Source organism: Janthinobacterium leeuwenhoeki (genome assembly GCF_051380795.1).
GTDB lineage: Bacteria > Pseudomonadota > Gammaproteobacteria > Burkholderiales > Burkholderiaceae_D > Janthinobacterium.
In genome coordinates this window covers 150,775-208,445 of the sequence record NZ_JBNYXT010000005.1, presented here as the reverse complement: position 1 = coordinate 208,445, position 57,671 = coordinate 150,775, and the positions used below count along the sequence as shown (strand labels likewise).

Here is a 57,671-nt window from a genome sequence, read left to right as displayed (position 1 = left end):
CGCTGCAGAACACGCAGCGGCAAGCAGCAAGCAGTAACAATGCCCACGTGGCGGAATTGGTAGACGCGCATGGTTCAGGTCCATGTGCCTTCGGGTGTAGGGGTTCGAGTCCCTTCGTGGGCACCACCAGCAACAAGTTGTCGATTGTTGTGATCCGCAGTACAGTACTAAGATAGTAGTAACAAGCAGCACAATGCCCACGTGGCGGAATTGGTAGACGCGCATGGTTCAGGTCCATGTGCCTTCGGGTGTAGGGGTTCGAGTCCCTTCGTGGGCACCACCAGCGACGAGTTGTTTTCGTTGTAGTCCGCAGTATAGTAGTGAGATACAAGTAGTAGCAGCATCAGTGCCCACGTGGCGGAATTGGTAGACGCGCATGGTTCAGGTCCATGTGCCTTCGGGTGTAGGGGTTCGAGTCCCTTCGTGGGCACCATTACCTAATTCGCAAAAAAGCCGCAAACTTTCATGAGTTTGCGGCTTTTTTCATTTCAGAACGCCATGCGACTTCCCTCGCCTATGGCGCCCTCCCTCCCCTTATGTGGCCAGCGCCACCTTGACGGCATCAGCCAGGCTCGTCGTCGGACGGCCAATCAGCGCGCTCAATTGCTTGCCATTGTCTTCCAGGCCACCCTTGGCCACGCCCGCATCGGAATCGGCCAGCAGGCCGGCAAAGCCTTCCGGCACGCCCACGTTCACCAGCGCCGCCTGGAAATCCGCCTGCGGCAAATCTTTGTAGACGATTGCCTTGCCCGACTGGCGCGCCACTTCGGCCGCGTACTCGGCCAGGGTAAAGCCGTGATCGCCAGCGAGTTCATAAATGGCTTGCGGCTGGGCCGCCGTCAGCACGGCGGCGGCAGCGGCCGCGTAATCCAGACGCGCGGCGGACGAGAAGCGCCCGTTTTGCGCCGCGCCCAGCACGACGCCATGCTCGAGCACGGGCGCCAGGTGCTCCGTATGGTTTTCCAGGTACCAGCCGTTGCGCAGGAAAGTGTAGGGCAGATTGGCTGCGCGAATGGCCGCTTCCGTGATGACGTGCTCGGCGGCCAGGCCCAGCGGCGACGTGTCGGCGCGCAAGACGCTGGTATAGGCCAGCAGAGACACGCCGGCCCGCTTGGCCGCATCGATGACGTTCTGGTGCTGCTGCGCGCGCTGACCCACCTCGCTCGACGAAATCAGCAGGATTTTCCTTGCGCCCTTGAACGCCGCATCGAGGCTGGCGCCATCGTTGTAATCGGCCTGGCGCACTTGTACGCCCAGCGCAACCAGGTTGGCGGCCTTGGCCGGGTTGCGCACGGCGGCGATGATGTTGGCTGCGGGGACGGATGTGAGCAGGCTGGCGATGACGTGCTGGCCCAGATTGCCTGTGGCGCCGGTGATGACGATCATGATTTTTCCTTGGAGGGTGGGTGGCAAAAACCTATAATAGGACTATTACTTACTTATTGTAAGTACATACCTTTTGGTAAGTATGAATTTCCCCTAGAACTTGAAGGCCAACTATCATGTCCACAGACACTCCCGGCGCCAACTTGCGCGCCGCCCTCGCCCGGCAAAACCAGGGCGCGCACCTGCTGGCGGCGGCCTGCCCGTCGCGTGTCGTGCTCAGCCACCTGACCAGCCGCTGGGCCGTGCTGGTGCTGGTACTGCTGCTGAGCGGCACGCGGCGCTTCAGCGCATTGCGCCGTGAAGTGGGCGGCGTCAGCGAAAAAATGCTGGCGCAAACCCTGGAAGCGCTGGCAGGCGACGGTTTCGTGCTGCGCCAGGCGTATCTGGTGATACCGCCCAAGGTGGAGTACAGCCTCACGCCGCTGGGACGCGAGGCGGCCGAACGCCTGGCCGTGCTGGTCGACTGGATAGAGGATAATTACCCGCGCATCGAACAGGCGCGCGCGGCCCTGGAAGCGGCACCGGCAGCGCAAAAAGCGGCTTGAACAGATTGCTTTTGGCCATCAAGAATTATCGTTTACTCCTACTTGCCTTGATGTAATACTAGGCCCATGAAACGCGTAAGGGCGCGACACCATGAACCAGTTGATTTCTTCCATCACCGACCGGGCCAATGTGCTACTGGTCAGCAATTCGCCGAATGATGTGCGCGAACTGCTGTATGTGCTGGACCGGCATAACCTGGGCACGGGACTGGCAGGCGATATCGACGAAGGCGTGGAACTGGCGGCCGGCGGCACCGACCTGATCCTGCTCGACGCTGCCCTGGCGGGCACGAATATCGGCGCCACCTGCATGCGCCTGCGCAATGCGGGCGGACGCCACGGCGTGCCCCTGCTGCTGATGTCGGCCACCCCCAGCGCCGAGGAGCAAGGCCGCAGCGTGGGCGCCGGCGCCAGCGACTACATCAAGATGCCCTTCAATGCGCGCGACGTGGCGGAAAAAATCCTCATGGAACTGGCGCTGCACAAGGCCGAGGCGCCCGCGCCGCGTGCCGTTACGCGGCCCGTGCATCCGCAAACGCTGGAAGTCAATTACCACTCCATCCTGGCCGGCTCGCCCGACGCCGTGCTGCTGTTCGATATCGACAACCGCCTGCTGATCGACGCCAACCACCTGGCCGAAGAGTTGTTCGGCATGCCACTGGCCGAACTGCTGCAAGGCGGAATGGAGCCGCTGTTTCCCCAACATCAGGGCGATGGCCGCGCCTCGCCGCAACTGCTGGAAGAAAAGATCCGCGATACCTTGCAAGGCAAGATCGTCGTCTTCCGCGCCAGCTGCTGCCACCGCGACAGCCACCCGATCGCCTGCGAAATCCGGCTGATGCGCCTGTCCGTGCCGGGCCGCCAGCTGGTGCATGCGCGCATCATCGACTTGACCGAACGCAACCTCGCCGAAACGATGCGCGCGGGCCAGAGCACCCTGCTGGAAATGGTCGCCAAGGGCGCCCCCCTGGTCCCCACCCTGGACCACTTACTGTTATTGATCGAAGGCCAGTCGCGCGGCGTGCTCTGCTCCATCATGCTGCTCGACGATGACGGCATCCACATGCACAGCGCGGCCGGCCCCAGCCTGCCGCCAGACTACATGGCGCTGCTCGAAGGCGTGGCCATCGGCCCCGGCGTGGGGTCTTGCGGCACAGCCATGTTCCTGCGCGAACCGGTGGTGGTCAGCGACATCATGCGCGATCCGCTGTGGGCGCCCTACCGCGAGCTGGCGGCGCCGTTCGGCTTGCGCGCCTGCTGGTCGCGCCCCATCTTCGGCCAGGATGGCGCAGTGCTCGGCTCGTTTGCCATGTACTACCGCGAAGTGCGCCAGCCCGACGCGCGCGACCTGGAACTGATCGACACGGCCACCGACCTGGCCGGCATCGCCATTGGCCGCATGCGCCACGAACGCGAGCTGCAGCGCCACCGCGCTCACCTGGAAGAGCTGGTGGCCGAACGCACGGCCGCCCTGACGCAGGCCAAGGAACACTCGGAGCAAACCAACCTCGAACTGGCCGCCGCGCTGGAAAACCTATCCATCACGCAGGAAGAACTGGTACGCCGCGACAAGCTGGCCGCGCTCGGCGCGCTGGTGGCCGGCATCGCGCACGAACTCAATACGCCGATCGGCAACGGCCTGGTGGTGGCCACCACCATGGCCGAGCGCACGCGCGAAATCCAGGCCAGCTTCCAGGGTGGCTTGCGGCGCTCCGAACTGGGCGCCTACCTGACCCAGGCCAGCGAGGCGGACGCCATCATGCTGCGCAACCTGCAGCGCGCCGCCGACCTGGTCTCGAGCTTCAAGCAGATCGCCGTCGACCGCGCCAGCTCGCAACGGCGCCACTTCCTGCTGCGCCAGTTCGTGGCCGAACTGATGCTGCCCCTGTCCACGCAGCTCAAGGCCGCCGGCCTGAGCCTGACGCAGGACGTGCCGGACGGCCTGGCCATGGACAGCTATCCGGGTCCGCTGGGCCAGGTACTGAGCAATCTGCTGGAAAACTGCCTGCGCCATGCCTTCGAGGGCCGCAGCGGCGGCAGCATCGCCATCACGGCGCGCAGCAGCGACGACGGGCAGACGATCACCCTGTCCATCGCCGACACGGGCGTGGGCATCGCCGCCGACGACCTGGCGCACGTCTACGACCCCTTCTTCACGACCAAGCTCGGTTCCGGCGGCTCTGGTCTGGGCCTGCATGTGGCGCACAACATCGTTACGGGCGTGCTGGGCGGCCATATCGACGCCACCAGCAGCACCGGCGCCGGCAGCGGCACCACCTTCACCCTGCAGCTACCCGCTGCGGCGCCGCAAGCGCCCGCCCCCTGAATGGCAGGCGCGCTACAATGCCGGCAAGCATTTCTTTCGGAGCACTCATGAAATACCTGACCGCTGCAACCCTGCTGGCAGCGTGCGCCTGCGCGATGGCTGGACCTGCCCCCTGGTACAAATGGCGCAGCAAGATCGACGGCACCCTGGCGTGCGCCCAGTCGACCCTGGGATTTGGCTGGGAACTGGCCTCGGGGCCGTACAAAGATAGCCGTTGCGAAAAACCGGCGCTTGTTAAATAATGGGGCCATGACCACACGGGGCACCGGCTTGAGATCAAGCGATGGCATTGCGGCGTCGAAAGAGTATGGAACGATAAGAACGTATCTATTCAAACCGAGGAGACCACATGTTTACGAATCCCGAACAATTCGCATCGGCCACCAAGGCCCTGTTTGAATTCCAGCTGATGACCTTCAACACCCTCACCTCCAAGGCAGTACAAGGCGTGGAACAGGTATTGGCGCTGAACATGGCCACCGCCAAGTCCGGCATCGAGGATGGCCTTGCCGCCGGCAAGGAAATCAGCCAGGCCAAGGATCCGAAGGCCGCCATGGCCGCCGCCGCCGCCCAGCTGCAACCGGGCGTGGCCGGCGCGAAAGCGTACAAACAGCAACTCGACGACATCATCAAGGAAATTCACACGGAATTCACCACGGCCGCCGAAGCCCACGTGGCCGAAGCGAAAAGCAATTTGAGCGCCCTGATCTACGACGTCACGAAAAACGTGCCGCCAGGCTCGGAAAACGCTGTTGCCATCGTCAAGGCCGCCATCGATAACGCCTTCCTCGGTTACGAGCAAGTCACCAAGGCCACGAAACAGGCCGTCAAGACGGTGGAAGAGCAGATCGCCAAGGCCAGCGCGCAAGTGGCGCAGGCAACGGAACAAGCCACCGCCGGCGCACAAGCTGCGGCTGACAAGGCGGCGCCTGCGGCCAAGCCGAAGGCTGCTAAAAAGTAAGCGATGTAGGTCGGATTAGCGCGGCAACGCCGGGCGTAATCCGACGCATTGTTGGCGCCAATGGTGATGTCGGGTTACGCGCGCAGCGCTAACCCGACCTACAACCCGGCCGACGACACATCCACCGGCATGATCCGGTACACGCAGCGCCTCCCCCCCTCCAGCAAATACTCGCTGCGCTCCACCTTGCAATCGTCCCCCAATACGCGCTGAAAGATGGCCAGCTCCGAGCGGCAGAAATTCTGGCACGCCGTGGCGGCTGCGCAGATCGGGCAATGGTTTTCCACCAGCAAGACACTGCCATCGTCCTGTGGTTCCGCATGGGCCATGTAACCCTCGCCATCGCGCGCCCGCGCCAGGCTGTCCACTCTTTGCGCCAGATCAAGCCGAGGATCGACCAGCTGGCCGTAAGCGGCTTGGCTGCTGCGTTCGCGCGCGCCGATCAGTTTATCCAGGCCTACCTCGCCGAACAGGGTTTTGACTTGCGCTATCAATTCCAGGGTCAGGTCGGCATGGCGGTCGGGAAAGCGCGCGTGACCCTGCTGCGTCAGTGCCCAGCGCCGCGACGGACGTCCCACCTTGTCGGCCACGTCCTCGAAAGCCACCAGGCCACGTTCCAGCGCCGCTTCGAGCTGGCGCCGCGCGCCCATGGAGGTGATATCGAGCAAGGCCGCCAGTTGCTGCGCCGTCTGCGGCCCGCGCATCTTCAGCAGGAACAGCGTCTGCTCCGACGTGTTCATGCTCGCGCTCATGCCACGGCCTTGGCGTCAACGGCGCCGTCCAGCTGGCGGCGCCAGGCTGCCATGCGCCACGCGGCCCAGGCGGCGGACAAGGCGCCCGCGACGAGGATCAGCCGCGTGTCGATCAGGGTCAGCACCGAGCCGCTCAGGGCCACGACGATGTTGGCGATGCAAAAGGTGGTGGCCAGCAAGCCCATCACGGCGCCCTGCCCGTGCGCGCTGAAGCGTTCGGCGCACCAGCCCTGGATCACCGTGTTGTACAGCGCATTCGGAATGCCGAATAGCACGATGGCGGCGATGCCCACCCAGATATTGCCCATCGCCAAGATTCCTACGGCCAGCGCCACGCCGCAGGCATACCAGCTGGCGCGCAGCAAGGGCGCATGGCGGCTGGGACCGCCCGCCAGCAGCGAGGTGATGGTCATCGTACCGCACAGGCCCACATTCACCCAGGCAATCTCCTGCGCATGGTAATTGGCCGTCTCGACCAGCCACAGCGGATAGAACTCGTAAAAGCTGGCCACGCCGCAGGTCAGCGCCAGTTGCACGATGAACAGGGTGCGCAGCTCCTCATGGCGCAGCAGGTTCAGCGCATGGCGGTCGCGCGCCACTTGCCACCACGACGTCGTCAATAGCGAAGGCGTTTCGCGCGGCAAGCCGGCAGCCACCAGCACGGCGACGAGCATCAGGGCGGCGGCGGCGATCCAGAACGGCACCGTCACGCCCCAATGCAAGGTTGCGCCCGCCAGGATCGGGCCCACCAGCCAGCCCAGGTAAAACGCGCCGTTCAGCCACGACATGGCGCGCAGGCGCAGCGGTCCCGTCAATTGGTCGGCCAGCATGGCGCGCGCCACGGCGCCGTTCCCCTCCAGCAAACCCGTGATGAAACGGGCGACGATGAACAGCGGATAGGACTGGATCACCAGCGCCCAGGCCGTGATGGCGTGGCCAATGGCGGCGCCCACGGCCGTGCGCATCAGCAAGGGACGGCGGCCATAGCGGTCCGACAAGGGGCCCAGCAGAGCAGAGCCGATCAGCAAGCCCAGCGGATTGATGGTCAGCGCCAGGCCGAACAGCAATTTCGACGGCAAGCCGAGGAAATTGTTAAAGGCATTCGGCGCCTCGGCGGCGAACAGGGGCGGCAGGATAGGATACGGCAGCGAGGCACCGATGGTCGACAGCAGTGCCAGCAAACAGGCGGCGGAAATCAGGATGATGTTTTTCATGCGGGCTCGATGTATATGGTCTGGCAAGACTACGTGAGCACGCCACATAAGTAAACTAAAATGTTTATTAATTATGCCAGGCATTGCCGCCATGACGCGTACCGTGCGCGCCACCGCCTCGGCTATCATGCCCCCATGAATCACGTTTAACAGGGCAAACATGACACTGTCAGAAATTGAACAGCAACACGGCTTCACCTATCCTCCACTGTATCTTCAACTGGAGCGCGACGGCATGCTGGCCGTGGGTGAATATGGCCCCGACTGGTACAAGCTGGTGTATCCCACCTTGACAGACCGGCCCACCCTGCTGCTGCACGCGGACGATTTCGAGTTGCTGAGCATCAAGGCCGTAGCGGCAGCCATGGAAGAACTGGCCGATCCCGACGACTACCGGCAGATCGATCCTGCCCTGCGCTTCATCCCGTTCGCGCAAACGGGCGCCGGCGACCACTACTGCTTTTTCGTATCCGGCCAGCAGGACGGCGAGATGCCCATCGTGCTGCTGTGGCACGACCAGAATGAAGCCCAGTATCTGGCGAAAAACCTGCAGGACTTCCTGTTTCACATGTTGTTGAGCAGCATGGCCGACCAGGATACTTACAACGAGGTCAGCGACGAGGAGTTCAGGGATCAACTGGCAAAAACCCTGGGCACGCATGCGCGCTACCTCTCGTCGGAACAGGCGCAGATCCTGCAAACGCTGCTGGCCAGGGACATTATCGATTACGACGTGCTGCTGCCGAAGGGCAGAAAGGAAGCGCACCGGGGCTTGCTGACCGATCTCGAGCTGGCCAGCCTGCGCAAAGAACTGATTGCCTACGAAAAGTTTGACAGCTGTTTTGCCTACAGCACGGCTGGCTGAACATAATTCGCTGGGCAAGCGGCGGCTGAAGGTTTAAACTGTATATAAACACAGTAAAATTAATCCCTTTGCCCTATTGCCCCCATGTTGAGAGTCCTGGAAAATCCCTTGTACTATCTGGATAATTTCCAGGATGTGCTGAACTGGATAGCCGCGCGTTACGCCGATCTGCTGAGTGCCGAAGAAACGCGGTTCATCGCAGCATTCGGCGCACTGCCGCAGCCATCGCGCGCCCTGTTCGTGCGTCTCGTCATGCGCAAGGGTTGTCTGTTTCGCGCCAGCAAACTCAATTACCCGGAAATCGGCGACACGCGCGCGGCCGCCCTGCCTTTGCTGGCCACGGGCTGGGTGGTCGCCGATCCCGTCATTGCGCTCGATGAACTGTTCGAACAACTGCTGAAAGGGGAAATCGCCCAGGCCTTCGACCTTGCCGCGCCCTTGAAAGCGGCGCGCAAGGCGGAACAACTGGACGCCTTGCGCGAGCAGCATGCGGAAGATCGAGCGTTTTCCGCATGGTATCCGGCGTCCAGCGACGTGCTGTACCGCATCGGCCAGCAAGCGCTGTGCGACCGCCTGCGCCTGATTTACTTTGGCAATTATCACCAGGACTGGTCGGAATTCGTGCTGTCCGACCTCGGCGTGTATCAATACGAAAAAGTGGAATTTTCGCCGCAATCGCGCGGTTTTCGCACGCGCCAGGATATCGAGCACTATGAAGTGCTGCACCAGTGCCGCGAACGCTACAACGACAGCGCCCCGGCCAACGAGGTGCTGCAGGAACTGGCTACGCTGCCCTTGTCCGAGGACAATACCTGGCTGTCCAGCCGGCGCGAAAAACTGCGCTTCCAGATCGCCCAGCACCTGGAGAAATGCCAGGACTGGCCAGCCGCCTACCGCGCCTACGCCGATTGCCGCTATCCCGGTGCGCGGGGCCGCGCCATCCGCGTGCTGGAAAAAGATGAACAGCCGCAAGCTGCCTACGAGCGCCTGCTGATCGCCCTGGCCGCGCCGGAAAGCGAAGCGGAACAGCAATTGCTGCTGCGCATGGCGCCCCGTTTGCGGCGCAAGCTGGGCCACGCAAAACAGGTGGCCAACGGGGCGGCCGCCGTGGAGCGCATCGACCTGCGGCTACCGTATCCGGCGCAAGCGTGCTACGTGGAAGGCGTGGTGCAGCAACATCTGATGCAGGATGACGCGCCCGTGTATTACGTGGAAAACACCCTGATCAACTCGCTGTTCGGCCTGCTGTGCTGGCCCGCCATCTTCAAGGCCATGCCGGGCGCCTTCTTCCACCCGTTTCACAGGGGGCCGGCCGACTTGCACAGCGCCGATTTTTACCAGCGCCGCAGCCTGGACTTTGCCGCCTGCCTGGCGCAACTGGACGACGGCAGCTACCACACCGCCATCCGCGCCACGCTGACCGCCAAGCACGGCATCGTCTCGCCGTTTGTCAGCTGGGACGTGCTGGACGATGGCTTGCTGGACCTGGCGCTGACCTGCATCCCGGCCTTTCATTTGAAGAAGGCGTTCGAGCGCATCTTGCTCGATATCAAAAGCAACCGCAGCGGCTTTCCCGACCTGATCCAGTTCTGGCCGACCGAACAGCGCTACCGCATGATCGAAGTCAAGGGGCCCGGCGATCGCCTGCAAGACAACCAGCTGCGCTGGATCGCGTATTGCGCCGAACACGCCATGCCCGTCAGCGTGTGCTACCTGCAATGGGAGGCTAGCGCGTGAAGTACACGATCGCCGTGCGCGCCCTGTGCGAATTCACGGCCAAGGTAGGCGACCTGGACTTGCGTTTTACGCCCTCACCCACGGCGCAGGAAGGCATGGCCGGTCACGCTACCGTGACGGGCCGGCGCGATGACGATTACCAGCGCGAAATCAGCCTGTGTGGCGACTTCGGCCCCTTGCACGTGCGGGGCCGCGCCGATGGCTACGACCCGGCGCGGCGCCAGCTGGAAGAAATCAAGACTTACAGGGGCGAGCTCGACGCCATGCCCGCCAACCATCGCCAGCTGCACTGGGCGCAGGCGCGCATCTACGGCCATTTGCTGTGCCAGCAACTGAACTTGCCCATGCTGCGCGTGGCGCTCGTGTATTTCGATATCGTGAGCCAGAAGGAAACCCTCATGCATGAGGAATGCACGGCCGAAGCGCTGCGTCTGTTCTTCGAGCAGCATTGCGCCCTGTTCCTCGACTGGGCCGAGCAGGAAATGGCGCACCGGGCCAGCCGCGATGCGCAGCTCAGCAGCATGGCCTTTCCCCATGCGGATTTTCGCCCGGGACAGCGCCAGCTGGCCGTAGCCATGTACAAGGCCAGCAGCCGTGGCTGCGGCTTGCTGGCGCAGGCGCCCACGGGCATCGGCAAGACGGTGGGCAGCCTGTTTCCCATGTTGAAAGCCACGGCCGCGCATGGCCTGGATAAACTGTTTTTCCTCGCCGCCAAGGTACCGGGCCGGCAAATGGCGCTCGACGCCTGCGCCATCCTGAAGGACAGTGCACCGCTGCTGCCCCTGCGCGTGCTGGAACTGAGCGCCAAGAGCAGCGCCTGCGAACATCCTGACAAGGCCTGCCACGGCGCATCATGCCCGCTGGCCAAGGGTTTTTACGACCGCTTGCCGCTGGCGCGCGAGGTGGCGCTGGCCAGCGGTTTGATCCTGAACAAGGAAGCCGTGCGCGCCATCGCCTTGCAGCAGGGTATCTGCCCCTACTACCTGAGCATGGAATTGGCGCGCTGGAGCGATGTCGTCATCGGCGACTACAATTATTACTTTGACCTCAGCGCCATGCTGTACGGCATGACCCTGGCCCACGACTGGAAAGTCAATGTGCTGGTCGACGAGGCGCACAATATGGTGTCGCGCGCGCGCAGCATGTATTCGGCCGAACTGGCGCAGATCGACCTGAAAATGCTGCGCAAGTTCGCGCCCGAAGCCTTGAAAAAGCCGCTGGATCGCCTCGCGCGCCAGTGGACGGCCCTGTTGAAGGAGCAGGATGGCGATTACCACGTGCATGCCGCCTTGCCGGACAAATTCTTTGGCGCCCTGCAAGGCGTGGCCACGGCCATCGGCGACTACCTGGCCGAGCATGCGGCCGCGCTGGACGAAGACTTGCAGCGCTTTTACTTTGACGTGCTGCTGATCAACCGCCTGGCAGAGAGTTTCGGCACGCATTCGCTGTTCGACGTCAGCAAAACGGACACCGGCTCCACCGTCTGCATCCGCAACATCGTCCCTGCCCCATTTCTGAAAGAACGTTTCGCGGCCAGCCACAGCACGGCCCTGTTTTCCGCCACCCTGAGTCCATGGAATTACTACAGCGACACCCTGGGCATGCCGGCAGACACGGCCTGGGTCGACGTGGAGTCCCCGTTCCAGGCGGAACAATTGTCCGTGCGCGTGGCCGATACCATTTCCACGCGCTACCAGCACCGCGCCGCGTCCTTGCTGCCCATCGCCCAGCTGATGGCGCGCCAGTATGCGGAGACGCCAGGCAACTACCTGGCCTTCTTCAGCAGCTTCGACTACATGGAAAAGACGGCCCACTTATTCGCCCAGCATTCCCCGGACGTGCCCCTCTGGCAGCAGCCGCGCCGCATGGACGATACTGCCCGCGCGCAATTTTTGGGCCGTTTCGGCCTGGACACGCGCGGCATCGGCTTTGCCGTGCTGGGCGGTGCATTTGGCGAAGGCATCGACTTGCCCGGCGCGCGCCTGATCGGCGCCTTCATCGCCACCCTCGGTTTGCCGCAGATCAATCCCGTCAACGAGCAGATCCGCCAGCGCATGGGCGACATCTTCGGCGCCGGCTACGACTACACATATCTGTATCCGGGCATGCAAAAGGTGGTGCAGGCGGCCGGCAGGGTCATCCGCACGCAGTCGGACAGGGGTGTCGTGTACCTGATCGACGACCGTTTTTCCCGGCCGGAAATCCGCCAGCTCTTGCCCTCCTGGTGGGATGTACAGCTAGCCAACTAATATCTTGAGCTTCTGGTAGCCCGCCTTGCTCACGGGTATCCGCGTATCGTCGCGCAAGATGGCCACGTGGCTGTCTTTGGTGGCCGCCTCGATGCGGCGGATGCCGTCGATATTGAGCAGATACGACCTGTGCACGCGCAGGAACTTGGCAGGATCGAGCTGGGTTTCCAGCTGCGACAGTCTCTGGCTTTTCAGGTAGGACTTGCCTTCGGAACGGATGCTGATGTAATCATCCTGCGCCTCGATGTAGTCGATGCGCGCACTGGCGATCACGTGGACCTTGGCGCCGTCGCGTATCAGCACGCGGTCCAGCGGGGCGGCGCGCGTGGCCGCCTCGCGCGCCAGCGTCAGCACCGTCTCGTGCGTGCTGCGGCTGGCGCGCGCATGGGCCAGCGCCTGCTCGAAGCGCTGTTCGCTGAACGGTTTGAGCAGATAGTCCAGTGCATGGCATTCGAACGCTTTCAAGGCGTACTGGTCGTAGGCCGTGACAAAGATCAGCTTTGTCTTCGCGCCGATCAGTTCCGCCACTTCAAAACCATCCAGGCGCGGCATCTGGATGTCGAGAAACACCAGTTCCGGTTCCAGGTCCGCGATGGCCTTGACGGCTTCGAAGCCATTGGCGCACTCGGCGACGATGTCGATATCGTCATGGCGCGCCAGGTATTCGCGCAACACGCTGCGCGCCAGCAATTCGTCATCGATGATGGCGACCCGCATTCTTGCCTGCATCATGCTTCCTCCGTGTCGCCGGTCTGCGCCGGCATGGAAATCATCACCTCGAAATGGCCATCGCGCCGGTCCCAGTGCACGCTGGCCTCGTGGCCATACGCGCCGGCCAGGCGCTGGCGCACATTCTCCAGGCCCACGCCATTGCCGCGCGCAGACCCTTGATCCGTATCAACCGGGTTACGCACGGCGATCTGCAGCAGGCTGCCAGCGCGCCGAACCTCGATAGCGATCAGGCCACCCTCCGTCAAGCCGCAGATGCCATGCTTGACGGCATTTTCCACCAGCGGCTGTATCAGCATGGGCGGCAGCAGACATGCCAGCGCTGCGGCGTCGATGGCTTCCGCCACTTGCAGGCGCTCTCCGAAGCGCACTTGCTCGATGGCGAGAAAATGGCGGATCAGCACCAGCTCCTGTTCCACGGTGATGTGCTTGTGCGCTTCCAGGCTCAGGCTCTGGCGAAAGAAACTGGCCAATTGCACCGTCATCTGGCGCGCACCCGCCGCATTGATGGACGTCAAGGCGCTGATGGAGTTCAGGCTATTGAACAGGAAATGCGGATCGATCTGCGTGCGCAGCATGCGCAATTGCGCTTCCTGCGCCGTCAGTTGTGCTTCCAGCCCCCGCTGCTCGGCCATCCTGGCGCGCACGAATTCCAGCAACAGATAATGCACGGCGGCAGCCAGGCAATACAGCAGCACACCCAGGCCGAAGAACAGGGCCAGCAGCGATTGCGTCAGGTTCACGCCCAGCCAGCGCAGCTCCAGCAACAGGCTGACGCTGTTCAAAAATTGCAGCAGGGTAGCCCACAGCAAGCCCGCGAACAGGGCCGCAACACCCATCACGCCGGCGATGGCGAGCGGGTGGCGGGCGTGCAAGGGGTAAGCGCGGCACAGGTAAAACGCGGAAAAACCCGAACCGATCGCATACACGAGCGTGGCGGGCACCACCAGCAGAACGGCATTGAAGCGGGGAGCGTGGGCCACCCTGGCCAGGATAAAGGCCAGGGCCAGGCCCAGCGCGATGCAGACCAGGAATACGACCACGGCGCCGCGCCGCTTCGACAAGGGCCCCGACATGCGCGCCTAGTTGCGGATTTCCAGGCCGCCCATGATGGCGTAACCCGTCACGTACAAACGCTTGGCCTGGTTCGGCGGCACGATGGTCTTTTCTTCGAAGCCGCCGAGGATGGGCGTGCCCTGCAGCACGACGCTCCAGTCGGGCGGAATCTTGATGGTGACGCCGCCGCACAGGGCAAATACGTTGAGCACGGCTTCGCCTTCGATCGAGGCCTGGCGCAAATCGATTTCGCAGCCGGCCATGATGACATTGATATCGCCGCCCCTGAAGCGCTGCGACGATACGCGCCGCACATAACCACCGAGGATGGCCGTCACTTCGATGATACTGTCGTCGTCCGCCTGGCCGCTGGCGCCGGGCGCTGCCGATACTGCTTCCTTGTCCAGCGACACGCCGCCATTCCTGGGCTGGCCGAATGCGTCAGGCGCAGCGCTAGCATCGGGCGGCGCGGCAAAGTGACGGCGTCGCTGCCGCTGCTGCGCGCCGGGCAGGGATTTCGACACCACGGCCACGCCGGCGGCAATGATGAGCAGCGGCCACAGCATGCTCCAGTTGATATAGAACAAGCCCATGGCTTTCAAGGTCCAGCTCAGGCCCAGCAAGACCATCACGCCGCCGAGGATGTAGCCGGAGCGGGTATGGCTTTGCGATATTTTCAGCAAGCCGAGAATGATGAGGATGGTGGGCCAGAAACGGAAGGTATAGCGCACATTGATGAAACCGAGGTTATCGAGCAGGAACAGCAACCCCAGGCCGATGACGATGACGCCCAGCACGATCTGCGATGGCGAGTGCGGCGGCGGTCTATTTTTCATGCTCGGACTCCCGGTAGGCAATAAAATGTTTGTTCAACAGCGGTTCCAGCACGAGGCCGACACCCCAGGCGATCAGCAAGGCCGGCCAGCTATTGTAGAAATTCAAGTTCCACAGTTCTTCATACGACGCATACCACCAGGCGGCAAAAAAGATCAGCCACAAGCCACTCAGCACCTGCTTGGAGGAGACGGGCGTGAGCAGCTTGTTCAGGCCGAAGACGGCCAGTATCACTGGCCAATAATGCCATAGTGAATAGTAATCGTGGAGATAGATCACATCGAGCCGGTCCAGCAGGATGATGGCGCCGATGGCGATCAGCAGCACGCCCCACAGCAACTGGGTACGGCGGCTATAAGCTGGTTCAGGTTTCACGGTCCCCCCTTTGAGTTGGTTGATCGTAAAGATACGCGGATTTCGGGGAGGGGAAAACACCGCTTCGGCGAATGGCGGACAGGCAGCGGTGAATGGCGCAGCGGCGGAAACGACAGGCAAGACCAGCTAGCGCCGGCCTCAAAGGTGCTCGCAGTGCACAGCCGCGTGGCGCAGGGCGCAAACGCGGGCAGAAATCTGGTGCCGATCTTTGAGGCGACCGGCTGACCTGCAGGAAGATCGAACATGCCGCCAACTTCACGGCAGTGCGTCTCAACCCAGCAAAGCCATCATACTCCTGATCGTCACATAGCACCGTTCGCTAGCGCACACTGATGAGGTTTTGCTGAGCTGTATCAAACGGCGTTGGCGTGCGGCGGTTGGAGCATATCGTGCTTGATCCATTCCAGCACGGATGACCGCTGCGGTTGCCAGCCCAGCAGGGTGCGCGCCCGTGCGCCGCGCACGCGGCTGTTGGAGCCGAGGCCGTAGGACGCCATCTCATAACCCCACTCGGCAATGGCCTCGGGCAACGGCCAATCCTGCGCGGGGCCCAGCTGCAATGCCTGGGCGATGGCGGCCGTCATGTCGCGGAAAGCCGCTTCGCCCGACTCGACAAAATAAAACGTGCCGGCCGGCGACTTGTCCAGCGCCAGCAAGTACAGGCTGACGACGTCGTCGATATGCACGTTCGACCAACTATTGCGGCCCGGGCCCACGTGGCGCACGATGCCGCTCTTGCGCGCCTGTTTCAGCAGACGTGGCAACTGCACGCTGTCGCGCGGCAAGGCGCCGTGGCCATAGATCAGGGTGTTGCACAGCACACTGGCGCGCACGCCCTGGCCTGCGCTGGCCAATACCAGGTCATCGATGGCGACCCGGGCCGCCTTGTCGGCCGTGGGCGCCGGCAGCTTGTCTTCGTAATAAATCTGCTCAGTGCCCTCGCCGCCCGAGGCGTCGCCGACGATGGACGAGCCGCTGGTGTGGAGGAAGGGCTTGTTCGTGCCAGCCAGCGCGTCGAGGATGGCTTCGACGGCAGCCCGGTGGTCGCTACTGGCCGCATTGATGACGGCGTCCGCCGCCCTCGCCTGCTCGATGAGCACGGCGCGATCATTGAGCGTGCCGACGATGGCTTGCACGCCGATGGTGTGCAGCTCGGCCACCTGCTCCGGTTTGCGCACCAGACCCGTCACTTGGTGGCCGGCGCGCACGAGGCCTGCCGCGATGGAACTGCCGATGAAACCTGCTGCGCCTGTCAAAAATACCTTCATAGTTGCTCCCGTCTGCTTAGATTGCTGTCAATCACACCAGCCCAGTATGCCCGCTTTCGTCTTTCGCAAAAAGTAGCCGCGCAGCAAAAGATCTATGATTTTGGCGCAACAATCTTCTGTTTAAGCTGCAGGGCGGCGATGTAGCGGCTCTGGTAGGCGGGATCTTGCGGCGTCAGCAAGGTGAGCCTGTCGCGTGCGCGGGTGGCGGCCACATAGAAACGGTTTTCTTCTTCCAGCGGGTCGGTCTTGCTGCGCGGGAATTCATCGACGGCCAGGTAGGGCAAAATCACGTGGTTGTATTCGAGACCCTTGATCTGGTCGATGCAGGCGATCACCAGTTTGGCCTTGCCGGTCGAGACCGTCACAGCCTCTTCCATCTCGCCCAGCCAGCCGGCAAAGCCGCCCAGCGCCACGCCCGCTTCACGGCACACGGCAATAAAACCGTGCAGGGAGCGGGCCACAACCCGCGCCTGCGCCGGGTCGACATAGATGCGGCGCGCCGTCTGTTCCAGCTGCATCAGGCCGAAGATGTGCTGCAGGGCATCGCCCGCCAGGGCGTCGGCGGGCAGCGCGCGCAGGTAGTCGACGGCGGCCAGGGTCAGCGCCGCCTTGTCCTGGTTGTGCGACTTGGCCAGCTGGTTCGTCAAGAAGCCTTCCAGCAAGTCCGGATAGTTGGCCACGTCGGCCTTGGCTTGCTGCAATTCCGTGCGCGTGAAAGGGATTTCCGCGAAGGCCACCAGGGCTTCGAGGATGTCGCCACGGCGCGGACCACTCTTGATCGCATGTAAATCCTTGCGGGCGATGGCGACCATGCCGCGCAACATCAGCACTTCCAGGCTCAGCAGATAGCTGTTCATGTCCACCAGGCCATACGCGATGCCGCTCTGGAACAGCGCCGTTTCCACGCGGATGGCCTGGTCGCGGTCACGCAGCAAAATGGCCGTCGTGCCCGCATGCGCGTGTTCGAGCGCGGCGATCAGCTGGGCGCTGCACGCTTGCGGCTGCGCATGGTCATATTCCAGCACGTCGACGTGGGTGGCGCGCGACAGGGCCGACACGCTGGCCTTGTTTTTCAGCACGCCCACGGCCTGCGCCAGTTGCGGGCCGTAGCGGTAGGATGCCGTCAACGGCAGGCGCTGCAAGGCGGGGAATTCCTGCTCGAAGCGCTGGCGCAAGAAGCGGTGGTCGGCGCCCGACCAGGTATAGATGACTTGATCCTTGTCGCCGGCGCCGCAGAAAAACGCGTTGCCACGGCGTATCAGCATGGTCAGCAGGCGGAACGACGCTTCGTTCAAATCGTGCAATTCATCGGCCACGATGATCTGGAAGGCGGGCAACTGCTGGCGCAACGGCTCGTCGCCATCGAGCATGCGCACCAGGTCGTAGGTGGCATCGAATGGCGCGCGGAACTGGATGTCGCCCGTGTCGGCGCCGCGCAAGCCCTCGTATTCGCGCAGCCACAGATAATGCGTGCGCGACATGCCCAGCAGTTCCAGCTTGTCGTCCAGGGAATTGCTCTCGAAGTCAGGATTCTGAAAATCCAGGCGCGCCTTGGTACGCAACTGCAACTTCAGGAATTCGGCAATCGCCCCGTTGGTCGTGTTGATTTCCAGCGGATAACGGTCAGCGTACTTCTCGGAGACCACTTCCAGTGCTTCCCAGGCCACGGGACGCAGCTCTTCATCGCTGCGCATGGATGCCACCTGCATGTTTTCCAGCTGCAGCAGCACCTTGGCGGCAAAGGCGTCGAAGGTATCGACGCTCAGGCGCTTGACGACGCCGAGCGGCACGCCCACTTCCAGCAGGCGCTGACGCAGGGCCACGCGCGCCGCTTCCGTGAACACGAGGGCCAGCATGCGTTCGGGCGCGCGGCCCCGGTGCAGCGCCTCGGCCAGGCGCAGGGCCAAGGTCGTCGTCTTGGCCGCGCCGGCATTGGCGTCGATCAGCACCACTTTCTTTTGCGCCGTCTGGATGGCGACCTGCTCCGGCGTGGGCGTGATGCGTTTGGGAATGAACTGCGGGGCGTTATCTGTACTCAAAAGAATTCCTGAAAAGGTTGCTACTCTTTGCGCCGTTACCAGGCGCAGGTGCGCAGGCCGGCAAAGATGTCGCCCCGTTCGGGCGCATGGAAGGCGCGCATGCGGGCCGAATGCAGACGCGGCGGCGTGGCGAAGGCGGCGCCGCGCAGCACCTGGTGCTGCATGAAATACGGCGCCGAGTATTCGCGCCAGGCATCCACCGCAAAGCCTGGATATGGTTCGAACGGCGTCGCCGTCCACTCCCACACCTGTCCCCAGTGAAAACGGGGATGGCCGGACAGCGCAGCATACTCCCATTCCGCCTCGGTCGCCAGGCGGCGCCCCGCCCAGGCGCAATACGCTTGCGCTTCATACAAGTTGATGTGGCGCACGGCTTCATTCGGCGGCAAGGTCGTGCGCTGGCCAAAACGCATGGTGCGCCACTGCGTCGCTTCACGCAGCCAGTACAGGGGCGACGAGCGCTCCTGCTGCATCAGCCAGGCGCTACCGGCCGCGCTCCAGAACTGGCGGTTCTGGTAGCCGCCGTCGGCGACAAAGTCGGCAAACTGGGCGTTGGATACGGCGCAAGCATCGATGGAAAACGGCGCCACGTAGCAGCTATGGGGCGGCGATTCATTGTCGAAGGCAAAACCGGCCCCACGCGGCGAGCCCAGTTCGATGGAGCCGCCAGGAAAGGCAATCTCCCCCGCGCCTGGCGGCAAGGCCGGACTGCCCGCCAGGGATTCCGGCGCTTCCAGGCCCAGCCATTGCAAGCCGGCCAGCATTTCCTCGCCACACAAGTCTTCATGCGCCAGCGCCAGCCGGTACGGCGCCAGGGCGCTGTCGACATTGGCTTCGCGCGAGAGTTTATCCAGAACCCTGTCGAGTACTTCGCGGCAATACGTTTTCACGGCGCCCGGGCTGGGCAGTTCCAGCGTCCAGCGCACGCGGTGCGCCACCATGTTGGCATCGAACAAGTCGTCGCCGCGCGTCAGCAGAGAGTTGTAAATGGCGTCGGCCGGATGGCTGGAAGCGGCTTCGCGCAGGATGAACCACTCGGCAAACCAGGCGATCTGCGCGAGTTGCCATAAGGGCGGATTGAGGCGCGGATGGCGGGGCAAGCCGGCCACCACGTCCAGCCCGGCAGTGACGTAACAGTCGAACAGGGAAAGCGTATCCTGGCGCGCCGCTTGCAGCGACTGGGCCAGTTGCTGCGCGCTGGCGTGGCGAAAAGAGGCGTTGAGTAAAGTCATGGCCTGATTGTAACGACTTATGCCAACATCGCACTAGTCGCACAGGAAACAAGGGGCTGCGTGCCCCCTCGCCTACTTGACCAGCAACTCGCCCTGCAGCGGCGTGACGACGGATTTTGGCATGCTGACGATAAAACTGCTGCCCTTGTCGGCCACGGACTGGATGGCCAGGGTGCCCCCGTGGCGCAGCAGCACGTGCTTGACGATGGCCAGGCCCAGGCCCGTGCCCTGGGTTTCGCGCGAGCGGCTCTTGTCGACGCGGTAGAAGCGTTCCGTCAGGCGCGAGATATGCTCGGGGCTGATGCCGATGCCCGTATCTTGCGCGATGAATTGCGGTCCGGCCGGGCCATCCTGCCAGCGCAGGGTGATGCTGCCGCCGGCCGGCGTGTAGCGCACGGCGTTCGAAGCCAGGTTGCCAAACGCGCTGTACAGCTCGTCGTAGCTGCCCAGCACGTCAGGACCGTTGCATTCCATCTTGATCTCGTGCTTGCCGGCCGACAGGCCTTTGGCGTCGCGCAAGACTTGCTGCATGAGCTTTTTGATATCCACCGGCTCGGGGCGCAGCGGATAGTCGACCGATTCCAGGCGCGACAGGGTCAGCATGTCCTCGATCAGATGCTGCATGCGGTGGCCCTGCTCCGTCATCAGCTTGAGGTGGGCGGCGCGCGTGGCGGCGTCCAGGTCCAGCTCGGCGGAAGCGATTTCCAGGAAGCCCACGATGACCGTCAGCGGCGTGCGCAGTTCGTGCGAGGCATTGGCGATGAAGTCGCGGCGCATCATTTCGATGCGTTCCGTCTCCGTCACGTCGTGCGTGACGAGAATCTGGCGGCGGTTTTCGAACGGGATGATCTGCACGATCAGCTTGCGGTTACGGAAGGTGATCGTCAGCGGCTGGTCGTAGCGGCCCAGAATGATGTAATCCATGAACTCGGGGCTGCGGATCAGGTTAGTCACGCGCATGCCCTTGTCGCGCTCGTGCGTGAGGCCCAAGTGTTTCTCGGCGGCAGGATTGCACCATTCGAGGAACAGTACGTCGTCCATGATGACGACGCCGTCAGGCAGCAGGTGCATAGCCTGGCGGAAACGCGCCAGCCATTCCGTCAGCTCGGCCTGGTTTTTCTCGTCGTCGCGGCGCATGCGGTACAGGCGCGCGAAGATGCTGGTCCAGGCGCCCCAGCCGTCGGGCAGCTTGGCGCTTTGCGGATTGTCCAGCCAGTTACTCAGCTGGAACAGATACGACAGCTGCACGAACACCATCATGGCCATCAGCACGAAGGCGATGCCCAGCGCATACGTGGCGCCGAACAGATACCAGACGACGGCCACGCCCAGCAGCGCCAGCACCATGCGCAAGGCGGCCGGTACCCAGAACAGCAATTTCGGATTCATAGAGTCAGGCTTTACTTTTCAGACAACATGTAGCCGACGCTGCGCACCGTCTTGATCAGGCTTTCCGCCTCTTTCAAGGCTTTGCGCAAGCGCAATACGTGGACGTCGACCGTGCGTTCCTCGATCACCACATGGTCGCCCCACACCTTGTCGAGCAGCTGGCTGCGCGAAAACACGCGCTCCGGATGGGCCAGCAGGAATTTCAGCAGCTTGTATTCGGCATGGCCGATATCGATCTTCTGTTCATCCATCATCACGGTGCAGCTGACGGGATCCAGGGCCACGTTACCGGCGCGCATGGGCGCCTGCGCGTGTTCGGGACTCTTGCGTCGCAGCAAGGCCTTGGCGCGCGCCAGCAGCTCGCGCGGCGAGAACGGCTTGGTGACGTAATCGTCGGCCCCGCTGTTCAAGCCGGCCAGCTTGTCTTCTTCCATGCTCTTGGCGGTAAGCATGATGACGGGAATGGCGGCGAAATTGCGGTCGGCGCGGATGCGCGACAGCAGGCGCAAGCCCGTCTGGTCCGGCAACATCCAGTCCAGCAGGACCAGGTGCGGCGTGCGGTGCTGGATGAATTCCCAGGCATCGGCGACATTTTGTACAGAACAGCAATTCCAGCCAGATTCGCGCAACGAATAGGTCACCAGTTCAACGATGGCCGGCTCATCTTCAACAATCAATACCGTAGTTTTATCAGATGCCATAAAGCTTACTCAGGGAGCTCCTCGGAAATGGCGGGAGCAGCCAACTTGGTGTGGCGGATATCCTTGCCTTCAACCACGTAAATCACGTATTCGGCGATGTTTTTCGCATGGTCGCCGATCCGTTCGATGGCCTTGGCCACCCACAGTGTATCGAGCGCCGCCGAAATCGTGCGCGGGTCTTCCATCATAAAGGTGATCAGGTTGCGCATGATAGACCGAAACTCATGGTCGATGATGGCATCTTGTGCGATTAATTGTAAGGCCTGCTTGCCATCGTTGCGCGCGAATGCGTCCAGGGCGTCGTGCAGCATGTCGGTGGCCGTGTTGGCAATGCCGCGTACCATCTCGTAATGGTTGACGACGGCGTTGCCGCGCTTGTGCAGATTTTTCGCCACGCGGGCGATTTTGGTCGCTTCGTCGCCTACGCGTTCGAGGTCGGTAATCACCTTGATGGTGGCCATGATGGTGCGCAAATCGTTGGCGGCCGGCTGGCGGCGCACGATCAAATGGCTGCAGGCATCGTCCAGCGACACTTCCAGCTGGTTGACGACGTCGTCTTCGCGCATCACGCGGTCGGCGCGTTCCGGATTGCCGATGCGAAAGCACGTCATCGCGTCGAGGAACTGGGTTTCAACGATGCCGCCCATCAAGAGCACTTTCGAGCGGATCGCTTCGAGTTCGTTGTCGTATTGCTTGGATGAATGTTCGCCTATCATGCCGTCTCTCCGTATTCAGTTGTCTTGTATGTCGTTATGCTGGGCGGATCAGCCGAAGCGGCCCGTGATGTAATCCTGCGTTTCCTTGCGTGCCGGATTCATGAAGATCTGGTCCGTTTCGCCGAATTCCACCAGCTCGCCCAGGTACATATAGGCCGTGTAGTCGGAGCAACGCGCCGCCTGTTGCATATTGTGCGTCACGATGGCGATCGTGTAATCCTGTTTCAGTTCGCTGATCAGCTCTTCCACCTTCGACGTCGAGATCGGGTCCAGCGCCGAGGTCGGCTCATCGAGCAGCAGGACGTCCGGCTTCACGGCCACGCCGCGCGCGATGCACAGACGCTGCTGCTGGCCGCCCGACAGCGACAGGCCACTCTTCGACAGCTTGTCCTTGACTTCGCCCCACAGCGCGGCCTTTTTCAGGGCCCACTCGACGCGCTCGTCCATTTCGCCTTTCGACAGGTCTTCATACAGGCGCACGCCGAAGGCGATGTTGTCGTATACGGACATGGGGAACGGCGTCGGCTTCTGGAATACCATGCCAACCTTGGCGCGCAGCATGTTGACGTCCTGGTCGGCGTCGAGCACGTTGCGACCGCGGTACAGGATGGAGCCTTCCGCGCGCTGGCCCGGATACAGGTCATACATGCGGTTCAAGGTGCGCAGCAGGGTTGATTTGCCGCAACCGGACGGGCCGATGAAGGCCGTGACCTTTTTCTCGTGGATGTCCAGGTTGACGTTATGCAAGCTTTGCGTTTTGCCGTAAAAAAAGTTCAGGCCCGAAATTTCGATGGTTTTTTTCTTTGGTGCCAGGTCTTGTGCTGGATTCATTTGCGTATTCATATGGGTTCGCTTCGCTCGGTATCTGTTTAATTAGGGACTTTTTGGCTGAACACGGTGCGCGACAGGATATTCAAGGCCAGCACGCTGAAGGTGATCAGCAGTGCGCCGCCCCAGGCCAGCGAGCGCCAGTTATCGTACGGGCTCATTGCAAACGATGCGATGACGGATGGCAAGTTGGCCATAGGCGCATTCATGTTGAAGCTTTGGAACTGGTTATTCAGGGCCGTGAACAGCAGCGGCGCCGTTTCGCCAGCGATGCGGGCCAATGCCAGCAGAACGCCGGTGATGACGCCGGCCTTGACGGCGCGCAAGCGTACCAGGGTGGCGACCTTCCAGCGCGGCGCACCGAGGGCAAACGCGGCTTCCAGCAGGCTGTTCGGTACCAGGCGCAGCATATTGTCCGTCGTGCGCACCACCACCGGCACGGCAATCAGCGACAGCGCGATGGCGCCGGCATAACCTGAGAAATGTTTTACCTGAGAAACATACAGCGCGTACACGAACAGGCCGATGACGATCGATGGCGCCGACAGCATGATGTCGGTGACGAAGCGCGTCACTTGCGCCAGCTTGTTTTCTTCGCCGTATTCGGCCAGGTAGATGCCGGCCAGGATGCCGATCGGGGTGCTGACGACAGTCGCCAGGCCCACCATCAGGGCGCTACCGACGATGGCATTGATCAGGCCGCCACCTTCGCTGCCGGGAGCCGGCGTCGTCTGCGTGAACAAGTCGACGGACAGGGCGCCAAAACCCTTGATCACCAGGGTGAACAGGATCCACACCAGCACGGCCAGGCCCAGGGCCATGGCGGCCACCGACAGGGCGATGCCGATGCGGTGCATCAGCAGGCGCTTGCGGTAGACGGGGTTCATGGCCGGCTTGGCCGAAACATCGTGGGTGCTAACTTGGCTGAGCTGGCTCATTTCGTGCCTTCCTTGCGGGACATGCCAGCCAGCATCAGCTTGGCGGCGGATAAGACGATAAAGGTGATGACAAACAGGATCAGGGCCAGCGAGAACAGGGAAGACACATGCAGCTCGGATTGCGCTTCGCCGAATTCATTGGCCAGCAAGGAGGTGATGCTGTTACCGGCGGCAAACAGCGACCACGACAGTTTATTCGCGTTACCGATGACGAAGGTGACGGCCATGGTTTCGCCCAGTGCGCGTCCCAGGCCCAGCATGACGCCGCCGACGACGCCGGTTTTGGTGTATGGCAAGACGATCTTGCGCACCACTTCCCAGCGCGTGCAGCCCAGGCCGTAAGCGGATTCCTTCAGCACGGCAGGGACGATCTCGAACACGTCGCGCATCACGGAAGCGATGAAGGGGATGATCATGATGGCCAGCACCAGGCCGGCCGTCAGCAAGCCGATGCCCATCATGGGGCCGCTGAACAAGGGGCCAATGACGGGTACATTGCCCAGGGTGGCTTTCAGGATGGGCTGGACGTGGTCGGCAAACAGGGGCGCGAACACGAACAGGCCCCAGATGCCGTAGATGATCGATGGCACGCCGGCCAGCAGCTCGACAGCCGTGCCCAGCGGGCGGCGCAGCCAGGCCGGGCAGATTTCCGTGAGGAACAGGGCGATGCCGAAGCTGACGGGAAAGGCAATCAGCAAGGCGATGACGGACGTCACCAGGGTGCCGATGATGGGAATCAGGGCGCCATACTGGTCATTGACGGGGTCCCATTCTGCCGACACGATGAAATGCAGGCCGAAGGTCTTGAAGGCCGGTATCGATTCCATGATCAGCGAAATGATGATGCCGACCAGAACGATCAGCACCGACAGGGCGAACAACATCGTCACCTTGTGGAACAGAAAATCCTGGAAGCGCTGCTTGCGCATGGTGGAAAGCATTTGCGCGTGACTGATGGAATCGGTCATGGTGCCGCCTGGCATGGGGATCGTGGAGGAGGTTGATTGTGCGCTCATAGTGTGCCATATGGGTGGTACTGCAGGTACTGCTATTTTTATCTTGCTCTTTTAGCCAGGAACGCCTGCAAGGGCTTGCGGGCGGTCCTGGCTAACTCCCTGCCCCGCCGTGCTGCTGGCGGGGACAAGGATGGGTACTTATCTGGTCAAGCTATCGAATTAATAGATCGCTTTGCCCGATGCATCTTTCAAATTGGCTTTCCACGACTCCTGCACCAGTTTCACGACCGATGCCGGCATCGGCACGTAGTCCAGTTCAACGGCAGCGGCGCCGCCGTTCTTGTAGGCCCAGTCGAAGAATTTCAGGACTTCTTTTGCCTTGGCTGCGTCAGCCTGGACTTTGTGCATCAGGATGAACGACACGCCGGTGATAGGCCAGCTGTTCTTGCCAGCCTGGTCGGTCAGGACCACGCCGAAGCCCGGGGTTTGCGTCCAAGGTGCCGAAGCGGCTGCTGCCTTGAAGTTCTCGTCGTCAGGCTGCAGGAAGTTGCCATCCTTGTTTTGCAGCTGGGTGTGCGACATCTTGTTTTTCTTGGCGTATGCCCACTCGACGTAGCCGATCGAACCCTTGATACGCTGTACGTTGGCGGCGACGCCTTCGTTACCCTTGCCACCCACGCCCACGGCCCATTTCACAGCCGAGCCAGCGCCGATTTTCGATTTGAATTCCGGGTTGGTTTTCGACAGGAAGTCGGTGAACAGGAAAGACGTGCCCGAACCGTCGGCGCGGTGCACCACGGTGATTTCCGTGTCTGGCAGCTTGACGCCACTGTTCAGTGCAGCGATTTCAGGCGCGCTCCACTTGGTGATCTTGCCCAGGTAGATGTCGGCAACGACCTTGCCCGTCATTTTCAGCTGGCCTGGCTTCACGCCGTCCAGGTTGACGATGGTGACCACGCCGCCCATGATGGCCGGGAACTGCATCAGGCCCGCTTCTTCCAGCTCTTCCGCCTTCAAAGGCATGTCCGAGGCGCCGAATTCAACAGTCTTGGCCTTGATTTGCTTGATGCCAGCGCCGGAACCGACGGACTGGTAGTTCAGACCGTTACCGGTGTTGGCTTTGTAGCTTTCAGCCCATTTGGCGTAGATAGGGTACGGGAAGGTTGCACCAGCACCTGTCATATCTGCCGCCATGACGGAAGCGGAAGAAAATGCCATCGCTGCCGAAGCACCCACGACGATAAATTTGAACATTTGCTTCATTTGCATATCAAGTCCTCAGGGTTGTTAGGGCTCAAAGTCCCGGTTGAATGCTGCGCAGTCTAGCAAGCGAATATGACAGCTTTATGACATGCGCCAAATTTCATGAAATATTTGCCTACGCCCGGGAGATCGCCGTTTCCTCCGCGAAAAATGACAGGACGAGCGCCGATTTATGACAGTATATGTCACGCTTATGTCATATTTCATGATTACACTCACAACGCGTCATACATGATGAAATACGGCTAGAATTAACTATCTGCAAAGACAAAAGAATATGAAACCTGAACTGCACACGGAAGTGACCAAATCGGGCATCCTGCTTGACCGCGAGCTGTCGCAACTGACTTTCAACCGGCGCGTGATGGCCCAGGCGGAAGATCCGAACATTCCGCTGCTCGAGCGCCTGCGCTACCTGTGCATCGTCAGCAGTAACATGGATGAGTTCTTCGAGGTGCGCGTGGCCAGCCTGCTGGCTGCCGGCAGCATCGGCGGTACGCTGGCCGGCCACCCTGCCCTGGCGGCCAACCTGGAGCGCATCGGCAAGGAATGCCATGCTCTGGTGGAACGCCAGTACGAGATATTGAATAGCGACGTCTTGCCGGCCCTGCGCGAAGCGGGCGTGCATTTGCTGCGCGACAGCGACCGCAACGAGGCGCAGCGCGCGTGGGTCAAGCAGTATTTCGACCGCGAAGTGCGTCCCCTGCTGACGCCGATCGGCCTCGACCCGGCCCACCCCTTCCCGCAAGTGGTGAATAAAAGTCTCAATTTCATCGTCTCGCTGAGCGGCAAGGATGCGTTCGGCCGCGGCACGGCGATCGCCATTGTCAAGGCGCCCCGCGTCTTGCCACGCGTCATCAGGCTGCCGGACGAGATTTCTGGCGATGGCGTGTCCTTCTGTTTATTGTCGTCCGTCATCCATGCGCACATCTCGGACCTGTTCGCCGGGCGCGAAGTGATCGCCTATTCGCAATTCCGCGTCACGCGCGACAGCGACCTGTGGGTGGATGAGGACGAAGTCAAGAACCTGCGCCAGGCCCTGAAGGGCGAACTGGTGGGTCGCCAGTTCGGCACCTCGGTGCGCCTGGAAGTGGCGCGCAATTGCCCGCCAGAATTGTCGCAGTTCCTGCTTGACCAGTTCAGCCTGGATCAAAGCCGGCTCTACCGCGTCAACGGCCCCGTGAACCTGGTGCGCCTGTCGGAAATGATCGACCACGTCAAGCAACCCGAGCTGCGCTTCCCGCCGTTTTTCCCCGGTCTGGCCCATAAAGCCATCGGCAACGACATCTTTGCAGCGCTGACCAAGCACGACATCCTGCTGCACCATCCTTACCAGTCGTTCCAGACGGTGATCGACTTCATCCGCAGCGCCGCCTACGATCCTTCGGTCGTCGCCATCAAGCAGACGATCTACCGCACGGGCATGAACTCGGACTTGATGGAGTCGCTCATTACGGCGGCGAAGATGGGCAAGGAAGTGACCGTCATCGTGGAATTGATGGCGCGCTTCGACGAAGAAGCCAATATCAACTGGGCCGACAAGCTGGAACAGGCGGGCGCGCAAGTCGTGTATGGCGTGGTGGGACTGAAAACCCATGCCAAGGTGGCGCTCGTCATCCGCCGCGAAGACGGTGCGCTACGCTTCTACGCCCACTTGGGCACCGGCAACTATCATCCCACCACCACCAAGCTGTACACGGATTTCGGCTTGCTGACGGCCAACCAGGACCTGGCCGTGGAAGTCAATGAAGTCTTCATCCACCTGACCAGCCTGACCAAGCCGCACAATCTGAACCATTTGTGGCTGGCGCCGTTCGGCCTGCAAAGCGAAATCATCAAGGCCATCCGCAACGAGGCGAAGATCGCCCGCTCAGGCCGGCGCGGGCGCATCATCGTGAAAGTCAACGCGCTCGTCGATGAATCCGTGATCCGCGCCCTGTATGCGGCCTCGACCGATGGCGTGAAGATCGACCTGATCGTGCGCGGCGCCTGCACCCTGAAGCCGGGCGTGCCTGGCTTGTCGGAAAACATCAAGGTGCGCTCCGTGATCGGCCGCTTCCTCGAACACAGCCGCATCTACTATTTCCGCAACGACCTGGCGCACGATGTCTACCTGGCCAGCGCCGACTGGATGAGCCGCAACCTGTTCCGCCGGGTGGAAGTGGCTTTCCCCGTACTGGACCGGGCGCTGAAGCGGCGCGTGATCGCCGAGGGCCTGAACCCGTATTTGAAGGATAATACAAATGCATGGGAACTGGAGCCGACGGGCCACTACGCGCGCCGTAAGCCACGCGGCAAGCAATCGCCGTTCAGCGCCCAGCAGTATTTGATGCATACACTGGGCACGCCGGGCGCGGAGGTCGGCGAATAAGCAATTCTACACAGGAGTACAGCATGGATCTCATCTTGTGGCGACACGCAGAAGCCGAGCCGGGCGTTCCCGACCTCGAACGGGCCCTGACCATCAAAGGCCAGAAGCAGGCGCGCCGCATGGGCGAATGGCTCGCTTCGCAACTACCTGAAAATTGCCGTATCCTCGTCAGCCCCGCCTTGCGTACCCTGCAAACGGCGGAAGCACTGGGCCGCAAGTTCAAGCTGATGCCGGAACTGGCGCCCGGCGCCGAGGCGGAAGATATCATCAAGGCGGCCAACTGGCCAGGCGGCAAGGAAACCGTGCTCATCGTCGGCCACCAGCCCACCCTGGGCCAGGCGGCCGCCCTGCTGCTGACGGGAGAAGAGCAGGAATGGGAAATGCGCAAGGCCAGCGCGTGGTGGTTCTCGCAACGCGAACCAGGCGACCCGATCAGCGTTTATCTCAAGGCGGTGATGGCGCATGACCTTGTGGTGAAATAGGGAAATGCGCAAAAAGTGCGCTGGGACAAATACTAGTGGGAATTACAACTCGGCAGCCTTGTAAAGCGCTGCCGATCTGCTAGAGTTTAATGGCATCAACTACGTGTCGGAGCGCTGCTCTGGCACCTTGAGCAACCCAGCGGACAGCCGTCCAACGGCGGCTGAAAGACCATGTTAACCTTCCTCGTTTTTCTCTTCATCGCCATCTTCGCCGCCATCATCGGCTTCGTCGCCTTTGAACTGATCGAAGAAATGCGCGGCAGTCACCACAAGCTGATGGACCGCTACCACGAGTAGTGTTCACCTTGGCACTATCGCATGGCGCCAGCGACGGCCACCAGCCCGTCCCTCGCGCCATCATTATATTTACACTCCCGTTTTGAACTTCGTATAGATGCGCGTCATCAATCGGCGGATATCGGCCGTGGTCGCTTCCGGTGCGGCCATGCGCTGCTTGTCGGCGTCCGACAGGAAGATGGCCTTGTTCTCGCCGATGTCCTTGCGTACATACTTGATGCTGGCCGGATTCGGATTCGCGTAGAACACCTTGTTGCTCAGGCTGGCATGCACTTGCGGACGCAAAATGTAGTTGATGAACAGGTGCGCATTGTTCGGATGCGGCGCGTCGGCCGGAATGGCCATGGTGTCGAACATCAGGGCCGCCGTCTTCGGCACCAGCACCTGGATCACATTGCCGTTTTTCGCATCGATGGCGCGCTGGCGCGCGATATTGATGTCGCCCGACCAGCCCAGCGCCACGCAGACGGAGCCATTGGCCATGTCATTGATGTAACCGGACGAGCTGAACAGCGTCACGTAAGGACGGATCGCTTGCAGCGCCTTGCCCGCTTCCTGGTAGTCGGCGGCCGTTTTCGAATACGCGGGCTTGCCCAGGTATTGCAGCGCGGCCGGCAGCACTTCCGACGGCGAGTCGAGGAAGGAGACGCCGCACGATTTCAGCTTTGCCGCGTATTTCGGGTCGAAGATCAGGTCCCAGGCGTTGTCAGGCATGGGCATGCCGCCCAGCGCCGCCTTGACCTTGTTGACGTTGATGCCCACCGTCGTGTAGCCCCACAGCCAGTCGACCAGGTAATCGTTGTTCGGGTCGATCTTCGACAGCTTCGCCTGCAGGTTCGGGTCCAGGTTGCCCAGGTTCGTCAGCTTGCTCTTGTCGAGTTTGCGCAGCAGGCCCGCATCGATCTGCAGGCGCGCCCACTGGGCCGTCGGCACGACGATGTCATAGCCGGACTTGCCCGCCACCAGTTTCGCATTGAGGATTTCGTTATTGTCGAAAACGTCGTAGCGCACCTTGATGCCCGTTTCCTTTTCAAAATTCTTGATCGTATCGTCTCCGATATAGTCCGACCAGTTATAGATGTTCAGGACTTTTTCTTCCTGGGCGTGCGCAGGCAAGGCCAGTACGGCCGCCGCCAAGGCCAATCCCGCTCCAATGCGCCGCCCTGCTTGCCATGTGTTTGCCATCGTACCGCCTCCGGAATTAGTCAGAAAATAGTGACGATGATAGCAAGAAGGGCACGATCAGGTCTAGCCCGATCGCGCCCTTGCTTATTACTGCTAAATCAACCCCCACCGCAAACACCGGGGTCGGACCCTGAGGGTCCGACCCCGGCCTTTCGCCGTTGGGGTAAAAATTACACCTTGTCCAGCCCCACTTGCGCGCCCGCAAACACCAGGTTGCCGTTCTGGGCGTCGATGCGGATCTCGTCTTTCGGGCCAAACTTGCCTTCCAGTATCAGCTTCGACAGCGGATTTTCGATCTGCTGCTGGATCGCCCGTTTCAACGGACGGGCGCCATACACCGGGTCGTAGCCCGCTTCGGCGATTTGCTGCAAAGCTGCGTCCGTCAAGCTCAGCTGCATGTCCATGCGCGCCAGGCGTTCTTCGAGGATCTTCAGCTGGATCTTCGCGATCGCGCCGATGTTTTTCTCGTCGAGGCCGTGGAACACGACGATTTCGTCGATACGGTTGACGAACTCGGGACGGAAGTGCGAGCGTACCTCGGCCATCACGGCCAGCTTCACGACACCGGGATCATCGCTTTCCATGGCCTGGATTTTATGCGAACCCAGGTTCGAGGTCATGATGATGACGGTATTCTTGAAGTCCACCGTGCGGCCCTGGCCGTCCGTCATGCGTCCATCGTCGAGCACTTGCAGCAGCACGTTGAAGACGTCGGCATGCGCCTTTTCCACTTCGTCGAGCAGGATCACGCTGTACGGCTTGCGGCGCACGGCTTCCGTCAGGTAGCCGCCCTCGTCATAGCCCACATAGCCGGGCGGCGCGCCGATCAATCGGGCCACGGAATGCTTCTCCATGAATTCGCTCATGTCGATGCGGATCATCGATTCTTCCGTATCGAACAGGAAGGTCGCCAGCGCCTTGCTCAGCTCGGTCTTGCCCACGCCCGTCGGCCCCAGGAACATGAAGGAGCCATAGGGACGATTCGGGTCGGAGAGGCCGGCGCGCGAGCGGCGGATGGCGTCAGCCACGGCCGTGATCGCTTCATCCTGGCCCACGACGCGCTCATGCAGCTTCTCTTCGATGTGCAGCAGCTTGTCGCGCTCGCCCTGCATCATGCGCGACACGGGTATGCCCGTCGCGCGCGACACCACTTCGGCGATTTCCTCGGCGCCCACTTCCGTGCGCAGCAGCTTCGGCTGGTCGGGGTCTCGTTTCGGGATGCCGCTGTCGGCCTGCTTGAGCTGGGCTTCCAGCTGCGGCAACTTGCCGTATTGCAATTCCGACACTTTTTGCCAGTTACTTTCGCGCGTGGCCTGCTCCATCTGCAACTTGACTTGCTCGATCTCTTCCTTGATGTGCGTGCTGCCCTGCACCACGGCTTTTTCCGCCTTCAGGATTTCCTCGAAGTCATTGTATTCGCGCTGCAGCTTGACGATTTCTTCCTCGATCAAGCCCAGGCGGCGCAACGACGCTTCGTCTTTTTCCTTCTTGACGGCTTCGCGCTCGATTTTCAGCTGGATCAGACGGCGTTCCAGCTTGTCCATCACTTCCGGCTTCGAATCGATCTCGATCTTGATCTTCGCCGCCGCTTCATCGATCAGGTCGATCGCCTTGTCGGGCAGGAAACGGTCCGTGATGTAGCGGTGCGACAACTCAGCGGCGGCGATGATGGCCGCGTCCGTGATTTCCACCTTGTGGTGCAGCGCATATTTGTCCTGCAAGCCGCGCAGGATGGCGATCGTCGCCTCCACGGTCGGCTCGTCGACGAGCACTTTCTGGAAGCGGCGTTCCAGCGCGGCATCCTTCTCGATGTACTTGCGGTACTCGTCGAGGGTGGTGGCGCCCACGCAGTGCAGCTCGCCGCGCGCCAGCGCCGGTTTCAGCATATTGCCGGCGTCCATCGCACCTTCGGCCTTGCCCGCGCCCACCATGGTGTGCATCTCGTCGATGAAGACGATGGTTTGCCCCTCATCCATGGCCAGTTCTTTCAGCACGGATTTCAGGCGCTCCTCGAATTCGCCGCGGAACTTCGCGCCGGCCAGCAAGGCGGCCATGTCCAGCGAGAGTACGCGCTTGCCTTTCAAGGACTCGGGCACTTCGCCATTGACGATGCGCTGCGCCAGGCCTTCGACGATGGCCGTCTTGCCGACGCCCGGTTCGCCGATCAGCACGGGGTTGTTCTTGCTGCGGCGCTGCAGGATCTGGATGGTGCGGCGGATTTCATCGTCGCGCCCGATCACAGGGTCGAGCTTGCCCTTACGGGCCCGTTCCGTCAGGTCCAGCGTGTATTTTTTCAGCGCTTCGCGCTGGCCTTCGGCCTCTTGCGAGTCGACCTTGTTGCCACCGCGCACGGCGTCGATAGCCGATGCCAGGGCCTTGCGGGTCAGGCCGTTTTCACGCGCCAGCTTGCCGCAGTCGGACTTGTCGTCCGTCATGGCCAGCAAGACCATTTCACTGGACACGAATTGGTCGCCCGCCTTTTGCGATTCCTTGTCGGCCAGGTTCAAGAGGGCCACGAATTCGCGGCTGACCTGCACGTCGCCACCCGTGCCGGAGACTTTCGGCAAGCGTTCGATCGAGGCGCCCAGGGCCTTGGACAGGCCGCCCACGTTGACGCCAGCCCGCTGCAAGAGCGAGCGGGCGCCGCCGTCGTCCTGGTTCAACAGGGCCGTCAGCAGGTGGACTGGTTCGATATAGGGGTTGTCGTTGCCCACGGCCAAGCTTTGCGCATCGGCCAGGGCTTCCTGTAATTTGGTAGTGAGTTTGTCTTGTCGCATGAAAAGCGCTCCCGGTTAATTAGTTGTTAACCAAATTGGGGTGAGGCAGTACTTTTCAAGCATACACAAAGGAGATAACCGATGCACTTGGGCAAATGCTACCGTGTGGGGCGCGTCCGATTCAAATGGAGCTTGCTTTTGCCGTCCATTTGTCCAGCGCCGTCTCGTCGCTGTCGCGCGCATCGACCCAGCGCGCGCCTTCCGGCGTGTCTTCCTTCTTCCAGAACGGCGCTTGCGTCTTCAGGTAGTCGATGATGAACTCGCAGGCGGCGAAGGCCTCGCCCCGGTGGGCGGACGAGACCGCCACCAGCACGATCTGCTCCTGCGGCAGCAGGGGTCCTACGCGGTGGATCACCAACGCACCAAGCATGGGCCAGCGCTCCCCCGCCTGCGTTACGATGGCTTCGATGGACTTTTCCGTCATGCCCGGATAGTGCTCGAGCTCCATGGCGGCCACGTCCAGCCCTTCGTTCATGTCGCGCACCGTGCCGACGAAGCCGACGACGGCGCCCACCTTGGGGTTGCCTGCACGCAATTGTGCGATTTCTTGACTCAAGTCAAAATCGGCGTGCTGGACGCGCACGGTTGTACTCATTTGACGTTGCCTCCTATGCGGCGCAGCAAGGTTTCGATGCGGCTGGCCGTGCGCGCATCGGTAGTAGCGGCGATCGCGCACAGCTGCATCAGCTGCGACACTTGCGTGAGCGGCTTCTGGCCGGATTTGAGCGACGATTGCAGCACTTCCACCTGCATTTTCAGGCGGTCGCGGGCAAATTCGGCGCCGCTGTCAACGCCGGCGACGATTTCCAGGCGCAACACTTCCTCCAGCAAGCGCTCCTGCTGGGCCTGCAATTGCTGCACGTAAGCGGCACTGCCCTCGCCCAGCGCAGCCTGGGCGGCGGCGAAGCGCTGCTGCAGGCTGCGTTCATATTGCGTGTCCAGCGCTGGCAAGGCGCTCCAGCGCTGAGCCCAAGCTGCCGCATCCGCGCCAGCGTCTCCCTCAGCCAGCGCGGCTTCCAGCGCTTGCACCAGGCGCAGCTTGTCGCGCAAGGCGTTGGCCTGGGCCGCGCCGGCCCGTTCGGCGATGGCGTCCGCTTGCGCTTGCACGCCGGCGACAGCCGCCTGGTAGCGCTGCTCGATCTTCGCTTCGCTGGCGCGCGGCACGGGGCCCGTGGCGTTCCAGGCGGCGCGCGTGTCGCGCAGCAAATGGTGGATGAAGGCGGTGCGGCTCTTGTCATCACCCTCGGGCACGACGGCCGTTTCCAGCGCGGCGCACAGCGCCTCACGCGCATGCAGATGTTCGCGGCGCTCGTGGTCGGCCGCGTGGGCCGTTTCCTTGCGCTTGGCAAAGATATCGTCGCAGGCGGCGCGGAAGCGCTGCCACAGCGCCTGTTCCGCACGGCGCTCCAGCGGCAGGGCTTTCGCCAGCTCCTGCCATTTATCCTGCAAGGCTTTCAGCATGTCGACCGTGTTGCGCTCGGATGGCTTGAGCAAGCCCACTTCGACGATCAATTGTTCGCGGCGCGCCGTCTCGATCTGGCGCTGCGTGTCCAGCGGCTTCGACAGGGCGTCCAGCGCGGCGCCGAACTCGGCGTCCAGGCGTTTCTTTTCCTTGCGGTCGATGGTGCCCAGGCGCGTCCACGCCTGGCGCAAGCGCTGCGAGGCGGAAGCAACGTATTTCCAGTCGGTACTCTCTTCGGCCGCCAGGGCTACCGTTTCCGCGATCAGTTCCTGGGCCTTGGCCGCATTGCCGTGGCGCTCTTCAGCCAGTTGCTTGAAATGCTGGGCCGCCGGCGCATACGCCACGCTGCAAGCCGCGTCGAAACGCTCCCACAGGGATTTCGGTGCCGGGCCGGACAGGGTATCGAGCGACTTCCAGCGCTCGCGCAGGCTACCCACTTTCTTGGCCAGCTCGGCCATCGGTAATTGTTGCGCCGGCAATTCCTCGCCCGCCTTGACCAGTTCCTCGCGCGACACATTGCCGCCCCAGCGCGCCCAGTCCGCCAATTGCTTGAATTGCGCGCGCACATGCGCCAGGCGGTCCGCTTGCGCAGGCGTCAAACGGCCGTGCTGGCTATCGCGCAAAGTCTTGTCGTGCTCGGAAGCCACGTGCAACAGCCCATCCTGCAGGGCCGCTTCCATGGCGTCGAGCGTCTTGAAGAACTGCTGCGTCGCTTCCTTCGAGACGGGAGCATGCTCCTGGCGCGGCTTGCGCGGCGCTGATTCGGCATGGGCCGCTGCGGCCTCTGGCGCTGCCGCCTGCACGGGCGCCGGCGCGCTGGCCAGCAGGGCAGCAAATTGCTGCTGCAAGCTGTCGGACAAGGTCGATTCGGGCAGGCGCGGCAGGGCTTGCCACGCGCGTTTCAAGCTGTCTGCATCGAGCGTGCCGGCGTCCTGCGCCTGCCATTCGGCCAGCGCGGCCTGGCGCGCATCGAACGCGGCCTGGTGTTGCTGCAGGGATTGCAGGGCGGATTGCGCCTGTTCGCGCGCCTGGAGAAAATCGCTTTCCAGGTGTTTCGGCAAGGAAGCGCGCTCGGGCGATTGCGCATGCTGCGCATGTTGCGCATCCAGGCGGGCCAGCGCCTGCGCCAGTTCGACGGCGGACTGGCCGCTGGCAGCCAGGGCCCGCGCGGCGGCCACGGCATCGATCACGGCGCGCTGCAGCACCACTTGCGCTTCCAGGCGGGCGGCCAGGGCGGCCCGCGCGGCGCTAAAGGCGGTCGCCAGCTCGGGCGTTGCCTTGATGACTTGCCATTGGCGGTCCAACTCCGCTACCAGGTTCGGGCTCAGCTTTTCATCGTTCAACAGGCGCTGGGCCGTGGTTATGCTGGCCTGGGCGCGTTGCATCTCGGCAGCCTGATGACGGATCAGGTCGATGCGGCCCTGCATCAGCTTGGCCACGCGGCGATCCGTGTTGCGCATGGCGTGGTGGACTTTTTCCAGCAGGGGCAAGGCATGGACGTGTTCGGCCGCGATCAAACGGGCATCGGCAAATTCGCTGGACACAATGAATTCAACGGCGGCGGCTTCGTCGCCCGCCACGGCATGGGCACGCGCAACCTGTTCGGCGCGGCGCGATGCGCTCTGCGCCGAGGCGGCGGCCTGTTCTGCCACGACAGGATCGGGGACGGCAGTCTTGCTGGCAGAACGCTTGAAGAGAAATTCGAACATGACGGGTTTCGCGTGGATCAAAACCACCATCATAACAAAGCCCGGGGTATTGCATCGGACAGGTATGTACAACTTACTAAATGAGTAACATAGTGAGTAACATCGCATTTCCCCCATGAAAGCGCCAGCGCAAAATCAGGGCGGCGCCCCAGGCGCAAACGGGAGATAGTGTGGGCGCTCGCTCCCCGTTCAAGCCTGCGCGCACAGCGGGGGCGGAATGGCAGGCGCGGCGTCCGCAGCGACAGCGGCCGCGTTGTCGCTGGTGTTGGCGGCGCCGTCGGGCGCATCCGGCGCCGGCAAAGGCACAGGCAAAACAAAGGGCAGCACCTGCGCCTTGCCACGGCGCGCTTCCTGCGCGCGCGCATCGTGGGCGAGGAACTGGTAAGCGATGGCAAACCACGCTTCGCCCACAATCACCTTGCGCGCCAGCGCGAACAGCTCGTGCTCTTCTTTTTCCAGGCGCAGCAGCAGGGCCGCGCAAAAGGCGTCGATGGCGGCGCGCAGCTGCTCGGCCTGCAATTCGGAATGGTCGATGGCGGCACCGGCGCGCTGCTGCACGACATTGATGCTTTCCAGTGCCGCGTGGTTCAAGCCATTGATTTCATCCAACAGGCCGTCCGCATGCGGCGCCGCCTGGCGGATGGCGGGGATCAGATACATCTCCACCTTGCGCCAGTAAGCACCCTGGTACAGCCGGTTCAGCCAGTCGCCCGCATACTGCAGCTGCGCCAGGCTGAGCCTGCTCTGATGGCGCAGCTGCACATGCATGTACTTTTGAAAAGCTAACAAGCTCATGCGGATGCTGGCCTGTTCCACCGACAGGGAAACCAATATATATGTTGCCGTAAGCATGCACTCACTCCCGAAAACGCGCTGGATGTCTGATCCTGGAAGTGAAAGTGTAAAGACTACCGACAGGGGTCGGTTTGATCCTGCACAAACCCGCGGCGAGCGCGCTGCGCTTTTTTCAGGACTCGCGCAGGCCGATATGCAGGTTGACGACGCCAGGCTCTTCCGACGGCGTGACCTCGCCGCCAAAACTTTTCACCAGCCGCTGCATGCCCTTGTTGCGCGCCATCGCCTCGCCCACCAGCGCTTCCGTACCGCGGCTGCGGAAGTAGTCGACCAGCTTTTCAAACAGGATGTGGCCCAGGCCCTTGCCTTTCAGGGCCGAGCGCACGGCGATGGCGAAGTCGGCGTGGATATTGTCCGGGTCGGCCACGGCGCGCACCACGCCCAGGGTTTCCGGCTTGCCGTCCGGCCCCGTGTGCGTGGCGATGAAGGCCATGGCGCGGTCGTAATCGATCTGCGTCAGGCGCGCCAGCTGCGACACGGGCAGTTCGCGCATGGAAGTGAAAAAGCGCAGGCGCACGTCGTCCGGGTCCAGCGCATTGAACAAGTCCAGGTGCTGCGGTGCGTCTTCCGGGCGGATGGGGCGCAGCAAAATGGATAGTCCCATCCACGTCACCTGCTCTTCCAGCTCTTGCGGATACGGGCGAATGGCCAGGCGGTCGCTCTTCTGGCCCGGTTCTAGACGGATGCGCGCGTCGAGGGCGATCACGCCGTCGGCATCGGCCACCAGCGGATTGATGTCGAGTTCGGCCAGCTCGCCGATGTCGGCCACCAGTTCGGCCACCTGGATCAGGGTGTAGCAGATGGCGTCGATATCGGCCGGCGGCTGGTTGCGGTAGCCGGCCAGCAGTTTCGACACGCGCGTGCGCGCCAGCATGTCGCGCGCCAGCACCATGTTCAGCGGCGGCAGGCCGATGGCATGGTCGGCCGTCACTTCCACGGCGATGCCGCCCTGCCCCACCAATATCACGGGGCCGAAGGCGGCGTCGGTGGTCACGCCAACGATCAATTCATGCGATTGCGGCCGGCGCGCCATCTGCTGCACCGTGAAGCCGTCGATCAGCGCATCGGGGCGCATGCGGCGCACGCGCTTGAGCATGGCAGCAGCGGCCGTGCGCAGGATGTCGGGTGTGTCCAGGTCGAGCGCCACGCCGCCCACGTCGGATTTGTGGGCGATGTCGGGCGAATGAATTTTCAGCGCCACCGGATAGCCGATGTCCGCCGCCACGGCCAGCGCCTCTTCCACGTCGGCCGCCATGCGCGTCATCGCCACGGGAATGCCGTAAGCGGCCAGGATTTCTTTCGAGCGGCATTCGCCCAGCACCGTCTGGCCAGCCGCCAGCGCGGCGGCGACGATTTCGCGCACGCGGGCGCGGCGCGGCGTGGCCGACATGGGCAGCTGCGCCGGCACCTGCATCAGGGTTTCCTGATTGCGCCGGTACTGCACGATTTGCATGAAGCCATGCACGGCCTTTTCCGGCGTGTCGTAGGTGGGAATGCCGGCCCGGTTGAAGACCTGGCGCGCGGGCGCCACGGTGGTGCCGCCCAGCAGGCACGACAGCACCGTGCGCGAGGTGGCCTTGATCAGCGGCGTGACGGCTTCGGCGATGTCGATCGACGAGACCATGGCCGTGGGCGCGTGCAGCAGCAGCAAGGCGTCCGCCTGCGGCTCGTCGAGCAGCGGCTTGATGGCGTCGGCATAGCGCTGCACGGCCGCGTCGCCGGGCAGGCCCACGGGATTGTCGTGCGACCAGCCCCGTGGCAGCGCCTTTTCCAGCGCGATAACGGTATCGGGTGACAGCTCGGCAAGCTTGCCGCCGCTACTCACCAGCGCATCGGTGGCCATCACGCCCAGGCCGCCGCCATTGCACAAAATCGCCAGGCGCTCGCCGCGTTGCGAGCGAATGTGCGTGAGGGTTTCCACGGCATCGAAGAGCTCTTCGGCCGAATACACGCGCAGCATGCCGGCGCGGCGGATGGCAGCGTCATACACGGCGTCGGAACCGGCCAGCGCGCCCGTATGCCAGGCCGCCATGGCCGCGCCTTCCGCCTCGCGCCCCGCCTTCAGCACAATGACGGGCTTGCTGCGCGCGGCGGCCCGCGCGGCCGACATGAATTTGCGCGCCGCCTGGATATCTTCCATGTACAGCAGGATGGCGGCCGTGTCGATGTCGCCGGCCAGGTAGTCGAGCAGGTCGCCGAAATCGATGTCATAGCCGGCGCCCAACGAAATGAACTTGGAAAAGCCCACGCCGTGCGCGTTGGCCCAATCGAGCACGCCCGATACCAGCGCCCCCGATTGCGACACGAAGGCGATCTTGCCGCTCGTCGCGCCCACATGGGCGAAGCTGGCGTTCAAGCCCAGCTTCGGCACCAGCAGCCCCATGCTGTTGGGGCCGAGGATACGCAGCAGGTGCGGCTTTGCTGCCTTCAGCATGGCCAGGCGCAGCGACTGCTCGCGCACGGGATCGAGGCCCGACGTCATGACGATGGCCGCGCGCGTGCCCAGCGCGCCCAGTTCGCGGATCAGGGCCGTGATGGTGGCGGGCGGCGTGCAGATGATGGCCAGGTCCGGCGCCTTGGGCAAGTGCGCCAGCTTGCGGTAGCATTTCAGGCCCATCAGCTCGTCATACTTGGGATTGACGGGCCAAATGTCACCCTGGTAGCCGCCGCCCAGCAGGTTGTAGAGGGCAATGGCGCCCAGCTTGCGCTCGCGCGCCGTGGCGCCGATCAGGGCCACCGAGGCCGGCTTGAACAGCTTGTCGAGATTACGGATACTCATGTTCTGGCCTCATGGTTTGCCGGAGCGGCTTACTTGGTAACGCCCCAGTGTATAGGATGCGTTGCCAAAAAAATTTGACTTTGCAAAGCGTTTCACGAAAAAACCGCACGCGCCTACCAGCGCGAGCGGTGGCTTTCCGTCACCCCCGCCAGCTGCGCCACGATGCGCTTGGGAGACTCCGCGCTGGCGCGCACCCAGCCGCTGAACGTGCCGATGGGCTGGATATAGCGGCTGGCGGCGAGCCACAGGTTTTTATCCTCGCGCCGTGCGCCCTCGGGCTTGAAGTGCAGGTCCAGCAAATCGTCGTCCGTCCACACATGCCACGGCGCCAGCGGGTTGTCGGGATTGAAGTCGAAATGCGCGCGCCCCAGCCCGTAAAGCTGGCCATCGAGCCACAGCGCGTTTTCATGCGCGCCGAAATAGCCGGCCTGCAGATTGAAACCCAGGTCCAGGCTGTGCGCCGAAGCCCAGCGCCATTCCGTCTCGCGCGCCAGCAAGCCGTTCGAATAATCGAAGCTGGCCACACCGTCGTCCAAGCTGTAGCCCATGGCGCCGCAGCGCACCGTGCCCCACAGGGGCAGGCCGCCCGACTTTTGCGTGGCATGCACGCTGCCGCCCTCGCCCACGGGCCCCACGGCCAGCAAGGTGGGCGCCACGGGCGGGCCGAATTCCGCATCGATGCCGAAATGGCCGCAATCGAGCCGCAAACGGTAGCGCTGCTGTGGCTGCGCCTCGATGGAGATCACTTGCGAGAAGAAGCGGAAACGGCTGCTGGCACCCGCATGCGGCGCCACCGATGCGCACAGGCCGGGGATACCATCCTGCGAAAAGGCCGCCACGATCTTGCCCTTGTGGCGGTCGAAGGCATACGCGAAGGCCGTGCTGGTCCAGCCCAGGTCGACGATGGCCACGCCGCAGAACAGGGTCGGCGTGGACAGGGCCACGTAATGCCAGCGCTTGTGGTGGAACAAGCGCCAGAGGGCGCCGCGCGCGTGCGGCGGCGCCAGCGCGGCCCAGTCGAAGGCGTTCAATTGCCCCGTGTAGCGGCCAAAACATGGCACGCCATCGGCATCGAGCAGGTGGGCAGGAGCCGGCGGCAGCATCATGCGGCCCGCCTTGCGGCAGCGCCGCCGTCGTGCAGCGCATCGGCCAGCTGCGCGCCAAATAGCGCCGGCTGCGCCTGCGCAATATCAATATCCGGGCAGGCATGCCAGAGCGCCAGCCGCTGCACGGCGCCGGCCACGTCCTGCACCAGGCGGGCACTCACGCGCACGCCCTCTTCCAGCGCCAGCGACTTGATCTCGAAACGCCCCTGCGCGCGGTGCGCCTTGGCGTCCAGGCGCCCTACCAGCGCGCCGCGGCGCAAGATCGGCAGCGTAAAATAGCCATACCGGCGTTTTTCAGCAGGCGTATAGCATTCGAGCCGGTAGTCAAAGCCGAACAATTCCAGGGCGCGGCGCCGGTCCCACACGACGGGGTCGAACGGCGAGAGTATCGTCGTCAGGCTGGGCGCCAGCTTGCCGGCGGCCGCGTCGCGCGCCAATTGCCCATGTTCCGCATGCACGTAGACGGCGTCAATCCAGCCATCGACCGTGCAGCGCAGCAGCGCGCCCTCATCCACCAGTGCCTGCAAATCGTGCGCCAGACTGGCGCGCGACTGTTTGGTGCGGAAGTAGTCGCTGATCCAGCTGGCCCGCGCCAGGCCCAGCGCCTTCACGCTGGCCAGCAGCAGGCGCCGGCGCACCTGCTCTTCGGGCGGCAGCAAGCCATCGTGCCAGCCGGGTAAAACGCGTTCGGCCAGGTCGTAATAGCGCTGAAAATTGTGGCGCTTGGCGATCATCAGCACGCCCGAGGTAAACAGCACTTCGAGCGAGCGCTTTTCCGGCTTCCAGCTCCACCAGCCGCCCGCCTGGCCATCCGTGCGCTCGAAATCAGCGGAGCGCGCGGCGCCGTTGACGCGGATATGTTCGAGCACGGCAGCCACGGCCTCGCCCTGCTCGGCCATCCATTTGACGGAGTATTTCCAGCCCATGGCGGCCGGGTCCAGCATGCGGTGGCGGTACAGGCCATAGTCTTCGATGGGCACGAAGCAGGCTTCATGCGCCCAGTATTCGAACAGCGCGCCCTCGGCCAGCAATTGCTCCAGCCACGGCTGCGGATAGTCGCCCAGCCGGCTCCACAGCACCAGGTAAGGGCTGCGCGCCACCACATGGATGGTGTCGATCTGCAGCACGCCCATCTGCCGCACGGCGGCCAGCACGTCGGCCTTGGCGGCCTTCTTGCGGCGTGCCTGCAGCAAACCCTGCGCGGCCAGGTGCAAGGCGCGCGCGGCGGGCAGCGATAAGGAGGGGGGATCGAAAGGAGTGGGCTGGTGTGGGCTGTGCATAACAGAAAGATACCGCATTCTGCACACGCCTTGTGCGTTTTATCGCTATCGGATCGCGCGGCCGCTGGCCACGCTAGGCTGCGGGAAACACGACCTCCACCGCCAGCCCCCTGCCCTGCAAGCCGGTGCCGAGGATGATGTGCGCGTCATGCCGCTCGGCGATGCTGCGCACGATGGACAGGCCCAGGCCGCTGCCGGGCAACTGCCCGCAGTCCACGCCCACGAGACGCACAAAACGCTCGAACACGCGCTCATGCAATTGCTCGGCGATGCCCGGGCCCGTATCGGCCACGCGCAGGTAGCTGCGCCCCGCTTCCACGCCGCAACTGATGACGACCAAGCCGGGCGCCGGCGTGTAGCGCAGCGCATTCTCGACCAGGTTACGCAGCAACATCTGCAGGCTGTCCGCATGCAGCAAGCAGGGCGCCGGCGCCATGACCACGCTCAGCGACAGCCGGTACGGCGCGGCCAGCGCCTGCCACTGCGAGGCCTGCCCGGCCAGCAAACGGGCCAGGTCTCCCGCGCGCAAATCGGCCGCCGCGCCCGAATGCGGGTCCAGCTGCGCCAGCGCCAGCAACTGGTTGACGAGGCGCGTGGCGCGCTCCACGCTGGCTCCCAGGGCTGCAATGAATTCCTCGCGTTCAGCCTCGCTGCGGGCCCGCTGCAGCACTTGCAAATTGGTCTTGATGGCGGCCAGCGGTGTGCGCAGCTCGTGCGCCGCATCGGCCGTGAAGCGCTGCTCGTTGTCGCGGCTTTGCCGCACTCTGCCGAACAGACGGTTGATTTCCAGCAGCAGCGGGTGCAGTTCAGCGGGCGCGCCAGCGAGCCTGACGTCGGCCAGCTCATCGGGCGTGCGCGCCGACACTTCATCGGCGCACGCCTGCAGCACGCGAAACACGCGGTGGATGCTCCACCAGATGGCGATGGTGGCCAGCGCCACCAGCAGCAGGCCGAACAGCGCGATGCGGTAAAAGAAGCCGCGGCTGATGTCGTCGCGGTGGCTGGTCGGCTCGGCCACCAGCAGTTGCAGGCTGCGCTGCGCATCCCACAGCGAAAACAGACGCCAGCGCTGGCCGGCGATGCTGGTCCAGGAAAGACCGTCCGGCGCGCTGCGCGACAGGGCGATATCGGACGCCGCGTCGTTGCGGTACAAGACGCGCTGCTGCGCGTCGCGCACCTTGAACAGCAAATACTGGTGGGGATTCGGATGCCCACGCAGCGGCACATCGATGGGCCCCGTCAAGCCATGTTCGCGCGCATCCTTTGCCACCAGCGACAGCAGCAGATGGCCCGTCTCGATCAGCGACTGGTCGAACAATTCCTGGCTTTCGCGGCGCGCTTCCAGGTACACGATGGCGGCGCTGCCCACCCACAGGGCCAGGGTCAGGCCCAGCAGGACGGCCAGCAGGGTGCGCCGCAGCGACCAGGTTTTCACGCCGCCGCCAGCCCTTAAGAATCTCTTAAGAACTTCTGCGCAAGATCCGGAGCGAAATATTTTTTGGGTAGCCATGATTGCAATTGTAAATGATTCTTATTGCTTTCACGATTCCCATTACCTCAACAATACAGACCGATAATTCATCAACCCTCCAGGAGTTTGCATGTCCAACAGCCCCCGCCGCGCGCGCCTGCCGCGTCCCACCACCCTGGCCCTGGCCTTGGCCGCCCTGTCCTGCCTGCCGGCTCACGCACAGCCGGGCGCGCCTGCCAGCCTGCCGGAAGTAGTGGTCTCCGCCTCCGGTTTCGAACAGGATATCAGGCAGGCGCCGGCCTCGATCACGGTGCTGACGCGCGAAGAGCTGTCGAAGGAGCGCTTCGGCAACCTGACGCAGGCACTGGAAAGCGTGGAAGGCATCGACGTGGGCGCGGCGGGCGACAAGACGGGCGGCATGAACATCAGCATCCGCGGCATGCCCAGCGACTACACCCTGGTGCTGATCGACGGGCGCCGCCAGAACGCGGCAGGCAATGTCACGCCGAACGGTTTCGGCGGCACGCAGACGAGCTTCATGCCGCCGCTGGCCGCCATCGAGCGCATCGAAATCATCCGCGGCCCCATGTCGACCCTGTACGGCTCGGACGCCATGGGCGGCGTGATCAACATCATCACGCGCAAGGTGGGCAAGCAATGGATGGGTTCCGTCTCGGCCGACTACACCTTGCAGCAGGAATCGGACTTTGGCGACGTGAAAAGTGGCCGCTACTACCTGAGCGGCCCCCTCGCCACCGACCTGCTGGGCCTATCCCTGCGCGGCAGCAAGCAGCGCCGCGCCGCGGCCGACATCCGCGTCCCCAACGCGGCCGGCGAGCAAGTTTCCGCCAGCATGGGCGCCAACCCCGTGCGTGCGGACATAGACAACTTTGGCGCGCGCCTGGCCTTCACGCCGAACCGCTACCACACCGTCATCCTCGACGCGGACGCGGGCCGCCAGACCTACGACAATTCGAAGAAGCAACTGGGCACCTTGGGCTTGCAGGGCGGCTACGGCCCCGAGCAGAAGTACAAGCGCGACCAGTGGACCCTGTCGCACACGGGCCGCTTCGGCTTCGGCACGCTCGACAGCAGCTACATGGTGAACCAGACGGTAACCCTGGGCCGCACGATTCCGCCGGGTACGCCGGGCGCCGTCGCCGGCAGCGCGCGCACCTTGGAAGTGGAAAGCCAGGTCTTCGACACCAAATTGGTCATGCCTTTGGGCAAACACATGGCCACCATCGGCGCGCAATGGTGGAAAGCGGAAATGACGGACGGCGTGGCGCCAAAGAAATTCGAATTCACGCAAAAAGCCCTGTTCGTGGAAGACGAATGGCAGGTGCTGGACAACGTCGCGCTGACCTTCGGCGCCCGCTATGACGATCACAGCATCTTTGGCGGCCAGACCAGCCCCCGCGCGTATGCCGTGTGGAACGCAGCGCCGAGCTGGACCGTCAAGGGCGGCGTCAGCAAGGGCTACAAGACGCCGCGTGTGGAACAATTGTCGCCAGGTATCAACGGTTTCGGCGGCCAGGGCACGATCCCCCTCGTCGGCAGTCCGAACCTGAAGCCGGAAACGAGCACGACGACGGAAATCGGCGCGTATTTCGACAACCTGGCCGGCTGGACCGCCAGCGGTTCCCTGTTCAACAATACATTCAAGGACAAGATCACGACGGGCACGGGCCTCGTCAACTGCGATTACCGTCCGTCGCCGAACCGTCCCGGCTGCGTCAGCTTCGGCAACTGGCCCAACGTCGATGCGTTTGGCCAGTCGGTCAACGTGGATGAGGCCGTCACACGCGGCGTCGAGCTGAACACGCGTTTCCCGTTGGGCAAGACGCTGTCGGCCAGCGCCAACTACACCTACACGGAAAGCGAACAGAAGAGCGGCAGCAACGCGGGCAAGCCCCTGAGCGACACGCCCAAGCACGCCGTCAACGCGCGCCTCTCGTGGGATATTTCGCGCGAGTGGAACGGCTGGCTGCGCGCCGAGTACCGCAGCGAGCGCTTCCGCGATCCGGGTACCTCGGCTTCCACACGCGCCGCCAAGGCCGCGCTGGGCGACTACAAGGGCTATACCATGTTGCACCTGGGCAGCAGCTACCGGCTGAACCAGCGCGTCACCCTCAACGCGGCCGTGTACAACCTGTTCAACAAAGACTTTATCGACTACCAGCCTTACCGCGCTCCGGCATTAACCTACGCCAACCGCTATGTCAACAGCCTGGACGGACGCCGTCTGTGGCTGTCAGCCACTGTCGATTTCTGATCCAGCGGGCGGCCTGCGGGCCGCCTGCGTCAAACTACCTTGGGCTTGTCGATGCAATAACCGATCGCATGCACGGTGCGGATCAAGTCCCGCCCCAGCTTCTTGCGCAGGTGGTGGATATGCACTTGCACGGCATTGCTTTCCACTTCGTCACCCCAGCTGTACAAGTTTTTCTCCAGCTGTTCCCGGCTCAGCACCCGGCCGCCGTGTTCCAGCAGCAGTTGCAGGATGCGAAATTCCTTCACCGTTAACATCACGGGCAATCCCCCTTGCGTCACCTGCCGGTGCGCGATATCGAGCACCAGGTCGCCGTGCACGAGGTTTTCGCGCAGGCGGCCGGCGGCACGGCGGCAGGCGCTGCGGATGCGCGCAGGCGGCCGGCGGCACGGCGGCAGGCGCTGCGGATGCGCGCAGCCAGCTCATCCAGGTCGAACGGTTTCACTAAAAAATCGTCGGCGCCCGCGTCGAGCCCGGCAATGCGCTCGCCCACCTGGTCACGCGCCGTGACGACCAGCACGGCGCCGCTGTAGCCATTGTCGCGCAGCACGCCCAGCGCCTGCATGCCATCCTGCCCCGGCAAGCCCAGGTCGAGCAGGATGCAGCCATAATCGTGCAGGCGCACGGCCGTGTGCGCGTGTTCCGCGCTCGTGACCCAGTCGACGGCGTAGCCGCCCTGTTCCAGGCCGATCTGCGTGGCGCGGCCCAGTTGCGGGTCGTCTTCGGTCAGCAGGATGCGCATGGGAAAGCGGCGCGGCCCGCTCAGTCCTTTTTCTTGATCAGGCCAGCCAGCGCGGCGAACGGATTGTGCGTGGCGGGCGCCACCTCGGCCGACAGCAGGCCGGCGCCACGGTCCGCCTCCAGGTAGCGCGAGTGTTCATTGTCGTGGCAATACAGGCACAGCAGTTCCCAGTTGCTGCCATCGGGCGGATTATTGTCGTGGTTATGGTCGCGGTGGTGCACCGTCAGCTGCTGCACGTTGGCGCGCGTAAACTCGCGCATGCAGCGGCCGCATACCCACGGGTACATCTTCAGCGAGCGCTCGCGGTAGCCGCTCTCGCGCTGGTCGGCGGCGCGGCGCGCTTCGGCCACGATCTTGTCCAGTCTTGCCGCGTCGGGCTTTTTACTCTGCATGACAACTTTCGATATGGGAGGTAGAAGCGCTCATTTTAATGAGGATGGCGGCGCATTTGTACTTTTTCTGCCACGCCGCCCGCCCGTGTCGCCGCCGGCGTGCTTTTTTTAGCGTGCGTGGCACCACAACTACTTGATTTAACGCAAAATAAGACCAGCGACAGACGACGAACAGACGCTGGGGCGGCAGGCAGCGCGCAGGTCAGCATATTTCGGCTATGATGCGCGCCACGCCGCCCTTCACCTTTTCTATGACCCTAGCCTGCAAGCGCCCGTGATAGCGATAACAATATCCCTGCAACGCCTTGCCCGCCGCCTGTACAGTCTCAGCCTGGTGCCGGGCAAACCGGTGGAAGACTTCATCTTCGCCGACGTCAACGAGCGGGCCGCCGCCATGCTGGGCAAACCACGCTCCGAACTGCTGGGCCAGCGCGTGCTGTCGCAGGTGCCGCTGCTGCGCGGCGAGCGCTTTTTCAAGCGCTTCGTGCGGGTGATGGAAACGGGCCAGCCGCTGGAGGACGAATTCGAGCTGACACTGGCCTCGGGCGACACGCGCTGGCTGCGCCACCAGGTGGTGCCGATTACCGACGGCGTGGCCGTCACCTCGCGCGACATCAGCGCGCGCAAGCAGGACGAACTGGCGCTGCAGGACAACCGCAGCTTCCTGCAGTCGCTGATCGACCATTTGCCCGTGCTGGTCTACGTGAAAAGTGCGCGCCCGGAAAACTTCGGCCAGATGGAAGTGTGGAACAAGGCGGCCGAGGATATCACCGGCCACCTGGCCGCCGACGTCATCGGCAAGACCGATTGCCAGGCCTTCCCGCCCGGCTTCGGCCTGCTCGACGCCGAGGACGACCGCGCCATCCTGGCCGAGCGCGGCGTCATCGACCATACGGAAAAACCGCTGCGCCTGCTTGACGGCAGCCTGCGCTACTTGCGCGCCGTCTCCGTGCCCGTGTTCGACGAGCGCCAGCAGATCGAACATATCCTGTGCATCGCCGAGGATATCTCGCAGCGCCGCCAGCAGGAGCTGGAACTGCGCCAGAAACAGGCCGAGCTGGCCGCCGTCAACGACGCCTCGCCGCTCGGGCTGGTGCGCCTGGACCGCCAGCGCCGCTGCACCTACGTCAACCGCACCTTCGAATCGATCACGGGCCTGCCGCGCGCGGCCGCCCTGGGCGCCGGCTGGACCAGCGCCCTGCACCCGGCCGACTATCCGCTGATGCACGTGGCGCTGGAACAGCTCACGCGCAGCCATGCGCCGTTCCAGTCCACCCTGCGCTGCCTGCAGCGCGACGGCAGGCTGGTCTGGGTCTCCGTCAAGATTGCCCCCATCCTCATCGACGGCCGGATCGAAGGCTACGTGGGCAGCCTGGATGACATCACCACCTTGCGCGAATCGGAAGTGGCGCTGCTGGAAAGCGAAGCGCGCCTGCGCACCATCGCCGATACCTTGCCGGCCATGATCGCGTATATCGACGCCGACCAGGTCTACCGCTTCCTGAACATCGCCTACGAACGCGAATTCGGCCTGACGGGCCAGCAGGCACTGGGCAAGAGCGTGCGCGGCACGGTGGGCGAGGCGCGCTACCGCACGGTGGCGCCGTATATCGAAAGAGTGCTGGCCGGCGAAACCCTGAGCTTCGAGGAAGAAGACGACAAGGAGGGCATCGAGCGCTGCATGGAAGTGATCTACATTCCGCAGATCGGCGAAGACAAGCTGCAGGTGGTGGGCTTTCACGTGATGCGCCAGGATATCACCGTGTAAAAGCGCGAAAAACAGCGTTTGCTGCAGCTGGCCCAGGTCGATGCGCTGACGGGATTGTCGAACCGCGCCGGCTTCCAGCAAAAACTCAGCGACGCCATGCACGCGAGCCGCCGGCAGCAGCACCTGATGGCCGTCATGTACATGGATATCGACCGCTTCAAGCCCGTCAACGACACGCATGGCCACGGCACCGGCGACGCCCTGCTGCGCGCCTTCGCCCAGCGCCTGACGCAGACCATGCGCGCAACCGACATCATCGCCCGCCTGGGCGGCGACGAATTCACCATCATCATGGAACAGATCACCCGGCCCGACGACGCGGTCGTACTGGCGGAAAAAATCGTCGCCGCCATGCAGCAGCCGTTCGACCTTGATGGCATCAGCGTGCGCATTTCCGCCAGCATCGGCCTGGCCTTCTACCGCGACGAAGACATCCCCCCTGCCGTGCTGCTGCAGCGGGCCGACGTGCTGCTGTACCAGGCCAAGCAGGATGGCAGGAACACTTATCGCGCGGGTGCTGCAGTGGTTTGATCCAGCCGCTGGCGCTTGGCGCCATACCTGCTATATTGGCGCCTGTCTTCCCTACCCTTGCCACACCATGCGCCTGCTGCACACTTCCGACTGGCATCTGGGCCAGACCCTGCACAATTTTGAACGGGGCTACGAACACCAGCGCTTCCTCGACTGGCTGCTCGACACGCTCGTGGCCGAACAGGTCGACGTGCTGCTCGTCGCCGGCGACGTGTTCGACAACGCCAACCCGTCGGCAGCCTCGCAAAAACAGTTGTATGTATTCCTGCAGCAGGCGCGCGCGCGCCTGCCCGCGCTGCAGCTGGTCATCGTCGCCGGCAACCACGATTCGGCCGGACGGCTGGAAGCGCCCGGCCCCCTGCTGGCCGCGCACGGCACGCACGTGATCGGACATTTGTTGCGCGGAGAGGATGGCGACATTGACCTGGAGCGCCTGCTGCTGCCGCTCACCGGCCGCGATGGGCAAGTGCAAGCCTGGTGCCTGACCGTGCCCTTCCTGCGCCCCGGCGACGTACCGAAACTGCCGGCCGGCGATACCCAGGATGCCTACCTGGGCGGCATCGCCCTGCTGTACCGCCAGCTGGCGGACCTGGCGCTGGCGCGCCGCCAGCCGGGGCAAGCCATCCTTGCCATGGGCCATTGCCACATGGTGGGTGGCGAAATGTCCAACGATTCCGAGCGCCGCATCGTCATCGGCGGCACCGAGATGCTGCCATCGGGGATTTTTGACGCCGCCATCGCCTATGCGGCGCTGGGCCATTTGCACAAGGCGCAGGCCGTGGGCGGGCAAGAACACATCCGCTACTGCGGCAGCCCGATACCCCTGTCGTTCGCGGAAGTGAACTATCGCCACCAGGTGCTGTGCCTCGATATCGACGGCGAAACGCTGCAGTCGGTGCGCGCCATCGAGGTGCCGCGCGCCGTGCCACTCTTGCGCGTGCCCGCCACGCCGGCGCCGATAGACGAGGTGCTGGCGCAGCTGGCCGCCCTCGACGTGCCCGCCGCGCCACCCGAAGCGCAGCCCTTCCTGGAAGTGCGCGTGCGCCTCGACGCGCCCGAGCCGGGCCTGCGCACGCGCATCGAAACGGCCCTCGACGGCAAGCATGTGCGCCTGGCGAAGATCGAAACGTCGAGCGCCGCGCGCAGCAGCGCGCCCGAGAACATGACCCTCGACCAATTGGGCCAACTGCAGCCGGACGACATCTTCCGCCGCCTGTACCTGCAAAAATACGGCCGGCCCGCACCGCCCGAACAACTGTCGGCCCTGGCCGAACTGCTGCTGCCCGGCGCCTGACCTTTTCGCTCCTGAAGAACCATGAAAATCCTGAAAATCAGCGGTAAGAACCTGGCCTCGCTGGCCGGCGAATTTGAAGTCGACTTCCAGCAGGAGCCGCTGGCGTCTTCCGGCCTGTTCGCCATCAGCGGCCCCACGGGCGCGGGCAAGAGCACCCTGCTCGACGCCCTGTGCCTGTCCCTGTACGACGCCACGCCACGCCTGCTGAAAGTACTGGGCCGGGGCAGCGCCCTGCCCGACGTGGGTAAGGAAACCGTCAACGCCCAGGATACGCGCACCCTGCTGCGCCGCGGCACGCCGGACGGTTACGCGCAAGTGGACTTCGTCGGCAACGATGGCGCGAGTTACCGTGCGCGCTGGAGCGTGCGCCGCTCGCGCACCCGGGCCGAAGGGGCGCTGCAGGCGACCGCCATGAGCTTGCACCAGCTGCCCGCGCTGCAGCCCATCGGCGGCACCAAGACGGAAGTCAAGGAAGAAATCGAAAAGCGCATCGGCCTGTCCTTCGACCAATTCACCCGCGCCGTGCTGCTGGCGCAAAACGAGTTTTCCACCTTCCTCAAGACGGAAGACAATGAACGGGGAGAGTTGCTGGAAACCCTGACGGGCAGCAGCATCTATACCGACATTTCCGTGCGCGCCTTCGAGCGGGCGAAGAAGGAAAAGCAGGTGCTTGAGCGCCTGGGCGAAAAACTGGCCGACCAGCGGCCATTGTCGCCGGAAGAACGCGCCGAGACCGAGGCGTCAAGCGGGGCGGCCGAGAGCACCCTGCACACCATCGACTTGCGCAAGGCGGTGCTGGAACTGCAGCAGCGCTGGCATCAGGAGACGCACAAGCTGCAAAGCCAGGTGACGGCGGCGCAAGAGACGCTCGATAGCGCCGCCTTTGAGCGCGCCGCTGCCGAAGAGCGCCGTGCGGCGCTGGCGCAGTGGGAATTGCTGCAGCCGGCGCGGCCCCTGATCGACGACGTGGCGCGCCTGGCGAACGACATCGCCAGCAGCGGCGCCGCGCTGGAAGCGTCGCGCCTGCAGGCGGCGCAGGCCGTGGCCAGCGAATCGCAACTGGCGCAAGCATTGCTGCTGGCGACAGCGGCCTTGCAAGCCAGGGAAGCGGCGCAGCGCGACGCGGCCCCCCTGCTCGATCAAGCCAAGGCGCTCGATGCCAGCATTGCAGCCCACTTGCCGGCGCACCACCAGGCCAGGGAGGGGGCACTGGCGGCAGACCAGGCCAACGAAACGGCGCGCGCCACCTTGCACGATCTGCAGCAGCGCCAGCACGCCATGCAGGTGGAGCAGGAAACGGGACGCCAGTGGCTGACATCGCACCAGCACTGGCAGGCGCTGGCCACGTCGTGGCAATTGTCGGACCAGTTGTTCGCCCAGGCCGGCCAGGTGGCCGCGCAAGCCGATGCGGCCGACGCCAAGGTAGCCGAAGCGGCGCAACTGGTGCGCGCGGCAGGCAACGCGGGCCGCGAGGCACAAGCCGCATTGACGGCCGCTGCCGCCACCCTCGCCGAGCACGATGCGCAGCGGCGCGAGGCGCTGGCCGCCGTGCAGGCCATCGACGGGCAGCTGCTGCAGGAACAGCGCGGCCAGCTGGAAGAGCATGCACGCCAGTTGACTACGGCGGAAAAGACGTGGACGGAGCTGGCACGCCAGCAGCAGGCGCTGGCGCATTGGCAAGCCAGGGCTACGCAACTGGCGCAGGCCGCGCACACGGAAAACACGGCGCTGGCGGCGCATGCGGCACAAACAGCGCTGCTGGAAGCGCGCCTGGCGCAGGCGGAAAAATCCTTGAAAGGCGCGGAAGCGGCATGCGCGGCCAGCGTGGAGCAGCTGCGCGCCACCTTGCAAGACGAGCAGCCCTGCCCCGTCTGCGGCGCGCTGGAACACCCGTACAGCCACGCCGACGACGCCTTGCAGGCGATGCTGGCCAGCTTGCAGGATGACGTCCTGGCTTGCCGCGCACAGGCGCGCGGCAATCTGGAGCAACTGGCCACGCACAGGGCGGCGCTGGCCGCGACGGCGCGCGAACAGGCGCAAACGGATGCCGAACTGGCCGCCCTGCCGCCTGTCATCGACAACTTGCACGCGCAATGGCAGCCGAATGCCGACACCCTGCATCTGCCGCCGGAACACCAGCGCGCGGACTGGTTCGCGCAGCAGCTGGCGGCCAATGCGGCAGCCCTGCAGGCGCTGGCGCAACAGGAGGCGGCGCTGCGCCATGCCAGCGCGCGGCGCGACCAAGCGCAGGCGGCGCACGAACTGGCCGGCACCGAACACGCGCGCCTGACGGCCGCCGTCGCCGAAACGCAGACACGGCTGGCGCAGTTGCAGGCGCAGCAGGCGGCCGGCCAGGACAAGGCAGAAACGTCGCGCGGCGCGCTCGACGGCTTGCTGGCGCAGCTCGATACCGCGTTTGCCGACGTGGAAGGCGCCGAAGGCTGGAAAGACAACTGGCGCGCCGGACCCGCCGACTTCCGCGCGGCGCGCGAAACGGAAAGCCGGCAGTGGCTGAAACAGCAGGCGGACCAGGACAAGCGCGGCCACGCGCTGGCGACCCTGGCCGCGCAGCTGGAAGCGGCGCTGCTGGCCGCTGGCAAGGCGCAGCAAACGGTGCAGGAGACCCACGCCGCCTTTGCCGCCGCCGACAAACAGCGCACGACACTGCAAGCGGAGCGCAACGCGCTATGGCAAGGCCAGAGCGTGGCCGAAGTGGAACGCAGCCTGGCAGACGCCATCGCTGCAGCCAAAGAGCTGCTGACGCAGCAGCAAACGGCGGCGCAGTCGGCCAGCCAGCAGCGCACGCGCCTGGAAGAAGCGTGCGCGCAGCTGGCGCAGCGCATGGCCGCCTTGCGTGAGCAGGAAGTCGGCGCCACGGCATCCCTGCACGACTGGCTGCGCCAGTTCCAGCACGCCCACCCTGCTCACGCGCCCGCCGACATCGCCAGCTTGCGCGCGCACCTGTCCATCGCGCCGGAAGCCATGCGCGCCGAGCGCGATGCCCTGCAAGTGATCGCCGACCGCCACACGGCGGCCTTGTCCGTGCTGGCCGAACGCCGGCAGCAACTGGAAGCGCATGTGCAGCAACCGCCGCAGGCACTGGAAATGGACGTAGCCGCGCTGCATTCGGCACTCGACGCGCTTGGCGCCGAGCGCCAGGCAGCCAACCAGGAGGCGACGCGATTACGCCTGACCATCGCGCAGGACGACGCCAGGCGCCACAGCGCGCAAGCGATGCTGGCGCAAATCGAGGCGCAGGCCGTCATCGAGCGGCGCTGGGCCAGCCTGAATGAATTGATCGGTTCGGCCGACGGCAAGAAATTTCGCAACTATGCGCAGCAATTCACGCTGGAAGTGCTGCTCGGCTATGCCAACGCACACCTGAACCACCTGGCGCGCCGCTACCAGCTCGAACGCATCGACAACCCGAACAATCCGTCGCTGGGCCTGATGGTGCGCGACCAGGACATGGGCGGCGAACTGCGCTCCGTGCACTCGCTATCGGGCGGCGAATCGTTCCTCGTCTCGCTGGCCCTGGCGCTGGGCCTGGCCTCGCTGTCCTCGAACCGCGTGCGCGTGGAATCGCTGTTCATCGACGAGGGCTTCGGCAGCCTCGATACGGAAACCCTGCGCGTGGCCATGGATGCGCTCGACGGCTTGCAGGCGATGGGTCGCAAGGTGGGCGTCATCTCGCACGTGCAGGAAATGACGGAGCGCATCGCCACCCGCATCCTCGTGCAGCCGGGGTCCGGCGGCAAGAGCGTAGTGACGGTGCGCTAACGGCGTGGCAAGGGCGTCAGCGCGGTAGAGGTTCCCGTCCCAGCCTGAGCAAGTCCCAGCCCAGTTCGCGGCGGATCTGCTCCGGGTCGGGCGGGGGCCGGCGCTGTTCCAATTCCGCTTTCAGCCACTTCCTGACCAGCTCCTTGGCGGGCTGTACAGGCTTTTCCTTGTCATGCTTGTCCATGGTGCTACCTCTTCAATGGCGGTCAGACGACCTCCTATATACGTTCAACGTCATGGCGCGGATTCAGTTGACGTGCGCGTGGCGCAGATGCAACAACGTGTAACGATGGCCGGAGTGCGTTAAAATCGCCGCCTTCGCGTAGATGCCCTCTACGCCCCGCAACAGTTCAAGGAAACCCATGAAAGCCGCCCGCAGCCTCACCTTCAAGTGCGTAAAATGTCACAAATCCATGCAGGTCTTCCTGCAAAAAGTCTCCGCCTGCTCGCATATCCAGCCGTATCAGGGCATTTGCGCATGCGGCGAACTCAAGCGTCACGCCACGGGCCAGGCCGATGCCGTCAAGTCCTACCTGGAGTCGGCAGACGGTAGCTGGTCGCACCACCACTAATGGTTAAAGAATGGGAAGAACTTGCCGTTAATTCGTATATCTTCCCCATTTGAACCGACCATGTCCCAGCTTCCCGCCCTTGCCAGCCGTCAACCCGCCTCGAATACGCTGGCTGGCCAGCAGCCGTCCCGCACGGGCAGCGGCGCCACGGGGCTGGCCGCTTCGCCCCTGATGCAGCGCACCACGCAAGACGTGGTGGCCCTGTCGAAAAATGGCCTGGATCTGTCGGCCAAGGGACTGGAACAACGCACGGACGCGCTGGGCAACGCGACCATCGACGTGGCGCAAAATTTTCTGAGCAGCATGACGCGCCAGCTGTTCGGCGACGGCGCCACTGTCGCCTTCGATTCGGTCGACCTGCAGGCGGGAGCCAGCTTCAGCAGTGGCAGCGCCAGCGTCTCGGACACCAAAGGCAGCAGCCGCGCGGCCGCCTTCAGCCTCGATGAAAACGCGCATTTCATCGGCAAGGGCAAGATCACCACGGCCGATGGGCAGACCTTCGACTTCGAAGTGGAAGTGCAATATCAATCGAACATCAGCGCGGGCGTCCTTGAGCAAACGCAAGAGGCAGCCGAGGAAGCAAGCTCCGCCGATGACGCCGCCCTGCCCGCCAAGGAGTTGCCCGCCACCCACTTCGGCGGCAATCTGCACGACCTGTTCAAGCTGCTGGGCCAGCAATTGCAAAGCAATCTGTATCAGGGCGCGTCCGATGGCGCCAGCGCCAGCGGCAAGGATGGCGAGCTGGCGGGCAGCCTGAGCTTGCGCTTGCTCAAGCTGGTGCAGCCGGACACAACGGCCAAAGCCGACAAGGAAGAGCAGGCGCGCGCCCGCGCGCTGGCACTCGCCTACGGCACGGACACGGCAAACAGCACCGCCAGCGACGTATAATGGAAGACGGCCTGCGCAGGCGACCATGCCGCGCGCCCCCTTCTATCGATTGAATCCCATGTCCGACACTTCTTCACCTACCGTTCATCCGCAGATCCACTGGAGCGAAAACGGCGCCGAGCATTCGGCCCGCTGGCGCTCGGAAAGCGGCATGCCGCCACCCAAGCGCGTCGTCATCGCCGATGACCGCACGACGGCCGACCAGGCCTACCGCCTGGCCTGCGAAGGCACGGCCATGCTGTGGCGCGGCGACTTCCAGAACGCGCGCCAGCTGCTGCAGGCGCTGGCGCGGCGCGCCGACCACAAGAACGACAAGCCCAGCAAAAAAGCCAAGGCCGCCAAGCTCGTAAAACCGGAACCGTCCGCAACGGAAGCCTTCCACCTGCACCGCCAGGCCCAGTCGCAGCGCGCCCGCACCCTGGCCATGCTGCTGCTGCCTTTCGATGCCGACTACACGATTCCGCTGCGCCGCGCACCGGATGTGAAACTGGCTTGCAATGAAGCCTATGGCCGCGGCGAAGAGCCGTTCGTCGCCTCGCTGCGCGAGCTGCTGGGTCTGATCGGCGCGCACGAATGGCGCCGCACGGGCGTGGAACTGCCGGCCCTGGGCCAGCGCATCCACCCCCATTACGGCGTGTTCGCGCCCATCCGCGGCGAGTACGTGGGCCTGGTGGCGGAAGCGCCACTGCCCGCGCGCGCCAGCCTGGCCTTCGATATCGGCACCGGCACGGGCGTGCTGGCCGCCGTGCTGGCGCAGCGCGGCGTCCAACGCATCGTCGCCACCGACCAGGACCCGCGCGCCCTGTCCTGCGCGCGCGAAAACCTGGCCCGCCTCGACTTGCACGACAAGGTCGACGTGGTGCAGGCCGACCTGTTCCCTGCGGGACGTGCGCCGCTCGTCGTGTGCAATCCGCCGTGGCTGCCGGCTCGCCCCAGCTCGCCGATCGAGTACGCCGTCTACGATCCGGACAGTCGCATGCTGCGCGGTTTCCTCGCCGGCCTGGCCGAGCATCTGGAAGCAAATGGCGAAGGCTGGCTGATCCTGTCCGACCTGGCCGAGCACCTGGGTCTGCGCCCGCGCGCGCAATTGCTGGAATGGATAGCGCAAGCGGGCTTGAAAGTCATCGACCGCCTGGACGTCAAACCCACGCACCCGCGCGCGCAGGATGCGACGGACAGCCTGCACGCGGCCCGTTCGAAGGAAATCACGTCGCTGTGGCGCCTGGCGGCAGCCTGATTACAGATCTGCTGCAAGGCCATTGCGCATTGCAGCAAACCCCGCTATAATTCGCCTGCGGG

The 57,671-nt window shown here is 63.6% G+C and carries 46 protein-coding genes, 3 tRNA genes and 1 pseudogene; 21 read left to right on the top strand and 29 right to left on the bottom strand.

Annotated features, from left to right (window positions below):
- The first annotated feature begins 41 nt into the window (after window positions 1-41).
- From ACQ4WS_RS06970 to ACQ4WS_RS06960, 3 genes are all read left to right on the top strand, one after another.
- A tRNA-Leu gene (locus tag ACQ4WS_RS06970) sits at window positions 42-126 on the top strand.
- Window positions 127-195: 69 nt separating this feature from the next.
- Window positions 196-280: transfer RNA gene (locus ACQ4WS_RS06965), tRNA-Leu, on the top strand.
- Window positions 281-348: 68 nt separating this feature from the next.
- Window positions 349-433, top strand: a tRNA-Leu gene (locus ACQ4WS_RS06960).
- Between the two features lie 101 nt (window positions 434-534).
- Here ACQ4WS_RS06960 and ACQ4WS_RS06955 read toward each other — a convergent pair.
- On the bottom strand, window positions 535-1,386 hold the full coding sequence (locus tag ACQ4WS_RS06955) for an SDR family oxidoreductase (protein ID WP_436474860.1): 852 nt from the start codon (window positions 1,384-1,386) through the stop codon (window positions 535-537).
- A 116-nt stretch (window positions 1,387-1,502) separates the two neighbouring features.
- Here ACQ4WS_RS06955 and ACQ4WS_RS06950 point away from each other — a divergent pair, with 116 nt between their 5' ends.
- From ACQ4WS_RS06950 to phaP, 4 genes are all read left to right on the top strand, one after another.
- On the top strand, window positions 1,503-1,931 hold the full coding sequence (locus ACQ4WS_RS06950; protein ID WP_436474858.1) for a winged helix-turn-helix transcriptional regulator: 429 nt from the start codon (window positions 1,503-1,505) through the stop codon (window positions 1,929-1,931).
- Window positions 1,932-2,022: 91 nt separating this feature from the next.
- Window positions 2,023-4,257, top strand: coding sequence for an ATP-binding protein (locus ACQ4WS_RS06945; RefSeq protein ID WP_436474856.1), 2,235 nt, complete (start codon window positions 2,023-2,025; stop codon window positions 4,255-4,257).
- Between the two features lie 47 nt (window positions 4,258-4,304).
- Window positions 4,305-4,499, top strand: a complete 195-nt coding sequence (locus tag ACQ4WS_RS06940) for a hypothetical protein (protein ID WP_436474854.1) — start codon at window positions 4,305-4,307, stop codon at window positions 4,497-4,499.
- Window positions 4,500-4,606: 107 nt separating this feature from the next.
- Entirely contained in the window at window positions 4,607-5,218 is a 612-nt protein-coding gene (phaP, locus tag ACQ4WS_RS06935; protein WP_436474852.1) for a TIGR01841 family phasin, read from the top strand.
- A 98-nt stretch (window positions 5,219-5,316) separates the two neighbouring features.
- Here phaP and ACQ4WS_RS06930 read toward each other — a convergent pair whose 3' ends face one another.
- Together ACQ4WS_RS06930 and ACQ4WS_RS06925 are read right to left on the bottom strand one after the other, a co-directional pair.
- Window positions 5,317-5,958 carry a helix-turn-helix transcriptional regulator gene (locus tag ACQ4WS_RS06930; protein WP_436474929.1) on the bottom strand — a complete coding sequence of 214 codons (642 nt, stop codon included), beginning with the start codon at window positions 5,956-5,958 and terminating at the stop codon, window positions 5,317-5,319.
- Window positions 5,959-5,966: 8 nt separating this feature from the next.
- Window positions 5,967-7,184, bottom strand: coding sequence for an MFS transporter (locus ACQ4WS_RS06925; RefSeq protein WP_436474850.1), 1,218 nt, complete (start codon window positions 7,182-7,184; stop codon window positions 5,967-5,969).
- 160 nt (window positions 7,185-7,344) lie between these two features.
- On the opposite strand from ACQ4WS_RS06925, the gene ACQ4WS_RS06920 reads away from it, so the two are divergent.
- The 3 genes from ACQ4WS_RS06920 (at window position 7,345) to ACQ4WS_RS06910 (ending at window position 12,035) form a co-directional block, all read left to right on the top strand.
- On the top strand, window positions 7,345-8,049 hold the full coding sequence (locus ACQ4WS_RS06920) for an SMI1/KNR4 family protein (protein ID WP_436474848.1): 705 nt from the start codon (window positions 7,345-7,347) through the stop codon (window positions 8,047-8,049).
- An 84-nt stretch (window positions 8,050-8,133) separates the two neighbouring features.
- Window positions 8,134-9,786 (top strand): VRR-NUC domain-containing protein, encoded by a 1,653-nt coding sequence (locus ACQ4WS_RS06915; protein ID WP_436474846.1) that lies wholly within the window; start codon window positions 8,134-8,136, stop codon window positions 9,784-9,786.
- Window positions 9,783-12,035 carry an ATP-dependent DNA helicase gene (locus tag ACQ4WS_RS06910; protein ID WP_436474844.1) on the top strand — a complete coding sequence of 751 codons (2,253 nt, stop codon included), beginning with the start codon at window positions 9,783-9,785 and terminating at the stop codon, window positions 12,033-12,035. Before ACQ4WS_RS06915 ends, ACQ4WS_RS06910 begins: the two co-directional genes overlap by 4 nt.
- Here ACQ4WS_RS06910 and ACQ4WS_RS06905 read toward each other — a convergent pair.
- The 14 genes from ACQ4WS_RS06905 to pstS form a co-directional block, all read right to left on the bottom strand.
- The gene (locus ACQ4WS_RS06905) at window positions 12,024-12,752 is read right to left on the bottom strand and encodes a LytR/AlgR family response regulator transcription factor (RefSeq protein ID WP_436474927.1); all 729 of its coding nucleotides are present in this window, start codon (window positions 12,750-12,752) and stop codon (window positions 12,024-12,026) included. The genes ACQ4WS_RS06910 and ACQ4WS_RS06905 overlap by 12 nt on opposite strands.
- An 11-nt stretch (window positions 12,753-12,763) precedes the next feature.
- The gene (locus ACQ4WS_RS06900) at window positions 12,764-13,840 is read right to left on the bottom strand and encodes a sensor histidine kinase (protein WP_436474842.1); all 1,077 of its coding nucleotides are present in this window, start codon (window positions 13,838-13,840) and stop codon (window positions 12,764-12,766) included.
- A 6-nt stretch (window positions 13,841-13,846) separates the two neighbouring features.
- Entirely contained in the window at window positions 13,847-14,656 is an 810-nt protein-coding gene (locus ACQ4WS_RS06895; protein ID WP_436474840.1) for a LiaI-LiaF-like domain-containing protein, read from the bottom strand.
- On the bottom strand, window positions 14,646-15,029 hold the full coding sequence (locus tag ACQ4WS_RS06890; protein WP_436474838.1) for a LiaF transmembrane domain-containing protein: 384 nt from the start codon (window positions 15,027-15,029) through the stop codon (window positions 14,646-14,648). Before ACQ4WS_RS06890 ends, ACQ4WS_RS06895 begins: the two co-directional genes overlap by 11 nt.
- Window positions 15,030-15,382: 353 nt before the next feature.
- The gene (locus ACQ4WS_RS06885; protein ID WP_436474837.1) at window positions 15,383-16,297 is read right to left on the bottom strand and encodes an NAD-dependent epimerase/dehydratase family protein; all 915 of its coding nucleotides are present in this window, start codon (window positions 16,295-16,297) and stop codon (window positions 15,383-15,385) included.
- Window positions 16,298-16,389: 92 nt separating this feature from the next.
- Window positions 16,390-18,336, bottom strand: a complete 1,947-nt coding sequence (locus ACQ4WS_RS06880; RefSeq protein WP_436474835.1) for a UvrD-helicase domain-containing protein — start codon at window positions 18,334-18,336, stop codon at window positions 16,390-16,392.
- Window positions 18,337-18,371: 35 nt separating this feature from the next.
- Window positions 18,372-19,568 (bottom strand): selenoneine synthase SenA, encoded by a 1,197-nt coding sequence (gene senA / locus ACQ4WS_RS06875; protein WP_436474833.1) that lies wholly within the window; start codon window positions 19,566-19,568, stop codon window positions 18,372-18,374.
- A 72-nt stretch (window positions 19,569-19,640) separates the two neighbouring features.
- Window positions 19,641-20,957, bottom strand: coding sequence for a phosphate regulon sensor histidine kinase PhoR (gene phoR, locus ACQ4WS_RS06870; RefSeq protein WP_436474831.1), 1,317 nt, complete (start codon window positions 20,955-20,957; stop codon window positions 19,641-19,643).
- 11 nt (window positions 20,958-20,968) lie between these two features.
- The gene (locus ACQ4WS_RS06865) at window positions 20,969-21,658 is read right to left on the bottom strand and encodes a response regulator (RefSeq protein WP_436474829.1); all 690 of its coding nucleotides are present in this window, start codon (window positions 21,656-21,658) and stop codon (window positions 20,969-20,971) included.
- Between the two features lie 5 nt (window positions 21,659-21,663).
- Window positions 21,664-22,374, bottom strand: coding sequence for a phosphate signaling complex protein PhoU (gene phoU / locus ACQ4WS_RS06860; RefSeq protein ID WP_436474827.1), 711 nt, complete (start codon window positions 22,372-22,374; stop codon window positions 21,664-21,666).
- Between the two features lie 48 nt (window positions 22,375-22,422).
- Window positions 22,423-23,205: a phosphate ABC transporter ATP-binding protein PstB gene (gene pstB / locus ACQ4WS_RS06855; RefSeq protein ID WP_010396817.1), complete on the bottom strand. Its 783-nt coding sequence runs from the start codon at window positions 23,203-23,205 to the stop codon at window positions 22,423-22,425.
- Window positions 23,206-23,243: 38 nt separating this feature from the next.
- Complete coding sequence (gene pstA, locus ACQ4WS_RS06850) at window positions 23,244-24,140, bottom strand: phosphate ABC transporter permease PstA (RefSeq protein WP_436474825.1); 897 nt, start codon at window positions 24,138-24,140, stop codon at window positions 23,244-23,246.
- A complete protein-coding gene (gene pstC / locus ACQ4WS_RS06845; protein WP_436474823.1) occupies window positions 24,137-25,108 on the bottom strand; it encodes a phosphate ABC transporter permease subunit PstC in 972 nt (323 codons plus the stop codon). The genes pstA and pstC overlap by 4 nt, the downstream gene beginning before the upstream one ends.
- 207 nt (window positions 25,109-25,315) lie before the next feature.
- Entirely contained in the window at window positions 25,316-26,365 is a 1,050-nt protein-coding gene (gene pstS, locus ACQ4WS_RS06840; protein WP_436474821.1) for a phosphate ABC transporter substrate-binding protein PstS, read from the bottom strand.
- A 271-nt stretch (window positions 26,366-26,636) separates the two neighbouring features.
- On the opposite strand from pstS, the gene ppk1 reads away from it, so the two are divergent.
- The 3 genes from ppk1 to ACQ4WS_RS06825 all read left to right on the top strand — a co-directional run bounded on the left by ppk1 (window position 26,637) and on the right by ACQ4WS_RS06825 (window position 29,509).
- Window positions 26,637-28,730 carry a polyphosphate kinase 1 gene (gene ppk1, locus ACQ4WS_RS06835; protein ID WP_436474819.1) on the top strand — a complete coding sequence of 698 codons (2,094 nt, stop codon included), beginning with the start codon at window positions 26,637-26,639 and terminating at the stop codon, window positions 28,728-28,730.
- A 23-nt stretch (window positions 28,731-28,753) separates the two neighbouring features.
- Window positions 28,754-29,212 carry a phosphohistidine phosphatase SixA gene (gene sixA, locus ACQ4WS_RS06830; RefSeq protein WP_436474817.1) on the top strand — a complete coding sequence of 153 codons (459 nt, stop codon included), beginning with the start codon at window positions 28,754-28,756 and terminating at the stop codon, window positions 29,210-29,212.
- A 171-nt stretch (window positions 29,213-29,383) separates the two neighbouring features.
- Entirely contained in the window at window positions 29,384-29,509 is a 126-nt protein-coding gene (locus ACQ4WS_RS06825) for a hypothetical protein (RefSeq protein WP_254926692.1), read from the top strand.
- Window positions 29,510-29,578: 69 nt separating this feature from the next.
- Here ACQ4WS_RS06825 and ACQ4WS_RS06820 read toward each other — a convergent pair whose 3' ends face one another.
- The 9 genes from ACQ4WS_RS06820 to ACQ4WS_RS06780 form a co-directional block, all read right to left on the bottom strand.
- Window positions 29,579-30,694, bottom strand: a complete 1,116-nt coding sequence (locus ACQ4WS_RS06820) for a polyamine ABC transporter substrate-binding protein (RefSeq protein WP_436474816.1) — start codon at window positions 30,692-30,694, stop codon at window positions 29,579-29,581.
- A 170-nt stretch (window positions 30,695-30,864) separates the two neighbouring features.
- Window positions 30,865-33,471 carry an ATP-dependent chaperone ClpB gene (gene clpB / locus ACQ4WS_RS06815; RefSeq protein WP_436474814.1) on the bottom strand — a complete coding sequence of 869 codons (2,607 nt, stop codon included), beginning with the start codon at window positions 33,469-33,471 and terminating at the stop codon, window positions 30,865-30,867.
- Window positions 33,472-33,592: 121 nt separating this feature from the next.
- Window positions 33,593-34,066, bottom strand: coding sequence for a molybdopterin synthase catalytic subunit MoaE (gene moaE, locus ACQ4WS_RS06810; RefSeq protein ID WP_436474813.1), 474 nt, complete (start codon window positions 34,064-34,066; stop codon window positions 33,593-33,595).
- Complete coding sequence (locus tag ACQ4WS_RS06805) at window positions 34,063-36,642, bottom strand: DUF349 domain-containing protein (protein ID WP_436474812.1); 2,580 nt, start codon at window positions 36,640-36,642, stop codon at window positions 34,063-34,065. Before ACQ4WS_RS06805 ends, moaE begins: the two co-directional genes overlap by 4 nt.
- A gap of 189 nt (window positions 36,643-36,831) precedes the next feature.
- Entirely contained in the window at window positions 36,832-37,494 is a 663-nt protein-coding gene (locus tag ACQ4WS_RS06800; protein ID WP_436474810.1) for a hypothetical protein, read from the bottom strand.
- 115 nt (window positions 37,495-37,609) lie between these two features.
- Entirely contained in the window at window positions 37,610-40,276 is a 2,667-nt protein-coding gene (locus ACQ4WS_RS06795; protein WP_436474808.1) for a bifunctional acetate--CoA ligase family protein/GNAT family N-acetyltransferase, read from the bottom strand.
- Between the two features lie 113 nt (window positions 40,277-40,389).
- Window positions 40,390-41,382 carry a DUF2804 domain-containing protein gene (locus ACQ4WS_RS06790; RefSeq protein WP_436474806.1) on the bottom strand — a complete coding sequence of 331 codons (993 nt, stop codon included), beginning with the start codon at window positions 41,380-41,382 and terminating at the stop codon, window positions 40,390-40,392.
- On the bottom strand, window positions 41,379-42,662 hold the full coding sequence (locus ACQ4WS_RS06785) for a winged helix-turn-helix domain-containing protein (protein ID WP_436474804.1): 1,284 nt from the start codon (window positions 42,660-42,662) through the stop codon (window positions 41,379-41,381). Before ACQ4WS_RS06785 ends, ACQ4WS_RS06790 begins: the two co-directional genes overlap by 4 nt.
- 73 nt (window positions 42,663-42,735) lie before the next feature.
- Window positions 42,736-44,097, bottom strand: coding sequence for a sensor histidine kinase (locus ACQ4WS_RS06780; protein ID WP_436474802.1), 1,362 nt, complete (start codon window positions 44,095-44,097; stop codon window positions 42,736-42,738).
- 166 nt (window positions 44,098-44,263) lie between these two features.
- On the opposite strand from ACQ4WS_RS06780, the gene ACQ4WS_RS06775 reads away from it, so the two are divergent.
- Window positions 44,264-46,408: a TonB-dependent receptor domain-containing protein gene (locus ACQ4WS_RS06775; RefSeq protein WP_436474800.1), complete on the top strand. Its 2,145-nt coding sequence runs from the start codon at window positions 44,264-44,266 to the stop codon at window positions 46,406-46,408.
- 29 nt (window positions 46,409-46,437) lie between these two features.
- On the opposite strand, the pseudogene ACQ4WS_RS06770 reads toward ACQ4WS_RS06775, so the two are convergent.
- Together ACQ4WS_RS06770 and ACQ4WS_RS06765 are read right to left on the bottom strand one after the other, a co-directional pair.
- Window positions 46,438-47,147, bottom strand: a pseudogene (locus ACQ4WS_RS06770) (response regulator).
- A gap of 20 nt (window positions 47,148-47,167) precedes the next feature.
- Window positions 47,168-47,539: a YajD family HNH nuclease gene (locus ACQ4WS_RS06765; protein ID WP_034755042.1), complete on the bottom strand. Its 372-nt coding sequence runs from the start codon at window positions 47,537-47,539 to the stop codon at window positions 47,168-47,170.
- 274 nt (window positions 47,540-47,813) lie between these two features.
- On the opposite strand from ACQ4WS_RS06765, the gene ACQ4WS_RS06760 reads away from it, so the two are divergent.
- The 4 genes from ACQ4WS_RS06760 (at window position 47,814) to ACQ4WS_RS06745 (ending at window position 54,912) form a co-directional block, all read left to right on the top strand.
- Window positions 47,814-49,307 (top strand): PAS domain-containing protein, encoded by a 1,494-nt coding sequence (locus tag ACQ4WS_RS06760; protein ID WP_436474798.1) that lies wholly within the window; start codon window positions 47,814-47,816, stop codon window positions 49,305-49,307.
- A gap of 18 nt (window positions 49,308-49,325) precedes the next feature.
- On the top strand, window positions 49,326-49,838 hold the full coding sequence (locus ACQ4WS_RS06755; RefSeq protein ID WP_436474796.1) for a diguanylate cyclase domain-containing protein: 513 nt from the start codon (window positions 49,326-49,328) through the stop codon (window positions 49,836-49,838).
- A 67-nt stretch (window positions 49,839-49,905) separates the two neighbouring features.
- Entirely contained in the window at window positions 49,906-51,132 is a 1,227-nt protein-coding gene (locus tag ACQ4WS_RS06750; protein ID WP_436474794.1) for an exonuclease SbcCD subunit D C-terminal domain-containing protein, read from the top strand.
- A 21-nt stretch (window positions 51,133-51,153) separates the two neighbouring features.
- On the top strand, window positions 51,154-54,912 hold the full coding sequence (locus ACQ4WS_RS06745; RefSeq protein WP_436474792.1) for an AAA family ATPase: 3,759 nt from the start codon (window positions 51,154-51,156) through the stop codon (window positions 54,910-54,912).
- Between the two features lie 16 nt (window positions 54,913-54,928).
- Here the strand turns inward: ACQ4WS_RS06745 and ACQ4WS_RS06740 are convergent, their stop codons facing one another.
- Complete coding sequence (locus ACQ4WS_RS06740; RefSeq protein WP_436474791.1) at window positions 54,929-55,096, bottom strand: hypothetical protein; 168 nt, start codon at window positions 55,094-55,096, stop codon at window positions 54,929-54,931.
- A gap of 178 nt (window positions 55,097-55,274) precedes the next feature.
- Between ACQ4WS_RS06740 and ACQ4WS_RS06735 the strand changes: the two genes are divergently transcribed.
- From ACQ4WS_RS06735 to ACQ4WS_RS06725, 3 genes are read left to right on the top strand one after another with little or no spacing between them, the layout of a single operon-like run.
- A complete protein-coding gene (locus tag ACQ4WS_RS06735) occupies window positions 55,275-55,484 on the top strand; it encodes a hypothetical protein (protein WP_092799693.1) in 210 nt (69 codons plus the stop codon).
- Between the two features lie 60 nt (window positions 55,485-55,544).
- Entirely contained in the window at window positions 55,545-56,372 is an 828-nt protein-coding gene (locus ACQ4WS_RS06730; protein ID WP_436474789.1) for a hypothetical protein, read from the top strand.
- Window positions 56,373-56,430: 58 nt separating this feature from the next.
- Window positions 56,431-57,609, top strand: coding sequence for a methyltransferase (locus ACQ4WS_RS06725; protein ID WP_436474787.1), 1,179 nt, complete (start codon window positions 56,431-56,433; stop codon window positions 57,607-57,609).
- Window positions 57,610-57,671 lie beyond the last annotated feature (62 nt).

Bases quoted from the DNA above. Each gene is read 5' to 3' on its own strand.
- ACQ4WS_RS06955 (WP_436474860.1), bottom strand. From the start codon at position 1,386: ATGATCGTCATCACCGGCGCCACAGGCAATCTGGGCCAGCACGTCATC.
- ACQ4WS_RS06950 (WP_436474858.1), top strand. From the start codon at position 1,503: ATGTCCACAGACACTCCCGGCGCCAACTTGCGCGCCGCCCTCGCCCGG.
- ACQ4WS_RS06945 (WP_436474856.1), top strand. From the start codon at position 2,023: ATGAACCAGTTGATTTCTTCCATCACCGACCGGGCCAATGTGCTACTG.
- ACQ4WS_RS06940 (WP_436474854.1), top strand. From the start codon at position 4,305: ATGAAATACCTGACCGCTGCAACCCTGCTGGCAGCGTGCGCCTGCGCG.
- phaP (WP_436474852.1), top strand. From the start codon at position 4,607: ATGTTTACGAATCCCGAACAATTCGCATCGGCCACCAAGGCCCTGTTT.
- ACQ4WS_RS06930 (WP_436474929.1), bottom strand. From the start codon at position 5,958: ATGAACACGTCGGAGCAGACGCTGTTCCTGCTGAAGATGCGCGGGCCG.
- ACQ4WS_RS06925 (WP_436474850.1), bottom strand. From the start codon at position 7,184: ATGAAAAACATCATCCTGATTTCCGCCGCCTGTTTGCTGGCACTGCTG.
- ACQ4WS_RS06920 (WP_436474848.1), top strand. From the start codon at position 7,345: ATGACACTGTCAGAAATTGAACAGCAACACGGCTTCACCTATCCTCCA.
- ACQ4WS_RS06915 (WP_436474846.1), top strand. From the start codon at position 8,134: ATGTTGAGAGTCCTGGAAAATCCCTTGTACTATCTGGATAATTTCCAG.
- ACQ4WS_RS06905 (WP_436474927.1), bottom strand. From the start codon at position 12,752: ATGCGGGTCGCCATCATCGATGACGAATTGCTGGCGCGCAGCGTGTTG.
- ACQ4WS_RS06900 (WP_436474842.1), bottom strand. From the start codon at position 13,840: ATGTCGGGGCCCTTGTCGAAGCGGCGCGGCGCCGTGGTCGTATTCCTG.
- ACQ4WS_RS06895 (WP_436474840.1), bottom strand. From the start codon at position 14,656: ATGAAAAATAGACCGCCGCCGCACTCGCCATCGCAGATCGTGCTGGGC.
- ACQ4WS_RS06885 (WP_436474837.1), bottom strand. From the start codon at position 16,297: ATGAAGGTATTTTTGACAGGCGCAGCAGGTTTCATCGGCAGTTCCATC.
- senA (WP_436474833.1), bottom strand. From the start codon at position 19,568: ATGACTTTACTCAACGCCTCTTTTCGCCACGCCAGCGCGCAGCAACTG.
- phoR (WP_436474831.1), bottom strand. From the start codon at position 20,957: ATGAATCCGAAATTGCTGTTCTGGGTACCGGCCGCCTTGCGCATGGTG.
- ACQ4WS_RS06865 (WP_436474829.1), bottom strand. From the start codon at position 21,658: ATGGCATCTGATAAAACTACGGTATTGATTGTTGAAGATGAGCCGGCC.
- phoU (WP_436474827.1), bottom strand. From the start codon at position 22,374: ATGATAGGCGAACATTCATCCAAGCAATACGACAACGAACTCGAAGCG.
- pstB (WP_010396817.1), bottom strand. From the start codon at position 23,205: ATGAATCCAGCACAAGACCTGGCACCAAAGAAAAAAACCATCGAAATT.
- pstA (WP_436474825.1), bottom strand. From the start codon at position 24,140: ATGAGCCAGCTCAGCCAAGTTAGCACCCACGATGTTTCGGCCAAGCCG.
- pstC (WP_436474823.1), bottom strand. From the start codon at position 25,108: ATGACCGATTCCATCAGTCACGCGCAAATGCTTTCCACCATGCGCAAG.
- pstS (WP_436474821.1), bottom strand. From the start codon at position 26,365: ATGCAAATGAAGCAAATGTTCAAATTTATCGTCGTGGGTGCTTCGGCA.
- ppk1 (WP_436474819.1), top strand. From the start codon at position 26,637: ATGAAACCTGAACTGCACACGGAAGTGACCAAATCGGGCATCCTGCTT.
- sixA (WP_436474817.1), top strand. From the start codon at position 28,754: ATGGATCTCATCTTGTGGCGACACGCAGAAGCCGAGCCGGGCGTTCCC.
- ACQ4WS_RS06825 (WP_254926692.1), top strand. From the start codon at position 29,384: ATGTTAACCTTCCTCGTTTTTCTCTTCATCGCCATCTTCGCCGCCATC.
- ACQ4WS_RS06820 (WP_436474816.1), bottom strand. From the start codon at position 30,694: ATGGCAAACACATGGCAAGCAGGGCGGCGCATTGGAGCGGGATTGGCC.
- clpB (WP_436474814.1), bottom strand. From the start codon at position 33,471: ATGCGACAAGACAAACTCACTACCAAATTACAGGAAGCCCTGGCCGAT.
- moaE (WP_436474813.1), bottom strand. From the start codon at position 34,066: ATGAGTACAACCGTGCGCGTCCAGCACGCCGATTTTGACTTGAGTCAA.
- ACQ4WS_RS06805 (WP_436474812.1), bottom strand. From the start codon at position 36,642: ATGTTCGAATTTCTCTTCAAGCGTTCTGCCAGCAAGACTGCCGTCCCC.
- ACQ4WS_RS06800 (WP_436474810.1), bottom strand. From the start codon at position 37,494: ATGCTTACGGCAACATATATATTGGTTTCCCTGTCGGTGGAACAGGCC.
- ACQ4WS_RS06795 (WP_436474808.1), bottom strand. From the start codon at position 40,276: ATGAGTATCCGTAATCTCGACAAGCTGTTCAAGCCGGCCTCGGTGGCC.
- ACQ4WS_RS06790 (WP_436474806.1), bottom strand. From the start codon at position 41,382: ATGATGCTGCCGCCGGCTCCTGCCCACCTGCTCGATGCCGATGGCGTG.
- ACQ4WS_RS06785 (WP_436474804.1), bottom strand. From the start codon at position 42,662: ATGCACAGCCCACACCAGCCCACTCCTTTCGATCCCCCCTCCTTATCG.
- ACQ4WS_RS06775 (WP_436474800.1), top strand. From the start codon at position 44,264: ATGTCCAACAGCCCCCGCCGCGCGCGCCTGCCGCGTCCCACCACCCTG.
- ACQ4WS_RS06765 (WP_034755042.1), bottom strand. From the start codon at position 47,539: ATGCAGAGTAAAAAGCCCGACGCGGCAAGACTGGACAAGATCGTGGCC.
- ACQ4WS_RS06750 (WP_436474794.1), top strand. From the start codon at position 49,906: ATGCGCCTGCTGCACACTTCCGACTGGCATCTGGGCCAGACCCTGCAC.
- ACQ4WS_RS06745 (WP_436474792.1), top strand. From the start codon at position 51,154: ATGAAAATCCTGAAAATCAGCGGTAAGAACCTGGCCTCGCTGGCCGGC.
- ACQ4WS_RS06740 (WP_436474791.1), bottom strand. From the start codon at position 55,096: ATGGACAAGCATGACAAGGAAAAGCCTGTACAGCCCGCCAAGGAGCTG.
- ACQ4WS_RS06735 (WP_092799693.1), top strand. From the start codon at position 55,275: ATGAAAGCCGCCCGCAGCCTCACCTTCAAGTGCGTAAAATGTCACAAA.
- ACQ4WS_RS06730 (WP_436474789.1), top strand. From the start codon at position 55,545: ATGTCCCAGCTTCCCGCCCTTGCCAGCCGTCAACCCGCCTCGAATACG.
- ACQ4WS_RS06725 (WP_436474787.1), top strand. From the start codon at position 56,431: ATGTCCGACACTTCTTCACCTACCGTTCATCCGCAGATCCACTGGAGC.